Here is a 57,671-nt window from a genome sequence, read left to right on the forward strand (position 1 = left end):
TTTCGGGTGCGTCGCAAGTTCCTGCAGGTCTTGTATGTCGACAGGTTTTACGAAGTACTCATCACATCCGTGTTTTCGCGCCTGTTGACGGTGTTCATCGTCACTGTGTCCTGTTAAAGCTACGATAAGCGTTGAGTTATTTTGATCAAGGCTCCGGAGCTCTCGAGCGACCTCCAGGCCACTCATGTCTGGCAGCATCAGATCCAATATGACAATTTCAGGTGGCGTTTCCTGAAACATTCTGATCGCAGCCGTTCCACTGGCAGCCACGAGAGGCTCGTGCCCCAGTTTTTCAAACAGGAGTGATATCATACGGGCAATGCCGGCCGTATCTTCAATAATCAGCACTCGACGGGAGGGAATGTTCTGGGAAGACAACGACGCCGATTCGGATTCCACAAAAGTGTCGTTCTCCTCTGGTTCCAGTGCAGGCAGTCTGACGGAGAATACTGAACCCCGATCTGCGCCTTCACTTTTGGCGGAGACACTCCCCTGGTGGAGTTCGACCAATTGTTTCACCAGGCTGAGTCCTAAGCCGAGTCCCCCTTTGGAATGCAGCTTCGAACGTTGCTCCTGGGTGAATGTGGAAAATACGTCCTCCAGTAACTCGGGATCAATCCCGAAGCCGTTATCGCAGACTTCGATCACGGCAGCATCCCTTTCCTGTTTTGTGTTAAGCCAGATCGTGCCTTTTTTGTCTGTATATTTTGAGGCATTGGTTAACAGATTCGCGAAAACCTGTGTGAGCCGGATTTCATCACCTTCCAGGAAGATCGGCGTATCTGACAGATCCAGTTTTAAGTCTTGTTGCTTCTCCCGAATGAATGGATTGGCGGTTTCGATGGCTCGATTCAGAACCTGTGTCAGGTCGAGTTTTTCTTTTTTCAGTTCAATTTTGCCGTGCACAATTCGGGATGCATCCAGCAAATCATTGATCAGATGTTTCATTTGATGAAGTTGACGCTGCATCGTCTCGCGAGACTCTCGAATGAGAGAGGGATTGAGATCATCCATCTGCAGCAGTCCTACAGCCAGTTCCATTGGTGCCAGTGGGCCTCTTAATTCATGGGCCAGCATGGCAAGGAATTCATTCTTTCGACGGTCGGCCTGCTGTAAAGCGAGTGCCTTTTCTTCGTTTGCCTTGTTCAATGCTGCCAGTTCCACGTTTGCTTTGTTAAGCTTGCGCTGCAGAGTGATCAGGCTGTTATTCAACCGGCTGAGATCATCGTCCGTCTGGTTCAGTCCCGAGAGAGCCCGTGTTTCCACTTGTTGAGGACTTGCTGATGAAGCGGACTGGTTGTCCGTCTGGTTCCGCGAATGAATCAGCCTGTTGGCTACCTGGATCGCGGCTTTACCATCCAGAGCATCAGCGTCGGCTCCGATACGTTTCCAGAGATAAGGATCGAGATTAAAGGGGTAACCTCCCGCGAGGATCTTCACTTGTTCGCATCCCGAGTGGGAACGCACGACACGAATGACATCGGCCATGGCGAATAAATGTTGTGTCATGGTACAGGATATGGCGAGTATTTGTGCCCTGCTGGAGGCGAGAGTCTCCGCAATGCTTTCCGGTGGTACGTTTGCTCCCAGGTAAATGGTATTCCAGCCACTGACTTCGAAGAGATCAGCAACTATCCGCAGTCCCACTTCATGCAATTCATCTCCGACGCAGGTTGCCACTAAGGTCTGGTCTGCGGAAGTGGTTTTGAGAAACCAGGGTTGAAGCTGTGACATTACAAACTGCGTTGCGGCCGTACAATAGTGTTCCTGTGCCACACTGATTTGTCCCGTCTGCCACAAACGGCCCAGTTCGTGCTGTGCAGGCTGAATGACGTCCAGGTAAATCGTCTCAATTTCGACTCCTGACTGAACGGCCTTCATCACCATATTCAGGGCGTCATTGCGATGAGTGTTGAGTAGCGCATTCAGATAATTGCGCTGTAGTTGTGCCTGTGAAGGGCTGGCACGTGCGGGAGGCTCAGCCGGGCGCTCGACAAGAAGTGACTTTCGAGAAGTGTCTATATAATGTTGGATGACGCTTGCGGTTTCCTGTGGAAATTCTGCTTCGACAATGCTGATCAACGCATCCAGAAAGTGAGAGATTTCACAGAAATACGGGGAAACTGACTCGGGAAGTCGGGTAACCCAGTGCACGTAGTCATTCAGCAGAACCGGGCTTTCGAATTCTATGCAGGCAGCGAGAACAAGAATATGGGTCTCAGACTGTTCAAGTCTTTTTACAGTCGGGATTCCCTTTTTCAAAGCAGAAGAGGATTCCAAATGCGAGCAAATGGCTTCCGCTAAAGGTCGTCGCCCCTCTCTGAGCATGTGAGCAGAGATACGGGCTGTGTCTGTCACGCACATATCTCCGTAAAAAAATAAACAATCACAACTTAGACTTTGTACAGTTTATGCAATTCTTTCACAGAATTCAACAAGCCATTTAGAAAATAAGACAACGTAAGTGTTTGAGACAGGCTCTTTGAGGCTGATTTCATCACGCAGGAGGTTCCCGATAAATGTTATATGTGAAGTGGATAATGGCTCTCTTATAATATTCGTGAGATTACCTCGAGACCGACTGCGGCAATTTGTCAGGTGTTGAGTTTACTGTTTTTCCTGAACTACACCGCTAGATGGTGTTCCGCTTTACGGTAGCCTCTCCAGACCCATCGGGACCGAGTGGATCAGGTCGGGATACGCTATGGTTAGAGATGACGCGCTCGTCTGGAGATCGCGTTTTCGTATCCCTCACAAGGCTGACCAACTCGTACAGACTTGTGTATGAATGGAAGTCGTTTATAGTCATGAATGGTTCGCGCGGATGCGGTGGTTGGACACCGTAGAATTTCAGGAAGGTTCAAAGATCCAACTGAAAGCGGATGCCGGCGACGAAGGCGTCGGGGTAGATGCCGGAAGGGGTGGTGATGTACTGGAGGTCGGGCTGGATGATCAGATTGTCATTCACGATTGCCTTGTAGAAGACTTCAATCATCACCTCTTGATCGGTACCTCCCTGATCGAGGTCGACCCAGCCTGCCCCCGCGCCGGTCACGTCTGCATCCCGATTACGGATCAGGCCGGTGTAGGTGAGGCCCGCCAAAGCGTCATGCGGGATCAGTGGGAAGGGAGAGTTTCCGCTGCTGTAGGTGGGATAGTGCTGGGCGAAAACGGACAGGCCTTGCGGATTGTCTGCGTCACAGCCTGCTTCACGAATCAGCATCTGCTCGTACTGAACGTAGTAGCCGTACGCTCTGGGGATGGCACCGGAGGGGACCTCGCCTGGTGTTTCATAGGTAATGCCTGCGGTGAAGAGGCCGGGAAGCTGCCTGAATGGAGACTGAAAGCGATACTCGAATTCACCAATGAAGAGAACGGAACCATTATTCGAAAAAATACCGGCTTCATTGCTGCGGTAGGCATCCCAGATTCCTGCTTTGACGGTGACTTCATTAGAGAGGTCCTTCATGAGTACAACCGCCGGGCTGGGAGCCGGGAATGAAGGGAGCCCGGCTGAGGGGGAGAGCCCAAACGCCGAGTTAATGAAGTCGCTGGCGGTATCCATGGTGATGAATTCAGAACTCAGGTCCTGCCTGCCGATACGCATGGTGATTCCGGTTTCGTACAGTCCAACTTCCCACCAGAGTTCGCTCATTTGAGTAATGTTGTTTAATGAGTCGATACTGCTGATGATTTGAGTGGCACCGACGTTCTGCTCCAGCCCTCGTCCATGCGTATTTTGAAACAGTACGTTGATCTGGCCGGGAATGGGAGCATTCAGTTTTTCGAGATCGAGAGAGAGCGAAAGATCGAGCAGCCCTTCGTAGTGGGTTGAGTTGCTGGTTGATATTCCACCGTGTGCGTTGGTGAAGACTTCGCCGTAATAGGTGGGCTGGAATGTGACGCCGTTGTCCGGATTGAGCAAGGTTGTGAGGAAACGCAGATCCGGTTCGTCTGTGAAAGCATTGTCGGGGACGCAGCTGACGGTTTCGGCTTCATTTTCGACTGCGCATTCCTGCCCGGCTGCCTGGTACGCAGGGAGCGCCACCAGCAGGAATATAAATGGAAGGAAGACCTTAAGCCGCACAGTCACGCTCCCCCTTTGCGCAACGCTCTCGATACCGGTATGAAATTGCAGAGTTGTGTACTCTTATCTTCGGCAGAATGAGCGGATGACATCCAGTCTGGCGGCATAGTCAAACTGGGTTGAGAATGACGGTTTTTATGGGGTGAGGTGTTTGCGGAGAAAGGCTTCGACGAGCTGCATCCGCTCTTTATCGAAGAATTCCGGGCCGCCGTGTGCGCCGCCGTGGATGACTTTGAAGGTGACATCCCGGCCATGCTGCTTGTATTTGCCTTGCAGCTCGTGGGACTGGTTGATGGGGACCTGCGGATCCTGATCGCCGTGAATGATAAGCAGCGGCGGGTCTTTCTCGTCCACATGGAAGACGGGGCTGGCGAGTCGGGCGAGGTCTGGTCTGTTTTCCGGTTGATCGCCGAGCAGGAGCTGCAACGCGGGAACGCGGACGCTCAAACCGTGTGGCGTGGATTGCGGGAGGATCGTCATGAAGTTAGTCGGGCCGAAATAATCGACGATGGCCTGCACACTGGATGATTCGTCAGTGAAGTCACCCAGATCCCCTTCGAGTTGCTGATTGCCGTTGGTGACACCCGTTAATGCAACAAGATGCCCGCCTGCGGAAGAGCCGAGGATGCCGATCTTGTCGGCGTTGTAGCCATATTTTTCAGCAGAACCCCGCAGGAAGCGGATGGCAGCTTTGATGTCATACATCTGGGCGGGAAACTTTGCGACCGGAGAAAGTCGGTACTCGACACTGGCGACCGCGAAGCCGTTCTGAACCAGTTCGATGAGAGGCATGTTCGCTTTGGAGCCCGCCCGCCAGGCACCGCCATGAATCCAGACCAGGAGTGGCGGATTTTTGACGTCGTGAGGCAGATACAGATCGAGGAGCAGTCGCTGCTGGTCGGTGGTGGCGTATTCGATATCATTGATCCGCTGATAAGAATCCACAGCAAAACTCCTTTCCGGGACAGCCAGCAGTGACAACAGTAGAATCAGGCTCAGCCAGCAGCGATTTCTCATATTCGTCTCTTTCGGTTCGCAGACGAGAACTGGTTTCAGGGGTCTCTGTATTGTAATCCCCTGCCCTGGTGAATGACACCGGATGAGCGTCCTGACGTTATGAAACTTCAGTACTCGGGAAATACCTGGAAGAGGTAAATCAGGAGTAGAATACCGCGAGCTGTCCAGGCGAAGGTGCGAATCCAGTTGGAAATCACCAGTCCCCGCAGATGGCGGGGAGAGAAGCGGGAAGCGAGCACATGGTGTCGAGGAACCTGCAGGCAGGCAGTGGAGATCCAGACGACAAACAACAGTCCGACGCCAGTCCAGGTGAAAACGGGGCCCATGCCGGGGGGAGGCCAGTAGACAATGGCGACGGTGGTAGCGGCTTCCGTCAGCATCATGGGACCGACGACAAAAGAGGTGCGCAGCTGGTGAATCTGCTGGTAGTGGGTGAATCGGGCACGTCCGACCAGGGCGAACATGGGGTAATGTACGATCTGTACAAACCAGATCAAACCCACCATATAGAAGGTGGAAACCAGTTGCAGCAGGAACAGGGTTTTCAAAGTGGGATGGTACTCCGGATATAAGAACTTTAGAGCCTGTTGTCGCAGGCTTATTCAGCGTCCGATTTCTTATCTATGGGCTGTGACAGTCGAATCAGAACTTCATTTCGACGAAACACTCCCGGAGTCCACGGCGGATCGTAGCCGGCTGATTCGAGGCCACCTGACTGGCTCAGACCGTTCTGTTCCACCCAGTTTCGAAGTTTCTTTTCCGCTTCGGCAGTGGTAGCCTGATTCATTCGCCCGCTAAACCGGTAGACGGCGAACTGCCCCCCTTCGCGTTGCTGGATGCGAACATTTTCCCCTGTGGGGGCTGGGATACCCTGTGCAGCAGTTTGCTGGGGAATGACGAATGACATCTGTCTGTCAGATGGTTTATTTTCGGGATCCATAAATACGGGAGTCGTCATGGATATTTTCTGTTCCTGTTGGTTTGCACCATCAATATACCGGAATAAACGCATAAAGCGTCCGTCCTTGTCCACTGGCTGTGCTTTGCTGTCTGTTGATACCAGCATCAGGTCGGGGTACTCTCGAATTTCGAAGGGACCATCTGATTTAATCACTGTGTACCGGGCTGACTCGTAGGCGTTACGAGCTGTGAATTTCCAGCCAAAGTAGAAGAGTGTGCACATTGCAATGACGATGGCGATATAGACCATTTCCCTTCCCTTCTTCCGAGGACGGTTGTTTGTCTGATCTGTCATGAGGGAAAACCACTTCAGGGTGATAAAGGTCAAATAAACTCTCTTTATCGACTTTAGTCAGAAAACCGTGATTGGCAAATGTTATTTCTGATCGAAACTCTGATGATCAGCTGATTTCCCCAGGTAGATATTACTGGATTTCCCTGATTTTACTTGTGAATTCCGGTCGACTCGGCACGAGCTCATCCAGTTTGGAAAATGGGCCATAGGGTGTGAACTCGCCGCTGATACCAGCTGTCTAGTCCCCTGCAGGGGGGAATGGTCAATCTGTCCTGTGCGGTTCTTTGACGCAGCCCTTTGGCCTGGATCAGTGATTTCCTGTATTTTCCGGGCGAAATGGTCTCTGCGGAGACCGGGAAGATCTCATGATTCTGGCATATTGTTTGCACGAAAATTCCTGTAAAAATCACGGTCGCAATAGACTGGCTTCGCTGATATGATGCGCAGGAATGGCCATCTGCTGACTGATGTAGATGATTTGAAAGCGAGAATAATTAACCTGTGGCCACATTGAAAAAGCCCCCCTGTTTCAGCCCTCCGTTTCCCTCAGACCCGAGCGCTAAACTTCAGGAATCCAGTAAGAGTTCGACTGGCGTGTGGATGACCATAGGCGCAGCAGATGCTGCAAACCCTGTTTTCTAAGGATAGATATCGTGTGGTCTCTGAAAACGGCTCAGCGGGCATTAATTGCCGCCGGTTGTATGGCGATGATTTATACCCAGTTTACGATGTCGCCGGCGACGATTGAATTCGCACGTTCCCTGGGAGCGACGGGCTGGCACATCGGGATTCTGGGGGCACTGCCGACGATGATGCTGTTTTTCCAGTTTCTGGCGGCCGTGGTCGCGAATCATCTGGAATACCGCCGCTGGCTCTGGTTACCGATCTCAATTTTCCAGCGGCTGATTCTGGTTCCGATTGCTCTGATGGCGTGGCTGCTGCCGGACATGTCTCATACGGCAGAGCTCTGGTGGCTGATTGGGTTGACGGCTGTGAATCATGCTTTAATCCACTTCACGACTCCGCTCTGGCTGTCATGGCTGGGCGATTATCTGCCTCACAAAGGCCTCAATCACTACTGGGGCTATCGTCAGGTCTGGATGTACTGGACCGGCGCGATTTCTCTCTTGGGCGGTGCGATCTTTCTGGCGAAGAGCGGCCTGGAAATCGGGGATGGATTTGCCTGGCTGGTTGGTATCGGCGCCTTCTTTGGCGTCTTCGATATCCTGTTCTACATGAAAATTGAAGAACCACCGGTGACCAAGGTCAAAGAACCGAAACTGAAAAAAGTGCTGCTGACACCATTTCAGGATCCTAATTTTCGATCGTTTATCTCCTTCACCTGTTTCTGGCATTTTGCGGCGATGCTGGGGGCCCCGTTCATCAGCTATTACCTGCTGGATTACATCGGGATGGATGTGTTCCGTCTGCTTCTGCTGTGGACCTGTGCCTGGTTGGGAGGAGCGATCTTTTCTAAACATCTGGGCTCCCTGGCCGATCATTACGGCAACCGACCTGTGTTGATTTTGTGTACAGCGTTTAAGTCCACGAACATGATTGGCCTGCTGTTTCTGCCACAGGACCCGACGCTGGCTTTCTGGATTATGGTGCCCGTATTTATTGTCGATTCCCTGCTCAACGCTGGCATTGCCATTGCCAACAACGGGTTTATGCTGAAGAATTCGCCGGCTGAGAACCGGACCATGTACATCGCTGCGGGAACCGCGTTTGCGGGGCTGGTGGGAGGAGTGACTTCCATATTGGCTGGGGGATTTCTGGTGCTCGCTTCCGACTGGACCGTGACGATCTTTGGTTCAGAGTACAACAATTTTCACATGATTTTTACAATCAGTCTGCTGATGCGACTGGTGGCGGCCTTCTATGCCCGTACGATCCGCGAGCCCGATTCTCACTGGACTGCTCAGGTGGTGATGAAACTGGTAGGTGTCACACCGTTCCGCATGATGCGTTTCCCCGTTGGTCTGTATCGTTCATTCCGTGCGGATGAACTGCGTGGCAAGTCCCGAAAAGGGAAACGGGAACATAAACAACCTGAAGTTGTGGCCAAAACAGAACCGACCTGACCTGTATTCCATTCGGTCGTGTGAGGTTGCATTGTTGCGGGAAGAATTCCAGAATGGATAAGAGCCGGGTGGCATTGCAATCCGGGGATATCTGATCTTTCACTACCATCTGGAGACCTCTTCCATGCGCGGGATGATGACTGCTTATCTGTTAGCTGTGGTGTGGCTGTTCTGTTCATTCGAGACGGCCCAGGCTGTTGAACCTCATGAAGACCGGTGTGTGATTCTGGTCAGCGTGGACGGACTGGCCAATTTTTATCTGGATGATCCCCAGGCCGATATGCCCACGTTGCGAAAGCTGGCAAAGACTGGTGCCCGGGCTGACGGCATGGTCTGTTCGTTTCCCACAGTCACCTGGCCGAATCATACTACGCTGGTAACAGGTACAACGCCTGCGAAACATGGAGTGATCGGGAATAACTATCTGGATCGCAAGAGTGCATCATCCGTTGCCTTCATTCCTGATCCCCTGTTCGATAAGGATCAGATCGTTAAGGTTCCAACGATTTACGATGCTGCTCATAACGCGGGGCTGGTCACAGCGGGAATCGTCTGGCCGGCAACCCGGAATGCACGGACACTGGACTGGACCGTGCCTGACATGTTCGGCAAAGAAGCCTGGCCCAAATATGGAACACCGATCTGGCTGAAAGAACTGCGCGACGCCGGACTGCCCGTTGATCTGCATGGTGACTGGACGGGCGAGAGTGGCGGTGGTGTGAAGCGGGACTGGCTGTATACACGCATGGCCCGGCATCTGTTCGAAAATCATCCGCCGAACCTGTTGATGATTCACCTGGTTGAGGTCGATCATGTCGAACACAAATATGGCCCGCGGAGCCCGGAAGCGTACTGGGCAGTCAGTTATGCCGATGACCGTCTGCGGGATATTGTGGATGCGATTGAGCGTTCCCCGCATCGTGACAAAACGACGCTCGTCGTGGCCAGCGATCATGGGTTCTTCCCGATCTCAAAAGATATTCTACCCAACGTGCTCCTGAAACAGGCAGGACTGATTACCAAAGAGAAGAAGCAGGCTTACTGTCTGTCACAGGGAGGGGCCTGCATGGTCTATCTGCTGGATGACGCAAAGCGGGACGAAATGAAAGCAGAACTGAAGAAGAAATTTGCAGCCGTGGAAGGGATTCAGGCGGTTTTGGATAAAGACGAATATACAAAGCTGGGGCAGCCCACTCCTGCTGAGGATTCGCATGCTCCCGATTTCTGGCTGTCTGCGAAGTCCGGTTATTCATTTACAAACAGTGATAAAGGGGACGATGTCGTTACTCCGCGAAAGACTCCGGGGGGCACTCATGGTTATCTGCCTGATCAGCCCGATATGCTGGCGACACTGGTGATCAACGGATTTGGGATCAAGCCGGGAACCAAGCTGGGCAAAGTTCAGAGTATTGATGTGGCGCCAACAATGGCCCGGTTACTGGGGGTAGAATTGCCAACCGCCCAGGGGAAACCGTTAATGCCGGCATTGCAGGACGATTGAAGCCTGGTGACTGCATTACGCACGGGTAATGATCGTATGACTGGGAAAGAGGAGAATCTGGTCGTTCTCAATAAGGGGCTCTGGTTCTGATGTCAAGACCAGAGTGCCTGTGAACGGGACTGACACTGGATGCGCCTGTGTATCTGCCTGGGGAGTCAGACGGACCTGAATTCTGATCTCCTGGTACTGCAGTGTAAAGAGACTGGACTGACTGTCACAGGCGACCTGCAGGTTTTCCGGTGTGAGCCAGCCATCGTGGAGGCCCTGCTTGCGTAGCTGGAGCAGTTGCTGATACCAGTGAAACATGTCCGGGTCTCGCAGCGGCGCCTCGTTCCATTTGGCGTTGAAAAACGCTTCAGCCTGTGAGGGAAGCAGCGCATCCTGCCAGATGTGAGGCGGGTAGTCTCCCCGGCGGCCGACATCGACGGCGTCGCGCAGGTGGCGGTCCTCAAAGTCGACGAAGAACGGGAACGGCGCGGAAGTTGCGAATTCTTCTCCCATGAAGATCAGTGGTATGCCCGGATAGAGCAGGACAAGTGCAGCAGCAGCTTTCTGGAAGGATTTAGATGTCAACTGGTGAATGCGCTTGCCATGCGGATGATTGCCGACACTGTCATGAGTCTGGAGGGCGATTACCAGTGAAGACAAATACTGGCTGGTGTTTTCTCTGATTCGCTGTGAATCGGTCACACGCTTATTTTCATGTCCCGCATAGATGTAACCGTACTGCAGCGACTGGATCAGATCTGAGGCTCCCTCGTAGTTTCGATGTGTGAGGTGCACGTCAGGCAGCGCATGAGAATAGAGGGAATACATCAGGCAGTCACACCAGATGCCCGAGTAGGCCTCCCTGCTCTTGTCCGCGGTGATCAGATCGTGGTTATAGACGTTGGTTTCAGCAAAGAGATATACGGGCCAGTTGACTGTTTCGTCGTGTCGGGTGACGGCCTGTCTGATTGATTCGAGAATATGGAAATGGCTGTCGTCATACATGCAATGTACGGCGTCGAGACGCAAACCATCCAGATGATACTCTTCCAGCCAGAAGACGGCATTGTCGGTAACGAACTGACGGACCGTTTCGGAATCGGGACCATCGTAATTCAGAGCCTCACCCCAGGGGGTGTGGTGCCTGTCTGAAAAATAAGGTCCGAATTCAGATAGGTAATTTCCTTCTGGCCCCAGATGGTTATAGACCACATCGAGGAAGACGGCGAGACCAGAGCGATGGCATTCGTCAACGAAGGCTTTAAAATCGTCAGGGGTACCGTAGGTGTTGCGAACGGCGAACAGATTGACGCCGTCGTAGCCCCAGTTCCAGCGGCCCGGTGTCTGATTGACCGGCATGATTTCGACCGCGGTGATTCCCAGTTCAATCAGTTCGGGGATACGTTCGATGGCCGCCTGAAAGGTCCCTGCTTTTGTGAACGTACCTAAATGCAGTTCGTAGATGACCAGGGACGGTTTCTCAATTCCCTGCCAGCATTGATCGGACCAGGGGAAATCATGCGAATTGCAGATTTGCGAAGCGGCATGCACACCCTGGGGTTGATACCGGGAAACAGGATCGGGTCGGGAAACCTGATCGTCAAGGCGATACAGGTAGTGGTCTCCCGGGCGGATGTGGTTGAACGTACCTTCAAAGTAGCCCTGCTCTGTGCGTGTCAGGGGATGCTGTATCGAGTCTGCCTGATTTTCTTTCAGCAGTTCAACGGCGACCTGTTTCCGTAGCGGAGCCCAGACTCGAAAGCAGGTGGAATCAACGGTAAGCGGAGTCGCTCCTGTCCGGATGTTTTCCGGTGGAGTCTGTTCTGCGAGGCCAAACCAGCGACAGCCTTCGAGTACACCTGAAGTGGCTGTTCCTTTCGCGAGATAAAGCCGGTTTTTCCAGCCGGAAGACTGGTGAAGGTTAAAAACGCGTTGTGCCAGCTGGCGGTCTGCATTTCCTACCAGGATGGTGCGATAGCCGGCCGTCAAAGCTGCCAGATCATTTCCGGAGTCGCCGGAAAAGACGATGTTTTCAGAGTGATAACCATTGTTCCGGGTCCACCATTCCAGTGCGAGTGCTTTGGAAACGGTGGCCGGCAAAAGATCAATCAGGCCGTCGCCATTAAAGGGATCGACGCTGTGGATAATCGAGTAAGGGGCATCGGTTTCTGTGAGAAGATCCTGAACACGATCAACGAGCATTTCCAGTTGATCTGCGTCAGCATAAAAACTGAGTTTGAAACGGCCCTGTTTGACTGCTTCCTGGAGACGGAGTCCGTCGATGGTTGCTAACTGTTCGCGCAATGTATCAATTGGCATCGAGGCGATAATCTGATCCTGATAGTCCTGGTAGGCGGTGACCAGTGTGAATTCCCTCGATTCCTGTCGCTGAAAAATGGAAGTGCCGACATCGCAGATGATCCACTCAGGAACGGGGAGATGAAATTCATTGATGGCTTGCGAGACGGACTCGAAATGTCTGCCTGTCACAAAGATCAGGGAGTTGCCACGGGCCTGGAACTGTTCTGTCAGGAGTTGCAGGTCTGACTGATTTTGGGGATCCTGATGCAATGGGATCAGGGTTCCGTCCAGATCGGTGGCAAGCACCTGTTCTGTCAATGGCGCAGCAGCATTCTGAGTAGGCATCAATTGCTCCCTCAATTAAACGCGGTTCAGCCAGAGAATCTGGTACGGGGCCAGAACCAGTTGCTCTGATGTGGCGTAAGTTTTGTCGTCAATGACATTCAGGAAAAATCGTCCGAGCCCTGCAGTACGGAGTTTGTTGCCTTCGATCTCCTGCGTTTCGTCAGAGAAATTCGCGAGCACGATCAGGCGATTGCCTTCGTAGAGGCGAACGTATCCGAGAATGTGCTCATTGGCTGTGGCGATGAGTTCCATGTCCTGCCCTGCGAGCGCAGGCAGAGATTTTCGTAGCGCGATGAGTTTCTGTGTCGATCGAAAAATGGTAGAGCGAATCGAACCGTTGCCTGACTGGATGTGGTCGTCCAGTTCTTCAAGAAACTTCCATTGCATTTTGGGACGATGAATCCAGCGGGAGTCGCCAGCTTTCGCGGGGTCTTTCACGAAATCGTAATCGTTCAACATGCCCCACTCTTCTCCGAGATAGAGGAGCGGAATTCCGCCGATACTCAGGGAAACACCGTGCAGCAGCAGCATGCGGCGCAGCGCCAGTTCCTTTTTCTCTTCATTGTCTTCTTCGATCGCCTGTTCAAGCCCGGCGAGAGATGCCATGGTCCCGGAAATCCGCATGTCGCCGGTCTCATGGTTTTCCTGAAACGGGACGCCGCGCGCGAAGGAGCCGGGAAACTGACCTGTATAGAAATCGTTGAGGAACTTACGATGGTCGTAGGCGTTGATGCCGATCGCCTGGGCGTCCGCGTCATCAAAGGTCCAGCCGATATCGTCGTGACAGCGCAGGTAGTTTACCCAGGCCGTGTTTTTGGGGAGTTTGTAGCGATGTCTGAGTGTCTGAACGAGCAATGAGACATTTCTTGTCGCCAGCGATTCCCAGAGCAGCGCCATCAGTGTCGGGTTATAAGAAATCTGACACTCGTGTTCGCTGATATATTTCACGACATCGTCGGGGTGCACGATGGCTTCGGATTTGAACAACAGGCCGGGGGTTGCAATGCGTGCCAGGCGGTTGAAGGCCTGGATCAGTGTGTGAGCCTGGGGCAGGTTTTCGCAGTTCGTGCCCATCTGTTTCCAGATGAAGGCGACGGCGTCGAGCCGCAGAATATCGATGCCGGTATTGGCGATGAAAAACATTTCATCGAGCATGGCGCGAAAGACGGCGGGATTCGTGTAGTTCAGGTCCCACTGGAAACTGTTAAATGAGGTCCAGACCCACTGTTGCATTCCGTCGTGCCAGGTGAAGTTTCCGCGGCGGACCGTGGGAAAGATTTCACGCAGTGTGCGCTCGTATTGTTCGGGTTTTTCCCGATCGGGGAAAATATAATAGTATTCCTGGAACTCACGATTGCCGGATTGAGCCAGTTTGGCCCACTCGTGATCGTCGGAGGTGTGATTGAAGACAAAGTCAAGTACGAGTGAGATCCCTGCTTCGCGCAGGTCTGCTGCCAGCAGGCGGAGATCGTCGATGGTTCCCAGACGCGGGTCGACAGAACGATAGGTACTGATCGCGTAGCCGCCGTCATTGTTGCCGGGGCGGACTGCAAACAGAGGCATTAAGTGCAGATAGGTGAGCCCCAGGTTTTTGAAGTAGCCTACCTGCTCACGGAGTTTGCTGAGATTTTCCCCGAACAGGTCCACATACAGGGCGCCCCCGCTGATGCGTTCTGACTGAAACCAGTTGGGTTCATTGATGCGATGGCGGTCGAGGGCGCAGAGATCGTCCGGACGATCTGCCCAGCCACGGGCCGCGGTCAGCAGTACCTGTTCGATATGATAAAAGAAGTCGTACCGGGAACTGTAGAGCTCAAACAGCAGTCCAAACAGGGGCCGCCAGTGCTCAGTCAGTCTCAATTCAAATTCATGTTTTTTGACATCATCGATCTGGCTGGTTCGCCAGACTTCCTGCAACTGAGGCTGCAGGCGCTGCAGTGTCAGATCCGCTTTGAAGTCAATCTCATCCTGCGCGGTGCTCATTCGATCCGATCGTTGGGAATAGTAATCTTGTCTAAGAAGTTGTAATACCTGATGCCTTCGAGAATACCCGCCGCGTGGGAAGCCTCTGCGAAATAAACGCGTGGCCGATTGCGGAGTCGTTCGAGCTCTTCACTGTGGTTTCCGACAACTACACCCAGTGTGCGACCCAGCAGCATGCCGGCGTCATTGCCGGAATCACCGGAAACGAGGACATGTTCCGGGGCGAACCCCCATTTCCAGAGTACGTGTCTCATGGAAAGATCACTTCCCCCCCGCACCGGGATGATATCCAGATACATACCCAGTGACATAATAACCTTAGCACGTAATCCGGCCTCCCGAAGAATTTTTTTGATGGTTGTGATACTGGGGCTGACACTGGTGTCGATTTCATAACTGATTTTAAATTCAGACTGATGTTCTTCGATCTGCGGATAAAAACCGGGCTGCATATCGAGGACATCTCGAATCTGCTGCGGTTTCCAGGCATAATCGATGGATTTACGCCAGCTGAGGTCTGGAGTCAGGTTTTCGCCGTAGTGTAACTGTGTTCCTGCGTCGGTGTCGATGAGATCCGGTTGAGGGAGTCCCAGCTCTTTAATCAGTTCCATCGCAGAATCGAGTCGACGACCGGTGGCGATGCCGAAGCCGATGTGGTCATTCTCGCGAATCAGCTCAATAAATTCTTTAAGAGCTTCATCATCACCGGTCAGTGTATTGTCCAGATCGGTGATTATCAACCGGTCAAATTCAGGGAGTCGCCGTGTGGTGGATTTCTCTGCCAGATCAGCCAATACGGGAGCGGGTGAATGCTCCAGAATATCATCCAGATCGCGCAGATAACGTTCTGCATGATGATGCCAGGAATAATGCTCGCGGGTTCCTTTGATGCCGTTATCAGACCATTCCGTCCACTGCTCGGGTTCGGTTAATGTGCGGAGCAATGCGTGTTCGATAGCCGATTTATCCAGCGGGTCCACAAGCAGACCGTTTTTGCAGTTGGCAATAATATCGCGGGGTCCGCCGTCATTGGTCGCGACAATTGGTAAGCCGGTAGCGCCCGCTTCGAGCAGTGTCAGCCCGAACGGTTCAGTAAGCGCTGGATTGATGAAGACCCCTTTCAGTGAGGTCGCCAGGCGATACAGTTCGGGAACGTCATCTGGTTTATGGGTTTTGGGATACGCGACTTTTCCGTAAAGGTTATAACGGTCGATCAGGTACAGAACGTGATTGATAATTCTGCGCTGCGCCTTGGGAAGGTCGCGCATATCGTCGCGTGTGCCCATGACCAGCACGAGATTGGCGAGTTCCTGCAGTTGTTCGCTTTCTCCATAGACACGGACCAGCATTTCCAGGTTTTTTCGCTCATCAGGGCGGGCCATGGTGAGAATCATGGGCTTGTCTGGTTCCTGTAAAAAGCAGTTGAGATCAGCTGCAATTTTAGGCGTGGTCCAGTCTTTCTTCGCCGGTGAAAAATTGGTGAGGTCAACGCCAGGCGGAATGACTTCCATGCGGGCGGGCTGGTAATGGTCGTAAAGTTCGTACTGTTGCTGAACTTCCTGATTGGTGCTGGTCACAACCATGGACGCTGTTTCCAGAGCCAGTTCCTCTGCTTCGATCCGCGAAGTGAATTTGTATTTGCTCTCCAGTCTTTCGACCGCCTGGTTCTCTTCATTGCCCAGCGAGAGACGCTGTCGTTTAACGCGGCCCAGTGAGTGACCGGTAAAGACGTAGGGAATATGTAACAGGCGAGCCAGTTGGGCGCCGGCGACTCCTGCATCGGCGTAGTGGCCGTGGATGATGTCTGGCAGACCGGTGCGGCGGAAATGCTGCAGTGTCTGATCGATAAAGAGTTCGAGGTAAGGCCAGAGCGATTCTTTCCGCAGGTAGCGTTTGGGGCCAAAGGGGATGCGGACGATCTTGGCATTTTCAGAAAGTTGTTCCTCAACCTGGGCATAATCGTCGTCCACTTTAGGATCGATGATCTGCCGGGTGAGCAGTTCAACTTCACGTACATGAGAATGTGCGGCAAGCTCACGGGCAAGTTCGAGTACATATTTGACCTGACCTCCAGTGTCGGCGTCGCGACCCAGCTCGCAGTCATGTCCCCGAATCAGTCCGTGCAGACTGATCAGGGTGATTTTGAGATCGCCGCGTTTGTTTCGGGTCAGCCTGGCGGTGCTGGTCTCCGCTTGTGACGAGTTCTTTAACACATTTCGGGCCATTAGATTGAGTCCTGTTTGTTCAAAATCAGTGAGTGAATATTGGGATTGACGAATACATCCGGGATGACATTTGTATTCGTGGGGACGGGGCGAGACGTTATGTGAGTGCGTAGAATTAGTTTGCGGATCGTTTGAAAACCAGCTACCAGCGGTTCTCTCAGCGGCTTCACATTGCACGCTGAGTGATCACATTGGTGGCTCAACGACCGACAACTGGCTTTTCTGATTCCTGAACGGGAGTTACAACAAGTCCTGTTAATCGAATTTCTCCTGAATAGTTCATCCTCGAGCCAATGTTCTGCCTGTTAAGGGTAGCAAAGGTCATGCCAATTTCCGGTTCAGACAAAAAGTATAAATGAGACATGAATGGCTCAAAATATGTGACAGGCTTGTCTCATATGTGCCCAGGTTGATAGAATGGGAAGCTGGTGTCGCATTCGGAGATTCCCGATCTGAGCCGAATTTTCCGGTTTCAGATCTAATGCGCTCTATGAATCTCTACGGATGTCTTCCCGGGAGGTGAGATGCAAAAACCATTGATTGTCTGTTGTCTGCAGAGCCGCAGTTCCAAAGGAGCGCTGCAGTCGCTGGATTGTGATCTGATTCGATTGACAGTTGCAGATCAGTTACTGACGACCGAGTTCCCACGACCTCCCCGGCTGTTCGTCATTCAGACTGTTCCCCATGATCATGATGCGACGCGGGCGGTGATACTTTCGCTGCGGAGTCAATGGCCACTGACGGATGTACTGGTCTGGGCGCCTCAGGCGGAAGGGGCCACCGTGCGCACTTATTTTCAGGCAGGTGCTCAAGATGTTGTTTTGAATCGCCAGGAGTCGAAGCTGGCGGAAGTTATTGAATCGACACTGCAGAATCAGAAGTTTCTGCCGCGAATGCATGACTTGAGTCGTCAGCGGAGTAAAGGCGCGCGATTTGAATCCATGTTGAGCCGCAGTAGTGAGATGTGGGATCTGTTTGAACTCTGCACGCGTGTGGCACCAACTGATGCTACCGTGTTGATTGTCGGCGAGACCGGCACAGGGAAGGAACTGCTGGCGCGGGCCGTACATCGACGCTCCGGACGCGAAGGACGATTTGTGGCGGCGAACTGTGCGAGCATCCCCCCTGACCTGATCAATTCCGAATTATTCGGTCATGAGAAGGGCGCGTTTACGGGAGCGGATCGTGCCAAGAAGGGACTGGTGATGCATGCGAATAAAGGGACCCTGTTCCTGGACGAGATCGGCGACATGCCTCCTGAGGCGCAGCAGTGTCTGTTGCGGATGCTGCAGGAAAAGCGGATTCGACCGGTGGGCAGCCAGGTAGAGCTGGAGATTGACGTGCGGATCGTGGCGGCGACGAATGTTCTGCTGGATGAAGCCGTACGTGAGGGGAACTTTCGCGAAGATCTGTTTTACCGCCTGGATGTGATTCGCGTCAATGTGCCACCCTTGCGTCAGCGCCCGGAAGATGTGTTTCTGCTGTTCGGTCACTTCACGAAACGACTGGCGAAACATTATGGATTAGAACCGCCGACTTTTACTGACAGTTTTTTGGATGCGCTGCTGGAGTATGAATGGCCGGGAAACGTACGTCAGCTGGAAAACTTCAGCGAGCGACTGGTGCTGGAACGTACGCAGTCAGCCTTGACGTCACACGATTTCGACAAGCTGCGGAATACGAATCTGGTTGAGACATCTCAGACGCAGGAGCACAAGAAGCAGGCGGTGTGGAGAAAGAGTGTCGACCCGGCCCGATCGTTGCAGGAGAATCTGGATCCGGTGATTGAAGAACTGGAACGGGAGTATCTGCAGGCCAAGCTCAAACAGCATGCAGGCCGAGTGGCTGAGACCGCCGAGGAAGCAGGCATCAGCCGACGGACACTGCTCAGGAAGATGAAGCAGTATGGGATTGATAAGCAGAAATTCAAGTCGTGAGAGATACGATTTCACTCAGCGGTTATCTGATTTGAATCGCTTTCAGAATCGCGTCGGCAATGGCCTGCATCCCCTGATCACCAGGATGGGCGGCGACACCGGCGTGCTGGAAATCGCGTTCCGAACGGGCATAGTTCTTTTCGTCTTTACCAAGGCGACTGATATCGACAAAAGTCCCGCCAGTGTTCTGACAGGCCTGGCGTAATGCTTCGTCTTTCAGCTTGTTTGACCAGAAGCTGCTGCGCACGATGATCGTCGGATGATTGTCCTTTTGCAGTTGCTTGAGTAATTGTTCTACGCTGGCCTGAAACTTCCCCTGCTCCTCTGCTGTTTTGAGTTGGGGGACGTTTTCTCCTATCGCGAGTATCACCAGATCAGGCTGAAACGCGAAAGCATCCTGCAACTGTTCTTTCAGATTGTAAGTTGCATATTGCCGTTCAAAGGCGGCGATGTTTTTTACCATTGTTTGAGGCTTGTTCCCACTCGATTTGGTGAGCGAGTCGGTGACGATGTGGACGTAATCCCTGTCGAGACTGCTGGCTGCCATGCCCCAGTTGCCTTCCCAGCCAATTTTCTTTGAAGGTCCATGCAGGGTGATGCTGTTACCCAGAAACAGGATTTTCTTAAACGCAGGGGCGGGTTGAGGTTTGTCTGCACTAACCAGTCTGTCGGAAAAGCCGCAGGCTGATATTACGGCGAATACAATTACGATCCGCAGGAATGTTACGGGTGAAGCTGAATTTATCTTTGTCTGTTGCATTGGAATGGACTCTTTATATTTCTGAGGTTGGTACTTCACATTCCAACCGGGATTACTGGCAGGAGATTCACCGGAAACTGACCTTCGGCAGCTATTTCTCCCCGGGTCTTCAAACAGAGGTTGGCAACCAGTTTGACACCATCGCACACATGTTATTTCCTTCGCGTCCCTGGTGTCATTCATCAGCTCAATTGGAATTTTCTTTCAAGAAAACAGAAACACATGGTACTCTTCAAAAGAGCCTTATATCAAGGGAGCGGATGAGTTTAACTCGAGAGGGAGGGCTGTTTGGGAGACTGCAGCGAGTGCAAAAAAGAAAATAAAGCTCGTCCCGTGAGGTGCATAGAATAAAAGCGGGCCGGAGGTGATTACAGGAATGCGCAGTTGCCAGTCATCCATCATGTCAGCTACCCGCCAAAGTAAGCACATGAAGGTGACTGGCAAACTACGCTAAACCCTGTTTCTTAAAGTTCTGAGTGTCCTGTATTCCAACTCGTTGATCAGGCAATAAATTTTGCCGGTTCGCGAACACGAACGGTTTCCAGGTACGCGGTGACTGCGTGGGTTTCAAACCTTGGCTGACGACAGTAATCGACAATGGAATCTGCAATCTCTTCTGTTGTGATGATTTCGATGCGTGTCTGTGAGTGGCCGATGAATGGCTCGTCGTAGACCTGATGGTGCCCCTGCCCCCAGCAGTTCATGCAGGTGAAGCCTTTGATCCCCAGTTCGCGGAAATGGTTTAACATTTCCTGTTCAAAATGCGTTTCGGTTATGACAATCACTTTTGTCAGTTCTATCGTTGTTTTCATATGACCAATTCCTGTGTGTTCTTGACGGACCCGGGATAAATTGAATGCAACCGCAAGAAATTATTTCAATCCATTTAAGCACTATAGAAGACTGGATTACTCTGGCTGGCTCAGTACAGGGCAGCCAGCCAGAGCGAATCCGCTTATCCTACTGGGAACGAATTCATAACCAGTTGAGCAATCAACATGTATAAGGGGATGCCAATGGTCACGTTGTACGTAAATGTGAGTCCGAGCGAGGCTGCCAGTGGAAGCGTGGGACTGGCTTCCGGTATGGCCAGTCTCTGCACAGCGGGGACAGCAATATAAGAAGCTGCTGCACACAGGACAGCAAACAGGGCATAGGTTCCCAGGTCAAAATGCTCTCCGAGAACCATACTGTAGGCGTGGGCAACCAGGATTCCAAAGATGGCAAACAGGTTTGGTGCCGCGACACCAAAAATAATGAATCGCCAGCCGGCTGTTTTGAGGTCCTTTAAGCGGCGGCAGGCGGTGATTCCCATTTCCAGCAGGAAGAGGCATAACATCCCATGGAAAATATTGACGAACAGGTTGTCATCCACATTAGTGACCGCTTTTCCCTGCAGTCGTCCCAGGAATCCAATCACAATACCACCAAACAGCAGATACAGACCGGGGTTCAGAAAGACTTCGTGTAACAGTTCTTTACTGAAGATAGGTTTTTTCTCTTCATCGAGTTCTGCTGCCAGTTCGCGATGCGTCTCAGTTTGAACTTTATCTGCCACTGCAGTGGTTGCTGGCGCGTGTGTGGTGTGTGCCTGCGGCTGGCTGAGCGGCTGACCTTCCGTATTGAGGGCGACTTCCCCTCCGTCTGATCCTTCCATGGCCAATGCGCTGCGATGAACAGGCTGATATCCGGCTTCGCCAGGCATGTTTCCCTGAGGGTCCATCCCTTTCTGACGTAAACGCGATACCAGGTAAAGCGCGACCAGGCAGCCCGGAATTTCCATGACTGCCAGCAGAACTGGCATATAAGCAGCGTAGGCAATTTTGGCTGCAGTGACGACACCCAGGCAGGTCACGAAAGTACCTGCTGAATCAGATCCATAGAAGCCGGCGACCGTTGCGGCGTCTACCTCTCGTAGTTTCGTGGTCCGCTTTAAAGTATGGTAGGCCAGGATACCAATCAACAGATTCGTGAAAAAACCAATCACCATGAATCCGAGCGCCTGACCAAACTCTGCCAGTGATAACGATGCCAGCTCTTCCCCACCATGCCAGCCGATTGCAACCAGCAGATAGAGGGTTAATCCCTGGTAGACGGCTTTGGGGAATTCGAAAGGTACTTTGAGGATCGGAATCAGGAATCCCATATAGAAGAACAGCAGCAACGGCTTGAAAAGGTTGTGCGCAAAATTGTGTAGGAATTCTTCTAGCATAGGTTAGATTCCAAAGGCAGGTTTAAACGGCGTCTGTTGCCGAATGACAGGGGGGAATGCAAAACTCATTTCACATTTTTGTACGAATTCAGTACGCGCATGGAATGAACGAAGCCTACTATGGCAATTTGCATACCAGACAAAAATGAGTTGAAAAAAAACTGTGTCAAAACCCTGTTTTCCTGCGATTTCAGGCTGATATACAGATAGAAATATCTGGTTTTGAGTTCTCAAAAATTTGATGACAAATCTGCAAGACCATGCAAGGGCATGCAATATGTTGCGTTGAAAGTGCAAGATATTGCATGGTGAACGTTGCCGATTGCAGTCTGCAAAAATTTGCAATTCTGCATTTGGGAAGTCATTTTATGACTGATGAATCTATACAGAAACTTTTCAGGCAAGGATCGGAAGGCTGTCTGCAGAATTCCATTTGCAGCATCATTTTTTTTTTAAACTGTTGTCGAAACGGATGGTTCCTGATCGACTACATGATGTTACCTGCTGATAAATACTTAATGATCAGAATTACTCTCAGAAAAGGAATGAAGCCATGTCCAACAATACCGTCCGACTGCATCGCGTTCTGCGAACAACACCTGAAAAAATCTACCGCGCCTTTCTGGAAGAAGATGCTATGGCACGCTGGCTTCCCCCCGACGGATTTACTGCCAGAGTTCACGAGATGGATCCTCAGGTGGGAGGTGGTTATAAAATGTCTTTTACGAATTTTACCACGGGGAACGGCCACTCCTTTGGGGGCACTTATCTCGAACTCGTCCCCCACACCCGCATTTGTTATACGTCAAAATTTGACGACTCGAATCTGCCGGGAGAAATGAAAACAACCGTCGATTTGAAACAGGTTTCCTGTGGGACGGAGATTAATATCGTGCAGGAAGGTATTCCGGAAGTGATTCCCACAGAGGCCTGCTACCTGGGCTGGCAGGACTCGCTGATTCATCTGGCAAAGCTGGTCGAGCCGGAAATTCCCGATTAATTAATGTGGCTGGAAAACTGATTGGGGGTTGTTTCAATTTGAGATTTCGAAAATTCCTGCTGTTTTTCACGGACACATTGTATTTCCCCTCTGTCCCAATTAGAGTAATTACTTAGGAAGGTTACTGAATCTTCGACTGGTCTCAATAAATGCGCTGTTGAGCAACAGCGGGCATCAAGAGGAACAAACAATGAATCCAACGTCGTTTATTAAACAAAGTCTTTTTTCCCTGTTGGCTGTTGCCCTGCTGGGAAGTTCCGCTGGTCTTGCCGGGGATAAAAAGGAAGCGGAGAAGCTGAATCAGCCTCCGGAAGGTTTTATCGCGCTCTTCAACGGGAAAGATCTCTCTGGCTGGATTGGAATGAACTACCATCAGGTCAAAGGTAAAAGCCCGGTGGCTGTCAAGAACATGCCGGAAGCCGAGCGGGAAGCGTTGTTAAAGAAGAACTGGGAAGATGTGCTGGAGCACTGGTCAGTGGAAGATGGCGAGCTGGTCAATGACGGGCATGGTGTTTACCTGACCACAGCCGAAGATTATGGCGATTTCGAGCTGCTGCTTGATTACAAAACCGTCGCGAAAGCCGACAGTGGGATCTATCTGCGTGGCGTACCTCAGGTGCAGATCTGGGATACCACAAAAGAAGGTGGCAAATGGGATCGCAAAGCCAACCTGGGTTCAGGAGGATTGTTTAATAATAAAGGCGAAGGTAAATACCCCCTCGTGCATGCAGATAAACCTTTTGGTGAATGGAATCATTTCCGGATTATCATGAAGGGGGACAAGGTCACCGTTTACATGAATGATAAACTCGTGGTAGACAACAAAAAGATGGATAACTATTATGAGAAGGACGATCCGATTTATGAAACGGGTCCGATTCAGCTGCAGACACATGGCGGTGAGATCCGCTTCAAGAATGTCTTTCTGAAAAAACTATAAGCAGATCAGAAAACGGATTCTGGAATCACACTCACTCTGCCGCTGAAGCAGAGTGAGTGCCATCCGGCTGGGATGCCGGTTGTTCATTCCGAAATTCGCTTTTGATATTACTCAAGTCGGTCACGGAGGAGTTTAAGTATGGTTCGCATGTCACACAGATGGTTCCTGCTGGGAATACTGCTGGTAGCCGGCTGTACGAAAACGACTCCTGTTGAAGAAATCTCTGTGAAGACAAGTGGTGTCTCTTTAAAAGACACCAACCTGCCTGATCTGTCGCATGTCTGGCCGGGCTGGCGTGGTCCGGATCGAAATGGTCACGTCCCTGATCAGCCACTGCCGACCGAGTGGGGCGAGACCAAAGATATTAAATGGCGAACGGATATCCCCGGTCGCGGCCATAGTTCCCCCGTCGTGACGGAAGACATGGTGGTGTTGGCCACTGCCGACGACCAGGATCAGGAACAGATGGTGATCGCATACGATCGCGCTGATGGTCAGGTGCGCTGGGAAACCGTACTGCATGAGGGGGGCTTCCCCGGTCCAGGCGAGTTGCATAAAAAAGGGACCAATGCCAACGGCACCGTCCTGTTTGACGGAGATCGGATTTACGCAGTCTTCCTGAACTCGGGAAAAATCATTGCGACGGCTTTAGATCTGGATGGCAAGAAAGTCTGGAAGAAGGAACTGGGAGCATTTAATTCGAAGTTCGGCTATGCCCCTTCCCCCCTGCTCTACAAATCGTATGTGATTATTGCGGCTGACAATCGAGGCGGCGGTTACCTGGCGGCGCTCGACCGCAAAACGGGAGAGATTGCCTGGCGTGTTGCACGTCCTGCCGTCAGCACGTATTCGAGTCCCGTCGTGGCGCATGTGGGAGGCCGGGACCAACTGCTGATCAGTGGTTGCGATCGTGTCGCCAGCTATGATCCAGCGACCGGTAAAGAAATCTGGAATACCCCCTGTCTGGCCGAAGCGACGTGTGGCACGATTGTGACCACTGCCGATAAGATCTTTGCCAGCGGAGGCTACCCCAAACGGGAAACCGTCTGTCTGTCCGCGGATGGAAAACTGCTGTGGTCAAACGACACCAAAATTTATGAGCCCTCCATGCTGGTGCACGGCGGGCAATTGTATGGTGTGACCGATGACGGAATCGCGTACTGCTGGTCAATCGACTCGGGAGACGTGCTCTGGCGAAACCGTCTGCGGGGTTCTTTCAGTGGTTCCCCGATTCTGTGTAACGGTCTGATCTATGTTGCGAACCTGTCGGGTGAAACCTTCGTATTTGAAGCGAGCCCGGACGGGTATAAAGAGGTCGCGTTCAACAAGCTGGGAGACGACTGTTATGCCAGCCCGGCTGTGGTGGACAGCGAGATCTTTCTTCGGGTCGGCAAACAGGTTAATGGCAAACGGCAGGAACAACTGGTCTGTATCGCAGCTGAAACAACAGAGAACCCGACCGAAAAACCAACCAAGTAACCGGTCAGGGCTTTTTCGCTGTGAGTGGTTCATCCGCATTCAATTCTTTCAGCCACTCAGGTTCGAGAAACTCCTGAATCGAATCCTGACTGGTTATATTACGGCCGCGATTATTTTTGTCAGTCCAAAATTCAAAAAACAGGGTACGGAGCTCGGGGTCGGTGATTTGGAATTTTTCCAGTTTCTCCTGAGCTTCCAGCCATTTGAATCGTGCATCGAAGGCTTCTTCTCCGAACATCATTGAACGAATGCCACCTCCGCCTTGAGTGAGATAGAGGTGCTTTTCAAATTTCCAGCATTCCAGGAAGATGAGCAGCATCTCTTTGAGAGCGCCATTCTTTAATTCCCTTTGCAGTTGTTTCTGCCTTTGTTCCAGTCGTTTTCGCTCTGCTGCTTTGAGGTCAGAACGCTTCAGTTGATTTTCGATTTCTTCGAGTTCACTTTGAGTTAATTTATCGATTTCCTGACAATCTTTAATCATCGATTCGTCTCTGGAGTAGTAGGCAATTGCGGCGGCGATTTCTTTTTCTGTCGGTTTGAATTTCGCCTGGTGCTCCTGGTGATACTCTTCGAATACTGGATATCCGAAAAGAATTTGCAGTGTTGCGTTTAATTCAATATTTTGATTTGTATAAAGCTGATCACGATAGACCGGCTTTCCCAGACAAACGCCGATTTGTTCGCGCGGGGGTGTCTCTGTTTTCTGCTCTGCGAGAACAGTGATCTGCAGCAGAGACAGAGAAACCAGGAACAGCAGTGATCTAAACCAACGCGGGATCGCTGTCTTTTGCATGGAATCGGCTCCAGAGAAACTGAGTACTCCTGCTAAATCAGATGAACACTGCACTATTTTAGCTGAGGAAAGACAATTCGCCGAGAGCAGTTTGTCATTTATGGCGTTTCCCGCTGAGTTCCCGCTTCCATTCCAGCTTTTTCTCGATCGCGGCGATCATCATGCCGGCGATATCTTTCCCGGTTGCGGCTTCGATGCCTTCCAGGCCGGGTGAAGAATTGACTTCCAGTAACAGAGGTCCGTTTTTAGAGCGGATGATGTCGACGCCGGCGATCATCAGTCCCAGAACCTTGGCGGCTTTGACTGCCAGGCGGCGTTCACTGGGAGTGATCTTCACTACCGAGGCGGTGCCCCCCTGATGCAGGTTGGCGCGGAATTCACCGGGGGCGGCTTCGCGTTGGATGGATGCGACAACTTTACCATCGATGACGAAACAGCGCAGGTCCTTGCCGTCGGCTTCTTTGACGAACTCCTGCACCAGCAGGTTGGCGCGGAGGGCCTTGAACGCGTTGATCACCGACTCCGCCGCTTTGCGGGTTTCCGCGAGCACGACGCCCCGCCCTTGTGAACCTTCCAGCAGTTTGACGATCAGCGGTGCGCCGCCGACCATTTCGATCAGGTCGTTGGTATCGATGGGGGAATTGGCGAAGCCGGTCGTGGGAATGTTGATGCCGCTTTTGAGCATCAGTTGCAGGGAATAGAGTTTGTCGCGGGACTGGGTAATTGCAGTCGAGTTATTTACCGTGAGGACGCTCATGCTTTCAAATTGTCGGGCGAGTGCACAGCCGTAATAAGTGATACTGGGGCGGATGCGGGTGATGACGGCGTCGAGATCGTCCAGAATGGAACCACCGCGGTAATGGGCTTCGGGCTCGACGGCGTCAAGTTTCATGTAGCACTGCTTAATATCCAGGAATTCCATTTCATGGCCGCGCTCTTCCCCTGCTTCCAGGATACGCTGATTACTGTAAAGTTCCTGGTTGCTGGCGAGCAGCGCGATTTTCAAACCACTGCGGGCCTGTTCGCGTTTGCCGTAATACTGATTGAGGGTGTCGCCGTTGACTTGGCCCATGCAGAAACTGATGGCCGGATCCACGAGCATGCGGCCACTCATGGCTTCGCGTCCGAGCAGCATGCGATAGCCCATCGAGTCGCGGTTGGCTAATGTCAGTTCGATTTCCCAGGCCTGATCACCGATTTTGAGAGTGGCCAGGATAACGTAGCGGGTCTCTGAGATGCCGCTGGAACTTTTAACGACCCGTTTATCGACTATCGGACGTTCGCAGCGAACCACAATCCGGCGGTTGTTCTGCAGCGGATGGACTTCGAAGCTGACCCAGGTCTCCCCCTGCCTGCGGAATTTCTGTACGTTGAAGGCATGGATTGATGATGTCTTGGCACCCGAGTCAACGCGGGCCTTGATGGCCGGCAGACCGAGGTCGGGGAAGGCACACCATTCTTCACTGCCAATGATCTGCTTGGAAGGATTCTCTTTCATGGGACTCTGTATTCTTTCTGAGTGAACTCAGTTTAAGTGGGTAGGAAAATGCGGGACTGTATGGGGAGCTCAGACAATCTGACTCAGGGAGTAAAATGGTAGACCAGGAACTGTTCATCCTGCTTCCAGCCAGCAGAGAGATAGAGGGCTTGCGCGGTTTGATTCGTGATTTCCGTGGCCAGTGAGAGCCGGACAGCGTTGACGTTGCGAGCATAGTCAACTGCTGCTGTGAGGAGCTGGGATGCAATGCCCTGCCGTCGTTCTGCAGGGGCCACGAACAGATCATTCAGAATGAAGGTTCGGGCCAGTGAGACTGACGAAAATGAAGGATAGAGCTGTGTAAAGCCAACCGGGGTATCACCAGTAGATGCGAGAAACAGTACAGATTCTCCGTGGTTGAAACGGTTCAACAGGAACTCCCGGGCAGCGTTAATGTCGCTGGTGCGACCATAGAACTGACGATAGCTGTCAAATAGCGGCGCAATAGTATCGAGATCGGAGAGAACGGCCTGCCTGATAGTGATGGAATTCATATCCTGAATCCTGTTTCTAGAGCGCTTGACATCTTGCACAGAGAATCAGGCACAAATATGCCTGGTTCAAGTGCCCCCTGGAAGCGTTACAGTAAAGCTGGACAGGGCTTAAGGCGTCCAGGTGGAATCGAAGCTTGAGGACAGTGCGTAAAGTAGTCTCTGATTTACTCATTGTCCACGACCTGAGTCAAAGTATTTCGGGGTTTTCATTGGGGACACTGAAAACTGTTCGTCGGTTGTAGAAATACTACTGTGCTGGTGCAAAATACTGCCAGATTTTCATCTACGAACGAGAATGAAGCATCGGGTAGAATCCTGCTGGATCAGTTTCAATCCAGGACCGCAGGAAGGGGGCGTTCCCCGTAGTCTGATTTGATGTCAGAAACAGGTACCAGGAGGAGGTTAAGATGGTGATGTCATTTTCGGTAAAGTCAACAACAGGTCAAGAGCAGGCATGTGGCGACAGGAGGCGATATAGTGTTGATATAGTGGTGATCTGTGCTGATATGGGAACGATACCGGGGCAATGTCTGCCGATGTGTGTCGATCCGCAGTTGAATTCACTGACCGTTTGTCAGAGAGGAAAACAAAAACAAGGGATGCCCAGTGGAAAAGTCGAGAAATGGGTTCAGGCCCTCGTGATAAGCAGTTCTTACAAAAGTTGACACGCGCGCGACGCAGTTTGCGAAGTATCGCAAGGCGCTTGGTGCCGTCAACGGCAATAGTGAGCAGTTAAGATTAATCAGGTGTCAAAAAAATCCCCTCTGAATATTTCAGAGGGGATTGGAATTCTGGATGAATATTGTGAATGGATTATTTACCCTGGGCTTCAATACAGTAGAGTTCTGTGCCCGTTCGGATCAGCAGGGCCTGATCGACGGCGGCTACGCCGTAAACGGTTGGTCCCAGTTGAGAGTAGCCACCTCTGCCTCCCCTCCCTTCCGGGGAACTTTCTTTGGCTGCTGGTTTTTTCGGTTCGTCAGCAAAGAGTTCGTTGGAGGCCAGCTGTTTGAATTCGGGGCCGGGCTGGATGACGTCGGTAACCCCTTTTTTCGTGAAGAAATAGATCTTGTCGCCCGCGGCGAGCGGCGAACTCCAGCAGGGGCCGGAAAGTCGTTCTGCATAGAGCTGCTTGCCGGATTTCAGGTCCAGACAGTAGACGGCGCCGACTTTATTGACGAAGTAGGCACAGCCTTCATAGGCAAGAGGCGTGCAGTAGTAGGAGACGGCTTTTTCCGCTTTCCAGAGGATTTCATAGGAGGGTTTTCCGTCTTTGGTAACCAGTTTCAGACAGCAGTTGGATTCACTGGCATTGGCTCCATCCGGGTTCCGGCGATCAGTGGCAGCACCGATCAGAATATAGTCTTCGAATACAGAAGCAGAAGGAATGGTGTTGCCGCTGATGCCGGACAGGGTCCAGAGCAGTTCGCCGGTGAGTCCCTGGTAACCTGTGACCGTCCCTTTGGCGCTGACGATGATTTCCGGTGTGCCGGCACGGTCGGCAACGACGGGGGAAGTCCAGGCAACGCCTTCTTCGCGATCGGTTTTCCAGAGATTCTTACCAGTCTTTTTATCGAGTGAGAGCAGATAGGAGGGGCCATCGTGGGCCGTCAAAACAATCAGCTGGTCTTTCGTCTGTGCGAGAGAATTACCGATCCCATGATTACTGACAAAGGGACCGTAATCTTTCACCAGGGAACGCTGCCAGAGAGTTTCGCCTGCATGGGAACAGGCAATGACGTCGCCACTTTCAAAGAAGGCATAGATCCCCTGCTCGTCTACAGCGGGAGTGGGGGCAGCACGGGAGACCATGGACGATGTTTTTTTAGTCTGGCTGGCCGGGTATTCTTTGCTCCAGAGCAGTTTGCCGTCGGCAAGCCCGTAGGCATGGATGAAGCATTTTTCCTGCTGCGGGCCTTCAATGGAGGTCACAAAAATACTGTCTTTCCAGACGACGGGGGAAGACTGACCATAACCGGGCACCGTCTGCTTCCAGCGGATTCCCTGAGCAGGAGACCAGTTTAAAGGCAGGTTAGCAGCGGTGGAAATGTTTGAACCCGTGCCACGAAATCCGGTCCAGGTGTCTGCAGCCTGGGTAGAGGCCGTATTCAGCAGGACGACAAAAGAGAAACAGAGGAAGAGTTTGTTAGACACAGTCGGGTACCTCGGTCGATGGTTGATTTGTATTGTTGAAGATGTCTGCCAGCGATGTCTGTTCGAGACTGGTTTCTACCAGAGAAAATGTATGATTCAGATGTTGATCTAGCTGACGGATTTCACTGGAAGTATCATTACGATGTTGAGAGAGTTCACGTTGAAAACCCGCTTTGACTGACTTGATCACATCCAGTAACGAGATTTCGTTGGGAGAGGGAATCAGAGCGTAGCCGCCATTCTGTCCCCGTTGTGAGCGGATCAGGCCGGTCCGATTCAGCTCCAGCATGATTTTAGGGAGATAGGCATGGGGGACATCAGCGGCCTGAGACAGTTGATCTCGCGTCATGTAATCGGGGAAACGATATGCCAGACAGGTCATGGCTCGCAGGGCGTAAGCTTCGGTTTGAGAAATCATATTAATGACTCATAGCGGGTCGATATTGAAAACAGTTCTGAATTCGAACAGCCGTCAGCGGGCTGTGAGCAGGTCACCGTTTCAGAAATTTATAGGGACTGGGGATACTGTCCGGCAGCGGATTACGGTTGTTGGGGGTATCCGTTGATGGCAGTTGTTGCAGGAGGCTCAGGCAGTAGTCGCGTCGATTGTGGTCTTCCACTTCCGTGAAAATGTCAATCAGTTTATTCAGGCAACTGGAGCATTGAATCTGCTTGAGTTCGGCTCGACTGATTTCCCGGGCCGTCTTCCAGGCCTCCTGTATCTCACCTGATTGAACGAGAATATTACTCAGAGCCATGCGGTAGTGGCGATTCTCCGGGTCGAGTGAAACTGCTTTGCGAAGTACGCCTGCGGTCTGTTGATAGGGATACTTCAGTTTCTCCATGAAGTAAGCCATGCCCAGCAGGGAGTCTCCACATTCGGGATCCTGCGCGACTGCTTTCCTGCAGGCGGACAGTGCCAGATAAGTAAGATCAGAGTATCGATCGAGATAAGCAGCAATAGCCGATAGCAGTCGATCGGGGATATCATCGCGTTGCAGTAAAATTGCAAACACAGAACTTCCCAGAGCAGTTTTACCGGTTTCCAGATAATTTTTCGCCAGGACATACTGTCCGGAAGCAGACAGGGGAATCAGAGTGGTTGCCGTTTCCAGTGAGTGGATGGAAACATGGTGCCAGCTCAAAGAGTCTTCAATTAATCCTTTGAGTTCCCATGCTTTACCGGAATCAGGCTGTGTTTCTAACAAGCTTGAGAGCCATTCAAGAGCCTGGAATTGCAGACCCTGTCGAAACAGACCGATTGCTTTCTGCAGTGTGATTTGAGGATCCATCTCGCACTCTCCGGTAAAGAATCTGTTTATCAAAAAAGAGGAGAGACAAGAGCTCCCGGAAATGGGGCGTGTCCAGAGCAGAGCTCTTGTCTCTTCATACGGAAAGCAATTGCTAGTTCAGTTTGACCTGCTCGATGGTTTTGAGGTGTCCTTTACGGGAGGCACCGCCGATGGCGAGCAGACCACCATTACCGTCAGGCAGAAGTCGATGGAAAAAGCGTGGTGTGGCCAGGGTGCCTGCTTTTTTCCAGTTGTTATTTTCCTGGTCCAGCTGGAATACGCCACCATCCATACCGCTGAAGTACAGGTTGCCATCAATACTCCAGGCGGTGGTTCCGAAGCCATTCATGGTGCTGCCTGGCAGTTCGGGACCTTTGGTCCATTTTCCTGTTTCAGGAGAATAGACGTCGACTTCATGACTGATGTCACCATCCGGGTCGATACCACCCATGGCATAGATTTTACCCTGGTGTGCAGCAGCAGAGAGTGCCCTGCGCTGGAAAGGTTGTTTGATGGTTTTCCACTCAGGCTTTTCCTGTGATGCATCGAGAACCAGCATGTCTTCCTGCCAGATCGATTCATCCCCTTTTCGCATGGTCCAGCCACCGACCACATACAGGTTATCGCCAAGGAAAACGGAGTCATGCGAAGAGCGGCCGGTCGGCATGGCAGTTACAGCTTCCCAGGCCTTTTTATCAGGAGAAAACCGTTCGACAGTCGGCAGTGATTCCATCAGGGAATCTTCGTCTTTCTTATTGTGAACAGAGAGTCCACCGACACGGTAGACGCTTTCTCCGTGAGGAGCCATTGCTAATCCCTGCAGCGGAGTTTTGAGGGGCAGTGATTCCCATTTGGTTGGTTGCTTGAGGTTCAGACGCTGGAAATTCTGTGAAAGATTCTCTGCACTGTGGGCGTGAGCACGACCGGTGTGACCGCTGTAAACATAGAGATAATCACCACTGACGGCTGCACCAAAGCTGGAAATTGCATCGGGCAGTTGTGGATATTTGCTGTCGGCTTCAGCTTTGGAAGCATCTGCCGTTTTGTTGTTTTCGGTAACAGCAACAAAGGGAAGAGTCAATGTAGAGTAGTGGCGTACGCTATCGTACTTGTCCCCTTTATGCTCGCCTTTTTTCTCTTCGACAAATTTTGCCCGGATCGAGTAAACACCTTCAGACAGTTTCAGCTGATGCTGTCCTTGAGCGTTAGTGGCAGCAGTGACTGTGGAATCACTGGTTTTGGGGCCGATGATTTTGAGTTCGACATCTGCCTGCGGTTTGCCCTGCCAGTTGACCTGCAGAGTGACTTCGTCCCCTTTGAGTGTGGGGACAATATCGAGTGGCAGTTGTTCGGTGCAGGAGATTTTATTCCAGACACGCTGACTTTTCTGAGGATAGGTTTTGGCATAATACTGCAGCAGGAACTGACTCTCTCCACGGGTGATGACACCATAGGTGTGGCTCAGGCCGTAAGCAGCACGCCCTGCCCCTTTGGGTTCCGGTGTGATGAACAGTGAGTCATCGCCGGCTGTGAGGGAGTAAGTATCCAGTTTGCCTTTGGCATTTTTCTCCCAGACTTTAATGCCGCTCAGTGGTTTGAGCAGATCAGGATCATCTGGTTCTGCTGCTTCACCGAAATACAACTGAACCTTAGCGGCGTTGTTCTTTCCTTCTACTTGTGGAAGGAGCCAGAGAAAATGTGCAGATGCCTGGTTTGTGATTGACGCAGCCAGCAGACAGACGAGAGCTGCAGTCCATTGAAACGTTTTCATATTGATGCTCTTTTATGCTAGTGGGAAGAATCGAAAATTACTTTGAATCAGTCTGTGAGAGTGATTCGGGAGTTGTTAAACGATGGTTTGTTAAGTTGATTGAGCCGACATTCCGCTCAAAGTTTTCACCCGTTTCAACGGTCAGCATGCTGGAAGGCAGATCGAAATTTCCGATACGGGTGAATGCAAATGTGTTGCTGCGGTTTCCCGTGATGGCTCCTGATTTGGGATCGCGATAGATTACTGACGTATCCCGGGGTAGTACTTCATTTTCTTTCGTGCGCCAGACATCCAGTGTGGAAATGGTGAACCAGGATTTGTCAGAACGTCGATGGACTTCGGTCATGACATCACCCTGCAGGCGAAAGGAAACGTTCTTGCCATCTATGTTGACCAGTCGGCCCAATGGGTGATTCACTTCATCGTCGGCAAACGTCGCTGGAATCGGATTCTGCTTGCGGTATTTACGATGACCGATGACGGAATTCAGTTTAGGCAGACTCCACTCGGACAGCGAATTGTCTTCCAGAGTGAGCTTCAATTTGAATTCTTTGTCAGCCGTCAGATTGCCTGTCGTGCTTTTTCCATTGTACTGGATCAGGACATCGGCTGTGAACCCGGGGAAATCCCGCCAGGTCGCGCGGGCTTCCCGGACCTTCTGGTAAAGTTCTGTGGCAGCTTCTTTGCCGGGATTGGAAACCAGCTTTGGTTGATCGCGGGCTGGAGACCACTGAATCGTGGAGGAAAGCGTGAACAGGACAATTAAGCCTGCCAGCCCCCATTGTTTCAGTTCTTTCTGAATCGGTTCATGAAGTTTCATGAAGGTTCTCCGCGGATGTTAAATGTTTTAGCGGCGACTGTTTATTTTGATTCAAGTTTAAACTCAAAGGAGTTTTGACCATCTCTTGAGACCATTGCAGTCAACTGACTATTTTTGTTGTAAATGTTGGGGATGTTGAGATCGAGTGGATTAGAAAGCATCTTTCCAGATTTAATTTCTGCCTTGATTTGGGTTAATTCTTCTAGCTCCGGAGTTCTGGGGACAATTTCGACTCGCGCCTTCCCGACAGGAGGTCCCCCTGATGCCGGGATCTGATAAATCCCATGTCGTATGATGCCAGAAGATTTAATTAGTCCTTCCGGTGTTTCAGAGATAAACAGGATTTTGGCACTGGAGAGTGGATCTCCATTATAGAGAACGGTTCCTGATACTTTGACGCGCTCCACTGAAGAATTTGAACTATCACTACAACTGAAGCCAACGCATACTAATGCTGCAAATAATAAAGCTGATTTAATTGATCTTTGATAATCAAACATAATAAGCATCTCTCTGCTCGCTCTAACAGAATGATCCATTCTGGACACGCTGGAATTCGGAGGTCAGTCAGACCTCCGGGATTAAAACAAAATCACATGAGATGTGTTTAGTATTCTCCAATGACTTCTCCACCAGCACGAGTGGCTAAAGCGTCTAGCGTGCCTGCGTCAATATTTTCGCTGACAAAACGTACGGAACCATCCGCCAGGACAAAATGAGCCCCACCAACATGATCGCTTCGCCAGAGTGAAATACCTGCTCCTGTTTTGGCATTGAATTGACCACCTGTATTACCTAAAGAGGCACCTGGATAGGCAGATGACCAGCGTGAATACCCCCAGCGTACTGTGCCAACTTTACTGGAATCACCACTGCAACTGCTCCATGTATAATCTTTTAAATTGTAGTTAAACTCTCCACCCATAATGGTGTTCGACATACCATCAGTAATATCACGGAATCGATAAACACGTGTGATATAAGGCGGCATGTAGCCGGTTCCCATTCCACCGCGTCCCTCAAACAAACCATCATCGCCTTGTTCATCGGTACCAGTTGAAAGTCCGTAGCTGGTAGGCCCCCCTTCTTCATCACAGATTTGAGTAGGAACCGCACGGCGAATTACCATTGAAGGGCAGAGGTAAACAGGTAGCGTTTTATTGATCGCTTCAAGATTTGATGGATCACTGTAGCCTAAGTCAAAGTCATAGATATTCTGGACATTTGCCTGATCTAGAAAAGGAAGGATCGCCACAAGTGGACTAACCAGATTCGGAAAACGAACTCCCAGGGGTAATGCTGTATGAGCGTCGTGATAATTGTGAATTGCCAGGCCGATTTGTTTAAGATTGTTTTTGCATTGACTCCGGCGGGCTGCTTCGCGTGCCTGCTGGACAGCGGGGAGGAGCAAGGCAATCAGAATGGCGATGATTGCGATGACGACGAGAAGTTCAATCAGTGTGAAGGCGCGTCTCTTGCGATAGCGGGATAGCATGGTCTCTCCTGATGTAGATAGCGATAGGTTTTACCAGTGTGATGAATTTGAAAGATCCTGGATCTTTCAATGCCCGATTGGTCTGGCTGGCTGGCTACTGATGGAGAAATGCCATTTTTGCTTGCTGGCTGATTGAAATTGAAACTCAATCTCAATATGAGGATCCTATGATGAGCTCCCCTGTTCTGCAAGTTTTTCCATGATCATTTTGTGGAAAATCTAAAAAATCGGGGCTGGAAAGAGAGGTTCAGGAAGAATGATCGCGGGTTCACACACCAGATGATGGGCCGAGACTGATGGATGACCTGCTGAAGAATCGGATATGGGATGTGATGTCTAATGTGAATAATAGTAATGACTTACTAAGAATTCTTTTCTGGTTGCGAAGCGATACAGTCCAGAAATTGCTGACCAAAGTCATCGCATTTTTTCTGGCCAACTCCCCAGATTTCCAGGAACTGGGGCAGAGTCTGAGGTTTATGTCTTGCCAGTTCTCTGAGTGTGGCATCTCCAAAGACCATGTACGGTTGAATCCCTTTCTCGCCGGCGATCTGCTTACGCAGTGAGCGCAGGCTTTCGAAGAGATCCTGGTCGACACCTTTCCAGTTCAGTTGGGATAAATCGTTCTTTGCTGCCCGAGTCGAATTAGATTTACCGTCTTCCGTCGTTCGCATGAGCTGGGGAGTGATTTCACCTCTCAGCAATTTTCTCCCGGTTTCAGTAATTCGTAACTGCTGATATTCTTCTGTTTTGGTCAGGTACCCCTGAGATGTCAACTGGTTGATCCAGTTTCGGATCGTGGCGAGGCTTTCTGTTTTGAGCAAGCCATACGTGCTCAACCTGTCATGACCGTTTGCCAGGACTTTTTTATCTTTGGAGCCTTTCAAAACGGCGGCAGTGTACGATGCACCAAAATTCTGATCCTGCCGGAAAATAGAAGAGAGAATTTTCTGTCCGATGATCTGGGCATCTTCGACTTTCTGAAAGTCACCGCGACAGAGGTCACAGCCGGTTTCGCAATCCTGTTCCAGGTCCTGTCCGAAATGCTGCATCAGGTAGCGGTGACGACAGTCAAAAGCATGGCAATAGTTTTGCATCGCCTGCAGCGACTGCAGTGCACTTGCCTTTGATTCATCGGGCTGGTCTTCCAGAATCCGTTTCCAGATCATGGCGTCCTGCTCGGAGTAAAGCAGGACGCATTCTGCTTCCAGGCCATCCCGCCCTGCCCGACCGCTTTCCTGCTGATAATTTTCCAGTGATTTGGGCAAGCCCGCATGAATCACATAACGTACGTTGGGTTTATCGATTCCCATGCCGAATGCAATGGTGGCTACGATGACATCGACCCGGTCCTGAATGAAAGCTTCCTGATTTTCTGCCCGTTCTACATCCGATAAACCTGCATGGTACGGTCGCGTTTCGTAGCCGGCGTCATTCAGGGATTCACTTAACGATTCGACATCCGCACGGGAAATACAATAGATCACGCCGGGTTCACCAGGATGACGATCCAGTACCGTGCAGACCTGATTAAATCGGTCTGAGCGTCTTGCGACGGAATAATTGAGGTTAGGTCTGTCGAAAGAGCCGATCAGGATTTCCGGTTTGTTTAATCCGAGTTGCAACGCGATATCAGAGCGAACCTCTTCAGTAGCGGTCGCTGTGTAGGCATGAATGCCACACTGGGGGAAGATGTTTTTCAATTCTGACAGTTCACGATAGTGGGGACGGAAGTCGTGTCCCCACATACTGACACAATGTGCTTCGTCGATCACAATATAAGACAGGTTGATCTCCGCCAGCAGGCAGAGCATGTTTTCCAGCATGAGCCGTTCGGGAGCGACGTACAGGAGTTTGATCTTGCCGGCCCGCACATCGCGCAGTACCTGGCGAGACTCTTCCTGTTCCAGGGAACTGTTGAGGCAGGCTGCCGAGATTCCGCAGACACGCAGGGCGTCAACCTGGTCTTTCATAAGTGAAATCAGGGGGCTGACCACGACGGCTGTACCTTCCCTGCAGAGTGCAGGCGCCTGATAACAGAGCGATTTTCCTCCGCCCGTTGGGAGAACGACGAGTGAATCCCGGTCATCAAGGACGGCGGTCATCGCTTTCTGCTGCAGCGGACGGAACTCGGCGTAGCCCCAGTATTCGTGCAGTACATCCAGTAAAGCGTCATCCATTCCAGCGCGGGTCATTAGCAATTCCGTTTCATCTGTATCGTCTGATTCATGCAGTCAGCGTATCGATACATATCGTAGCGGGTTGCGCAGAAAAGCTAAAGGATGTAGTTTCCAGGTCCTGAAAAAGTGGTTTAAAATACCTCTGGCAGCGGATCGTAACCATCTACCAGATAATGGGGACGCCCTGAGAGGTCGTGAATGGGAGCTGTGGTGTAATCGATGCCTAAATGGCGATACAACGTGGCAAAGACTTCGCCGAAGTGAATCGGACGGTCTGCAACCTGGGCTCCCAGGCGGTCGGTGCTGCCGATGACTTGACCGGTTTTGAAGCCGCCACCTGCCAGCAGTCCGCCTCCCACAGCGGGCCAGTGGTCTCGGCCGCCATCCTTATTGATTTTGGGGGTCCGACCAAATTCACCCCAGGCAACTACGGCGACATCATCCGCCATGCCTCGTTCGTGCAGATCTTCAATCAGTGTCGCTAAACCCTGATCAAACTGCGGGAGATGTGTGCCTTTCAAACCACCAAAATTGTTGCTGTGGAAATCCCAGCGCCCGAAATTCAACGTCACAATCCGAGCACCTGCTTCCACGAGTCGGCGTGCCATCAGGAAATGCTCCAGGTTTCGGGGGGCCCCATCTCCAAAGTTTTTCGGATCCCCTTTTCCATAACGTTCGCGGACAGCAGGATCTTCCTGTGAGAGGTCGAGTGCATTCACGAGGCGATTTGAAGTCAGGATATTGAATACCTGCTGATTCATATCGTCCATACCCTGCATGGAACCACTGGCGTCGGCTTCGCGTTTAAACTGATCAAAGGAGGCCAGGAGTTGTTTGCGGTCATTCAGGCGTGATTCATCGATGCCGTTCAGAACCATGTTCTTACGCGAGGGACCTGAAGGGCGAAACGCAGAGTGACTGACACCCAGGAAACCAGGCAACCCGGGAGACCCATAGGGAGGATGTCCCGTGTCAGGGGCCAGTCCGACAAACGGGGGGACAGCCGGATTCGCTGGTCCCTGCAGTTTTGAAACGACTGAACCAATGGCAGGCCAGCCACCGGCAGGTTGATTTCTGGTAGTTCGTCCTGTGTAACAGATAAAGGAGTCGTGGGCACCATTGGGGGAGCCATAAACAGAACGAAGTGGAATGATTTTATCAGCGATGTTTCCCAGGCGTGGCAGATGTTCGCAGATCTGGAATCCGGGAACACGGGTATCGATCGGTCTGAACTCACCTCGAATTTCTGCAGGAGCATCCATTTTCAGGTCATACATGTCCTGGTGCGAGGGGGCACCACACATGTAAATCATGATGACTGCTTTTTGTCGTTTGCTACTACCTGATTGTGACTCTGCCTGAAGCAGTTGAGGCAGACTCATTCCGCCTAGACCCAGTGCGCCGATTTTCAGAATTTCCCGTCGCGAAACACGATCACAGAGCTTCGTCTCTGGTCCCCAGATTGACAGCATCGGTATTCCTTTCTCAAGGACAGGCAGGAGTTTAGTGGAGTTGTTGTGGTGAGCTATTTTGGTGTGGTTCAATGATCAAGAATCATTGATGTATTGGATTGTAGCACTTCCCGTCAGGGATTTCCAAGTCCAAATGCTGAAAGTGGGCCCCCCAGGGGAGAAAATCATTCGTAGTAGAATCTTAACATTTATCGACCAGCGACATCAAATCAGTGGTGAAGAACTGGGATTCGCCGAAAATCGCGGATTGCAGAAACAGTCTAACAATTCGTTAAAGTCAGGCTTTGTCCCCTGGCTTCACATCGGGTAACCAGGTTGGATTCGTAGAAAAAACAGGTACTAAATGACCGGATTCCGGTTGAGAATACCAAAAATAATTTGAAATTCTGAAGAGTCCTGCGAAAATAACTGTCAGGGTAAAGATAATTTCGAAATCGAGTACAGGGAATAGAAAGCGTTTATTTACAGAGAGATTCTGATCGTTACAGTTCGGGAGATCGAAAGTGAATCCAACAAATTCTGAAGCGACACCCAGACATGCTCCCTCTGAAAAGCAGTCCGGAGACCAGCCTGCGGGCAAGGACAGTCAGTCCATGCTGCATGAGGTTTCTGTCAGTTCTGCATCCCCAGTTCCTTCCCCCCAGTCGAAATCAACCGCATTTGACCGCTGGTTGATGCGAACGATGCTGAAGCAGGCTGGAAATCCGGAAATTGAAGTGATGTTGTGGGATCGATCTGTGATCACCACATCCCCTGCTCCCCCCCGGGCCCGTGCTGTGATTCATAATCGCAGTACGCTCTATAAAATGCTGATTGATCCGAGCCTGTATTTTGGAGATGGATACTCCCAGGGGTTGATTGAGGTAGAAGGTGGCCTGGTTGCCTTTCATGAAGCAATTGATCATGGCACGCATGAAGTAGACACCAAACACTTTTATCGAGATGGGGTACGCAGCAGTCTGGCCTGGTTAAAACGAAATACGATCGATGCCGCCCGCAGCAATATCCATCATCATTACGATATTGGGAACGAGTTTTATCAACTCTGGCTGGATGAACAACTGGCATATACCTGTGCCTATTTTGCTGATCCCGAGATGTCTCTGGAAGAGGCTCAAATTGCCAAGATGGACCACGTCTGTCGCAAGGTGGGGCTCAAGGCCGGTGATACCGTCGTAGAAGCAGGTTGTGGCTGGGGAGCTCTGGCGCTGCATATGGCCAGGTATTATGGAGTGAAAGTCAGGGCGTTTAACATTTCACGAGAACAGCTTGCTTATGCGCGCGATCGCGCCCAGCGGGAAGGTCTGACACAGCAGGTGGAATTTGTGGAAGATGACTGGCGGAATATTACCGGGAGTTATGATGCATTCGTTTCTGTCGGGATGCTGGAACATGTGGGGCTGAAGAATTATCGGCGACTCGGAGAGGTGATTGCCGGGTGCCTCAGTTCACAGGGACGTGGTTTGATCCATTCCATTGGATGTAATTCGCCGCGCACGTTGGACAGTTGGACGACACGTCGCATTTTTCCTGGCGCCCATGTACCCAGCTTAAGTGAAATGATGCTGATTTTTGAGCCTCAGAAGTTTTCCGTGCTGGATGTGGAAAATATCCGACTCCATTACGCAAAGACACTGGAACACTGGCTACAGCGTTATGAGCAGAATCTCGATCAGGTGAGAGAGATGTTTGATGAAAAATTTATTCGCACCTGGCGTCTCTATCTGTCTGCTTCCGTTGCCGCATTTCGTTCGGGGTCACTGCAGTTGTTTCAGGTTGTCTTCACAAAAGGGGACAATAATGAAATTCCCTGGACACGTGCCGCGCTGTATCCGGAAGAACGGAGACAGCCCAGACAGGGTGAGCAAACGTAATGCAATCTGAAAGCTGCGATGTACTGATTGTGGGAGGGGGGCCGGGAGGTTCTTCCTGCGCATGGGGCTTACGGGATTCGGGTCTGGACGTATTGATTCTCGATCAGGCGACCTTTCCCCGCGATAAAGTCTGTGCGGGCTGGATTACACCGGCAGTCGCTGATCTGCTGGATCTGGTTTTATCTGACTATCAGAAGTCGCATGTTCTGCAGCCGATCACCCGCTTTCGAACAGGGCTGATCGGCGGTGCTGCAGTTCAGACGGAGTTTACACAGACTGTCAGTTATGGGATTCGACGCTGCGAATTCGATGATTATCTTTTAAACCGTTGTGGAGCGAGGACGCGTCTGGGGGAGAAATTTCATTCACTGGAACGGACGGAAAACGGCTGGCTCGTTAATGGAAGCCTGCAGGCAAAAGTCATTGTAGGCGCGGGGGGACATTTTTGCCCGGTGGCCCGCTGGTTGAATCCGGAGAAACGATCTGAACATTCTGTTGTGCTCGCACAAGAAACGGAATTTCAACTGACCTCGGAGCAGTTAAAAGTCTGTCGTGTGCAACCGGAACGGCCCGAATTATATTTCAGCCCTGATTTGCGCGGGTATGCCTGGTGCTTTTTAAAAGGCGGATACCTCAATGTGGGAATTGGTCGAGAAGGAGAAAAGCAGCTGTCTGCGGCACGTGATGAATTCATTCAGTATCTGGATCATGAAGGACGTGTTCCTCAAGAGATTCTGGGGAAGTTCAAAGGCCACGCATATCGACTGTATGGCCTTGAGAAACGTACCATTGTGGACGATGGGATGTTACTGATCGGGGATGCCGCTGGTCTGGCTTCACCCCAAAGCGGAGAGGGAATTCGACCCGCAATCGAGTCAGGGCTAATGGCCGCGGATGTTTTGTTGGAATGTCAGTCCTGCTATGACTTAAAACAGTTGCAGAACTATCAGTCGAAAATCCTGGATCGGTTTGGTCCCTGGCCGGACAAACCTGCAGAAAGCATCGTGCCTGCATCCATGCGTCAGTTTCTGGGCAGACATCTGATGTCCACACACTGGTTTACCCGTAATGTGCTGCTGGGACGCTGGTTTTTACAACAGCATTTGCCGCCACTGGTACGGAGTTAAATCCGAGAACATCTTGTTTCCGTGTTGGATGCTCCCCTTAAGTTGTCAGCTCAAGCGAGACCATTCCAGTTCAATCCCCTGCTTCGAAAGCGACGTTTGAAACTCCTGAAGTTTCTCTGATGTGTTTCGGATCTGACGGGGCGTAATCTGGCCGGCGATTGCGTGAGCACAGAGCGCACCGGCAGCTTCGCCGATGGACCACTCGACCGGATGCAGTCGATAACAGCCGTTGGAGATATGGGTGGTACCAATGTTTTTGCAACCCGGGATCAGGTTCTCCACCCGTTCTGGAATCATGGCCCCCAATGGGATCTGGAAAGGGACACTCCCCATGTCGATGTAGTTGTCACCGCCGGAACTGGGGTGCAGGTCCAGATGGTAATAACCGATTCCCACGGTGTCAGAAAACGGTTTTGCCAGGAGTGGCTTGTGGTCTTTTCCCAGAGCTTTGACTCGTTCAGAGTGAGTCAGATCCTGTTCTTTAATCGTGGTTTCTGCCCGGATACGCCGTGACTCCCGGATGTAAGGATATTTGGCCAGACCGTCTGCTGTGCCTGTAATGTCACGTCGCAGTCGCAGTCCTGGCCAGCCCTGTCCTCCATCAGGCCGCGGTGCTTCCGTTTGCAGCCAATACAACAGAGACAGGCTGAGTTGTTTGGCAGCGGTGATCTGTTTCTCCCGTTCGGCGGGAGAGACATCAGTGATGTTCCCCAGCATATAATCGTTTTGAGGCCAGTTCACGACAGTGATATCACTGGTGAATGCTCCTGGGGTAAAGTTATTGCGGTCAATCATCCGACGATAGAGCCAGAGATTCAGGGAGCGGGTTTTCGGAGCGGGAGTTTCTTTTCCAGAAGGAACAAAGGAGAGTGCTTTCGGTTCCAAGGTTCGCGGCGAGGAATACGAGAGTGAGAGGATCTTACCCGACCAGGCTGGTCTCAGCGGTGGAGTATGATCTTTCCAGAAATCGTACATCGCAGGTCTGTCAATGGTATGGTCTTCCCCAGCCAGATGGTCGATAGCGAAACAGTGTGTGAACGACTGGATGTTCTGAGGATTCGCTTTTTCAGGTGCATGTGGCTCTCCCGTTTCGGTTCGGGATTCTGCACCGAGAGCATATTCTGTTTTGGTTAACGGAAGCAGGTTCCCTTCTTCGCTGGCATCAATGAAGTATTCAGCATGCAGTGTGACGGGCTGTCCTGCTCCCAGTGTCTGGCAGGTGACGGAATGGATTTTATCTGCCGATACCTCAGCAGAGAGAGGCTCTGTATTGAGTAAAAGCGTCAATTGGCCGCTACTGACGGCGGGAGCTAACATTGATTGCAGAGCCGCGATCCCGACTTTCGGTTCATGGCAGATGCGGGAAACCGAACCATTGCCCGGATTCAGGTTCGCAGTCTGCCGGGCTTTGCTGGTTAACGGATAGTGTTGTTTATAATACTCTCGAATCAGTGTTCGCAGTTTTGCATAAGATTCGGTACGTCCAAATGACTCGATCCACTGGTGCTCGTCGGGGGGAACAGCCTGTTGAGAAATCTGGCCGCCAATCCAGTCTGTCGGTTCGGTCAGAATCACACGCGCACCATTGCGGCAGGCAGCCAGGGCAGCAGCACAACCGCCCAGTCCTGCTCCGATGATGACAATATCCGCAGACAGCTCACGCGGTTCTGCAGCAGAGCAGGATCGCGATTCTAATGCCTGCAGAAAATCGAGACTGAAGATTCCTGTTCCATAGATGCCACACTGCTCTAAAAAACGTCGTCGTTGCATTTTCATGATGTTCAAGGCCGTCAAGAATAAGATTGGGGATCGGGTAGGAATAATAGAGGGAAAGTCAGATTGATTGTTTTTGTAATTATCTTAAGTATATCGTAGCTAATCTGCCAGTTGGAAGTGATAAATGAAGAGATGCGATTGTTCAGAGCGCGTATGCATTGACGCTTAATAATCAGGAATTCTTATGAAAGCTCATCAAAGTCTGCTGTTCCTGTTGCTGCTGGGAGTGCCTCGACTGATACTGGCCGCAGAATATTTTCAGTTACAGGTGATTGATTCCGAATCGAAGCGAGGCATTCCCCTGGTCGAACTGAAAACGGTCAATCAGATTCTGTATGTCACGGACAGTAACGGCATCGCCGCGATCAATGAACCCGGGTTAATGAATCGGGAAGTCTTCTTTTATGTTCGCAGTCACGGATATGAATTTCCTGCTGACGGGTTTGGATATCACGGGAAAAAAATCAAAGTCATTCCCGGAGGAAAAACCGTTCTGGAAATGAAGCGGGGCAATCTCGCCGAACGGTTATATCGCACCACGGGAGAAGGCATTTATCGAGACAGCTTGTTGACAGGGGCAGAGATTCCGATAGCACAGCCTGTGTTGAATGGGAAAGTGCTTGGTTCAGACAGCGTTGTAAATGCAAAGTTCAAAGATCGGGTGTACTGGTTCTGGGGAGATACCAATCAGCCCGGATACCCGCTGGGGAATTTTTCTGTCCCCGGTGCGGTTTCTGATTTGCCCGATCAGGGGGGACTATCGATTCAACAAGGTATCAATCTGAATTACTTTCTGGACCAGAAAGGCTTCGCCAAAAAAACATGTGATATGCCCGGACCGGGACCTACCTGGATTGATGGACTGGTCGTATTACGTGACAAAGAGGGAAACGAACGACTGTTTGCGAAATACGTCAAGATTAAGGACCTACTGACCGTCTATGAACGGGGTCTGGTCGAATTTAATGATGAGCATAAGAAATTTGAGAAGCGACAGGTGTTTGATTTCAATGCCCCCCTCTACCCGGTCGGGCATCCGGTGAAATATGAAATGGGAGGGCATGGCTATATTTTATTCGGACTGGCGGCTCCGCTGATTCGAGTTCCTGCGAGTCCTGAAGATCTGGCTGATTTGAAACAGTATGAGACCTATTCCTATCTGCAATCGGGAACAGAAACCAAAAACTGGAAAGTGGATCGGGATGATGCGGGAGAGTTACGCTATGAGTGGCGGAAGAATGTGCCTCCCTTAACGAGTGACCTGGAGAAAAAACTGATCGAACAGGGACAGATACAAGAACAGGAGAGATATTTTCAGCTGCGTGATCTTGAAACGAAGGAGCGGATCGAGATTCAGAACAGTTCGGTTGCCTGGAACGAGTACCGGGGAAAATGGACGATGATCGGATTACAGAAATTCGGGGCTTCCGTGCTGGGAGAAATCTGGTATTCCGAAGCGGCGAGTCCGCTGGGGCCGTGGAAGTGGGGACGGAAAGTTGTCACGCATGACAAATACAGTTTTTACAATCCGAAACAGCATCCTCTGTTTGCACGGGAGAAAGGACGTCTGATTTACTTTGAAGGCACGTATACTGCCCTGTTTTCCGGAAACGAAGTCAAGACGCCGCGCTATGATTACAACCAGATCATGTATCAGCTGGATCTGGCAGATCCACGGCTGGCAGCTGAACTGTTTGAGAGGTGAGACTGTTGTTGGGAAATAAAAAAACACAGAGACGAAATCGATAGACTCGTCTCTGTGTTCTGGTTGTATTCAGGGGCAGGCTCAGGAATCTTTATTCAAAAGCTTGTCCATCAGAAATTCGTCTGAAGTCGCATATTTCTTCGAGCTCGAAACTCCAGGGATTAACAGATGACACTCGGTTCCGACTTTGTCCGCCTTCTCTTTCATTTTGACGCCATACACGGGGTGGTGAATTCCGTGGCTCGCGTTTTCTGAAGGCAGCTTCATGTTATTGCCGTAAGTCATCAAAAGTGGCGGATCATCGGCGGTCAGGTGGTTGTAGGGTGAGAACTCCTTGTACAGCGCTTCGTGCTGTTTGTAATTCTTCATCACTTCGTCCATGCTTTTTCCGCCGACCGATTTATAGATCATCGCATGCTTGAGGACGTTGGGGCCGAGCCAGGGTTCGATTACTTTCGGATCAATCGAAGTCTGCCCGGCTCCTACGGCAGCGGCTGTGACACGGGTGGACTCCCGCAGGACAGGATCTTTGGCCTGGGGATCTGCCATGTCGTCATGATATAAAAGCCACATGGAAGTGCAGGCACCGGCACTGCCGCCGGTTAAAGCGATACGTTCTTTATCAATGTTCCATTCACCGGCTTTGGAACGAATGAACTGAATGGCGCGAGCGGCATCATGGACGGGAGCGGGAAGCGACGCTTCACCCGTTAAGCGGTAATTGATCGAAGCAAAGGAAATCCCTTTGTCAAGAAAAGGCTGGATGTTTCGCACCCGGTCTTTATCGCCGCCAATCCAGCCGCCACCATGAATGTAAACCAAAAGCGGGCGTGGTCCGTCTCCTTCTGCCTGCCAGAAATCGAGCTTGTTCATCTTGGAAGGACCGTAAGAGACATCTGCCTGTGTTGGCGGAGGGTTCTTTGGTTTGTCGGCTGCGAAGATCGCAGAAGAGGAAAGAGAGACTGTCAGCAGTAAGGAAAACAGGAGTCGCAGCATGTTGTTGTATCCTTTGCATATAGTGAAATGTGATAAAATGATTCAAAATGTTTCTCATGAAACCAATCGAACTCTATTATATCGGAATCAAAGTGAATGTGTATGCCGACCGGATTAATTTGCGAATGGCATGTCTAAGATTAGACCGGGGCCTGTTTCATCCGTTTTAAAAAAATTAGCTGATATGAGTTCACTCAACGATCGCCAGTTATTGAAAACGTTTTTTGCAGAGAAGATCCCTCAACAGACAGAGTCGGGCATCAATTTCGTAAAAGCAGAACGCCTTTTTCGTAAGTTGCAGATTGAGTCTATCAAACATGTACTCGAGCGATTTGATCAGCTCGATTTCAAAAGTCAGCAGGTCGCGGCGATTATTTTTAGAGAATTTGAAGTTGTAAAGTCCCTGCCGATACTGTTTCAGGGATTGTATTCCCGGGATTCTTCATTACCAGGACTCTGTGGAAGTGCAATCGGCTCGATTGGTGGAGATCAGGTTCTCAAAAAGTTACTGAAGTTACTGTCGAAGCATTCTGAGATCAGAATTCATTACCATGTTTTATATGCACTCAAATGGATTGATAAACTGAGTGTAGATGCTGCCCGGATTATGACTGAGCGATTCTGTGAGATTGCATTGAATGGTCCCTCGGCTGAAGTTGTCACTGACTGGGACCACCGGGAAGCAGACGGTTGCCGGGGGATGGCGGCGGAGGGCCTGAGTCATTCGCTGGATTACCTGGATCGGCGGACAAAAGATTATCGACACGGAGTCAAGGTGTTGATCAGTTTGCTGACTGACGATTCCGCAGAAGTGCGAGGTGATGCTGCTTATTCTTTAGGGTATCTCAACGAAAAACGGGCGTTGGAGCAGCTGGCCTTGCTGGTTGAAAGTGATTTTGAGGTCTGTCCCGGAATTGGTACCGTATCCTCGATTGCAGCCGAATCAATCGAATGGATTCGGCTGCATCACAAACTTCAAGGTGGAGATAACGACACTTTTCAAAAGTAATTCAGTTCGTGACGGGAGTGGTTTCTTTTGCTGTTTTGTCAGGTTAAGATACGTGTGTGAGTTTTTGATTAATCAATTTAGCGCCCAATAGACATGCTTCAGTGGAGTATCGAGAGATGAAATCTGTGAGTTACTGTGGAATCGTGTGCATGCTTTTGTTGGTTTGTGTTCCCTGCTCTGACGCGGGTGAGAAATCAAAGAGCTCCGATTCGGACAAAGCACAGCAACTCTGGAAGCAGATTGCACCCTACTTCACACCCGCGGAAGAATTCAAAGGTGATCTGGGCAATTTTCAAAGCCCATTGAAATTCTATGATGGTCGTCCTGTGAAGACACCAGAAGACTGGCAGGCACGCCGACAGGAAATTCTGAAGACCTGGCACCAGAAAATGGGCGCCTGGCCTCCGGTCAATGAACATCCCAAGGTGGAGTATCTGAAACAGGTAGAACGGGAAGGTCTCACTCAATACACGGTCCGTTTTGATATTGCGCCGGGACATCCTAATACCGGTTATCTGTTAATTCCCCCCGGAGCAAAGCCGGATCACAGCAGGCCTGCTGTTCTGGTTGTCTATTATGAACCGGAGACAGGAGTCGGCCTGAAGGGGGAGAATCGTGACTTTGCGCTGCAACTGGCAAAACGGGGATTCGTGACATTTTCTGTCGGCCATGATTACTCACTCTATTACCCCAATCGGGAAGCGGCTGTAATTCAGCCACTCTCTGCATTGGCGTATGGCGCAGCGAATGCCTTTCATGTTCTGGCAAACCGAAAAGAAGTCGATCCTGACCGGATTGGAATTGTTGGCCATTCCTATGGTGGTAAATGGGCGATGTTCGCTTCCTGTCTGTACGACAAATTTGCGTGTGCCGCCTGGTCGGATGGAGGGATCGTGTTTGACGAAAGCCGTCCCAGTGTCAATTACTGGGAACCCTGGTATCTGGGTTATGAAGGCCCTGATTTTCGCAAACGCGGTTTGCCGACCAAAGAGAATCCCCGCACCGGTTTGTATAAAGAGCTCATCAAAGAGGGACACGATCTCCACGAACTGCATGCTTTGATGGCACCTCGCCCCTTCCTGGTTTCGGGGGGGGCTGAAGATCAACCAAAACAGTGGCGGGCTTTGAACCACACAATCGCCGTGAACAGCTTTCTAGGTTACGAAAACCGCGTGGCGATGACCAACCGCGAAAAGCATGCCCCTAATCCTCAGTCTAATGAGCAGATGTATCAATTCTTTGAATACTGGCTCATGCCGCATCAGCAGCAATCAAATTAAGAAACGGCAAACATATGCCTAATCTTAAATGTGTTCTGCAACTGCATTAAGGTCCCCCTCAATGCGTTCTGAGCGATTTCACTCTTGCTCGATTTGAAGTAAATATCTGCTGTTACTGTAGATAAGTTTTGACTGATCAAAAATAAGTAAAATTTAATTAGTAGTGATAATTAATTTTACATTATGAATACATGAGTTTAGAATTCAGGATATTTTGGTAGGAATATCTTCGCCGCCAGCTGCTCGAGCGGGCTTGAGTTCCTCTACCCGTACTTTTGTATCAGGAGCAGAATGATGAATTTTACTGGATCGGTTAAAAGAAAAAGAGGTTTTACTCTGATTGAGCTATTGGTTGTGATCGCGATTATTGCGATTCTGATCGCCTTGCTCTTGCCTGCGGTACAACAGGCGCGCGAAGCAGCCCGGCGCAGTTCCTGTAAAAATAATCTGAAGCAAATCGGATTGGCTTTGCATAACTACCACGACACTCACCGCGTCTTTCCTCCCGGTCGAGTTGAATCAAGTCTGCTGGGTTTCGGGACTATGATTTTACCCTTCCTTGATCAGGCAAATTTATATAATCAGATCAGTGCCTCCGGTGCTTTTGATACTACGGCAACTTCCACAAACGTCCGCTGGTATGGCGTGCCCGCCATGGCGACCACAGGTAATCCACCTTTAGCGAAAACGACGATTACCGTATATAATTGCCCTTCCGATCCTATGGGCGGGATCAATACCGAGATCAGTGGTTATGGTAAATCGAACTATGTGGGTACACGTAGTGCAGCAAATGCAGCAGACACTGCAGATATCCCTGCTTCTTTCTACGAAAACTCAAAACGTAGAATTCGCGATTATACCGATGGACTCTCTAATACGATTCATATCGGCGAAAAGACAACCAATGGAACTCCGAATGGAGCACTCTGGGTTGGTTCAGCGAGTACAGAAATTGCTCATATTGTTGCCAGAGTAGATCGCTACACTAACGATACCGAATATATCATCAACGGTAATTATGCCTGGACCATCAGCAGCATGCATACTGGTGGTGCTCATGTTTTATTAGGCGATGGTACGGTACGGTTTCTGAGTGAGAACATGAGTGTTCGTACCTGGGCTGCCTTGGGAACCATTTCAGAAGGTGAAATTATTGGTGAATTTTAGATCGTAACATAGTTCACTGTAGCGACTCTCAATTGATGAGATTCGATCCAATAAAGTTAAACTGCAAGCTAATTGCTTATTGAATTCTTTCTGCCCGTTAACCTCTGTCAGGTTGACGGGCTTTTTTTATTAATGAAGCTTTCTGTCTTGAGTTGCTTGAAACCATGCCGGAGTGAATCACATAATTATTTTTGATTGTTTAGAAAAGGCTTGCCTCTAATCAGATCTTCTCAACCAGGAATTTAAAGAAAAAAACGAAATTCTTAAGATCCTGACGCATATTTACCAACTGAGTGGGTCTATAAAGCACAGGATGTAATTTCTTTGGGAATTAACTTTGTTTCGAAACAGATCTCCCGAATCCTGGTTTAATAACTTGAGCAGACTTAGATTTGCTTTCAGTCTGAACACCTTTTAGTATATATAGATGATAATAACCTTCCCATCCGCCTCCTGAATCATTTTATCCCCTTGCTCCCGCCAGAGTTTTAATCTCGTAGAGTTGTTATCAGAGTTGTGATGCGCACGGTATGCATGCAGCCTGAATTTATATTTTTTTTGTTATCACCTTTGGAGATTTTCGGAATGATAGACAGCACTCGGTCTAAGAGGCGTGGTTTCACGCTGATTGAATTATTAGTCGTGATTGCAATCATCGCAATTTTAATTGCACTTCTGTTGCCTGCAGTTCAGCAGGCTCGCGAAGCCGCCCGTCGTTCAACGTGTAAAAACAATCTGAAACAGATCGGACTGGCATTACACAACTATCATGAAACGCATTCCTGCTTTCCTCCCGGTGGAATCGGCTGGACTTTTACGGCGACCTCTTCAGATAACCCACAGCTCAACAGCATGGGGCCAATGGTGATGATTCTGCCTTTCATGGATATGGCGAATCTCTATAACCAGTTTGATTTCAAACTGAGTTATGCCAACCCTGCAAATGTCGGACTGGCGGCGAATATTATTCCGACCTATCTGTGTCCCTCCTACTCAGGAGAAACAGTTATTTCCGAACACGGATACCGAGGCTGGAATACCAGTACCAAAAAAGCGATCACAAACTATCTGGGTGTTGGCGGTTATGCTTCGACTGGTTCCCAGGTGGGAATCAGAAACAGTACCAGTCTGCCGGCAAATCAGCGAGGTATCTTCTGGCCAAACAGCAATACCCGGATGCGGGATATAACCGATGGGTCTTCCAATACGTTTATCTTTGGTGAATTTCGACCTTCGATCATGTCTGAGGTGGGTTGGGGATCAAATGGAGCATGCTATGACAATCGCTGCAGCCCCTGGGTACGCGGAATCACCCTGGAAGGCAGTGGTGCCGTCAAAGTCATGCGGTACGGACCAAACCAGGTCTTTCCCAAGAATGCATATGCAAGTGACTGGACGATCCTGCCTTTCAGTTCGCAACACGTGGGTGGGGTTCATATGCTGAGTGCCGACGGCGGTGTTGGGTTTATCAGCGAAAACATTGACATCAACAACTGGCGCTATCGTGGCAGTATGGCTGATGGTCAAGTGCTGGGAGAGTAATGATGGAGCGTTCAACTTTACAGAAACTGATTCCGATTGTGTTAGTTTGCTTTTCCCTTCCCGGCTGTAGCGGAGGCCCGAATGACACCCCTCCATTAGCTCCGGTAACTGGAGTCGTGACCATGGATGGCAAGCCTCTGACGAAAGGCAACGTTCAGTTCACTCCCGATAAAGACAAGGGGACAACCGGACGAATGGCTTTGGGAAAGATTAACGAGGATGGGACCTTCGAATTAATGACCATTACAAGCGGTGATGGTGCTCAGGTAGGCCATCATCTGGTCTCAATTGAGAGTTATGAAACATCGGCGTTTGACCCTAATCAACCGGTCAACCAGACTCCCAAGTCACTGATTCCTCTTAAATATGCCGACCCGAAAAAAAGTGAGATGACAGCTCAGGTTAAAGCGGGTGAGGAAAATAACTTTACTTTCGAACTGAAAAGCAAACCTTAGTCTTTTTGTGACTTACATTAGAAACGCCGCTTCTCCCTTACCCGGGAAAGCGGCGTTTTTTATTTTTTGATGGTTTGATTCAGGAAAAATGGTAAAGTTGAAGTGAAGAAACCAATTCTGACACTGCCGACCATTACTGTTTAAACATGAGTACAACAGGGCCGTCTTTTGAGTATGATCGGTTTAAAAACTACTTTATGTTTTTTCTTCAGGAGAGGCAACACACCTTCCGAGTAAGTATGTTGCAGCATCAGCTGACTTTTAAATACATCTCAATCTGCTTTGTTTAAGTTATCAGCAGAACAGAATTTTCTGAAACGTACAGGGAGTTCTGCAATATGAATATTCGATTTAATCCTCACTCAATCACTTTACCTGAAGCGAGATTCCAATGGATCAACCTGCCCTGCCTGCGATCAAAGACTTTAAACTGACTGGAATCATTCTCTGTGTGATCGGTGTGATTTCTCTGCTCGTACCGCTGATCACCGGTATCGCCGTCGTTTATATCATTGGTGCCTTTTTACTGCTGGGGGGGATTTTTTATGTTCTGCAGGCGATGCAGATGGGGGATATTGCAGGGAAAACTTTCCATGTGATTCTGGGAGCATTGATTATGTTCGGCGGACTCGCGCTCCTGTTCCATCCCTTTTATGGACTGAGTTTGCTGACCTTGATGATGGCAATGTTCTTTGTCTTTGAGGGAGTCTGGAAAATACTCATGTCCCTTAGTATCCGTCCTGCAAACGGTTGGGGACGGATTCTTTTCAGTGGATTGATCTCATTACTTCTGGGCGGTCTGATCTGGGGCGAATGGCCTGTTTCCGGGATGTGGGCTGTAGGTACCCTGGTGGGTGTCGATTTTCTGCTGACCGGATTTTTTCTGATCAGTCTTGCCAATCAGGCGACGGGGGGCGACTCCGAACCTTCCGACACCATCGATGTCTAGTCCAGAGCCGCTCGACGTGAATTCAATTCCCGACTCTCAACAGTTCCCACTACGGCTTGGGAGGGAGTGCGGGAACTGCGGGAGGCGCAGCCGGTTTCAGGACTTTCACGTCTGTCTTGGATTGATCCTGTCTGGGAAAGCTTTTGCTTCCCAGTTGAGCTGTGTGGTCGGGAGACATCCGATTACGGTAGATTACCAGGCCATCAATGGCGTGATACAGGGCTGAGTAATCGACGGGTTCGTCTTTGTTATTGATGATATCATTTGCCAGCAGGGAAATAGCTTTCCGCACCCAGTCTTCATTTAGACGATCATCGGGAAGTGCCATCATCAGGAATTCCAGAGTGTGACCTGTTGTCTCCAGACGTTCCTGGAAATTTTTACTCGCGCTTTTCTGGAAGAAGTAATCATAAGAAAATGAGCCATCAAAGTTCTGCATTGCTTTGGCTTCTTCGATGTAGCGTTTGATTTTCTGATCTGCTTCCAGCCAGTAACTACTCAGGCGTTGACCTGAATTCTGAAATGTGTTTCTGGCATAAGCCAGGGCAAATAATGCGTGTGTTCCACCACAGGCTGATTCATTCGACAGAGTGGCATTCTGCATGTAAACAATATCATCCATACGCCATTCTTCCCCGTTTTTGTCCTCCCAGACAGCATCAGGGCCGAGATAATGGACCAGTCCCCAGAGTGACCAGGTGACTTCTTCGTTCTCCTGCATCTCTTTTTTTGCGTTCTCGACGATATCAGCAACTGTGATGGGGCCGTCGGGAGTCTGGAACTGATGGTCTAATGGAACATCAGCCATGGCGAGAATTGCCAATGACTGGTTTTTATGCCCCTCAAAAGCATTGGATTTGGTATAGGGGTGAGCACGTCCGCCGAACTCGGTTTTCTGGAACCAGGGTTCATTGTCGAAGGTGGGACCAGAAGAAATCCACTCCAGCGCGTTGACGACTTTTCCATCCTTTTTGATCTGATAGTCTTTCCGGAATGCCAGCATCCCATGATAAATTTCCCAGGGGGAATGCTCTTCTGATGCCAGATAATGCTGACGGGCTATCTCAATGGCCTGTTCTACTTTGGGCAGAAGTTCTTCTGGGGTTTCCAGGTTTTCCATGCCGGTAATTTGGGGAGCAGGACTGGTAGTTCGTTCCGTTTCACTGCATCCGAAGGTTAAGAGACTGCTGCAGCACAGAAGTACCAGAAGGCAAAGACGCACGGTAAAGTTCATGATTGTATCTATTCCAGGGATAATACAAGTATAGAGGATAATTGGGGATACGTGCCGTTTATAAGGGATTCTGTAAAACGGGCTGTCTGAAGTGAATGTACCATGTAAAATTACGGAAGTAAATCAAATATGTTGTGTAAAGTCTCCAAGTTGTTGGTTCTGAGCTGCTATTTCGACCTTTAGAGGGTTTGAAACCCGGGTTGAAATGAAACCAGGCTCCTGTCCCGGGAAATAGCTCACCAAAGCTTATGCGGTAGCCGCTCTGACACACCAGGTCTCGCCGGCTGGCTGGAGACAAACTGAAATTTGAATGAAACGTCTTTCCGGATCGAAATCAGGTTCTGTGTATCGGACTGTTTACACTGCTTTTGACCTGTTAAGCATCCGTGACAGTCTGATCTGAGGATTGAATTCAAGAACGGGTTGATCGTCATAAATACAGTGTGAAATCAATTGAATAGAGGAAAGGTATAGTAATTGCTTCTTCTCTCTATTTGGTTTTCAAACTGCTGATGCTGAATGAATCTAAGTCATTCAAAGTTTCAGTGTCGCATTAAGTGAGATCTCTTATTGAATCATAAAGCAGGAAATTCCGGGTGGACAAAGTATCTGCAGAAACATCTTCGCTCGAAACTGAAGAACCAAAGAATGACACCCAGAGTCCCGATTCCAGTCAGGAGACTTCGGTCTCGGTAGTCGTCTGGTTGGCCGTTTGCATCATTATCATTGCCGGGATCATGCTTCGGTCAAACTTACTGGGCTTATTGTTTCTTGATTATGATGAAGCAATGCATTTTCAGGCCGCACGTGCGACGAATCTTGCTGATGTGATACAGGCGAGTCGCATCTACACTCATCCCCCCTTGATTTTTCTTTTTTATCATTATTGGCTGATACTGGGCGATTCTGAATGGTTGTTGAGATTGCCCTCCCTGCTGTTTTGTATTCCAGCACTGGTATTTGGTTTCTTGTGGCTGAAGGAACTGCTGGGACCACGCGCTGCGCTGGTGGGACTGGTGTTTCTGACTTTTTCGGTTCCCATGATTACCTTGAGCGTCGTCATGCGTGGTTATACATTGATGCTCATGTTTTTTTTCGCTGCGTTGTATTTTCAGGAGCGTTTTTTTCGGAAGCAGACTCTGTCTACATTGATTGCGAGCGGGATCTGTCTGGGACTGGCGATGTTAACCCATTATGCCACTGCCTGGTTTTTGCTGGTGATCGGGCTGTTAGCCACGATGCGGGTTCTCTCCGGATCACTTTCAAGACGCTCGATACTCAGTTGGGTGGTATTACAGTGCTCCTTAATCGGATTGTGTGTTGGGTTGTATCTGTTACATGTTAAAGGTTTTGTCAACAGTCAACTTCAGGAGGAATTATGGGATGTCTGGTTGAATTACAGTTCGGTTGATCAGGCAAAATTTGGTCCAGTTGCGCAGGCACTCTTACATGCAGCAGAATATCTTAAATACGTCGCAAGCATGAATCCGGTCCTGATGGGCTGTTTATTGCTGGTAGGGGCTTTTGTGCTGTTATTAAAGGGGTATCGGGATACTGGATCAAAATGGATTGCCGTTGAGCGATTTATGATTGTAATACTGCCTGTGGTGATAGCTGCATTGTTGTTTCACTATCGCATCTATCCTCTGGGTTATACCAGGCACTCAATCTGGCTGATCCCATTCACAGCGGCAGGATTTTCTGCTGCTGCTTATCCATTACTGCGTCGCCCAGGAATAATCCGCTCAGCATGCTGTATATTTCTGGTAGCCTCCTGGGTTTATCTCTACCCTTATGAGATGGTCCGGAAACAGGAAACAACTCAGACGCCTGCCATGGCACGAGAGGTGGTTTCCTTATTGAAAAGTACTATTCCTGCCGGTTCGCTGATCATTACTGATGATAGTACGAGAAATGTGCTGGAGTATTACCTGATTGGGAGAGGTCATTCTCAGATGAAACCTCTCAAGGGAGGGTTTACAGAGTTTCAGATGGGTGACTATCGTGTAATCACAGTACCGAAGTTCCACTTTAACTTATATGACTTTAAAAATGATTGGGATAACTTCCAGCAGGTGCTCGGCGAAGACGCGACAAAACCACTTTGGTTGGCTTATATCGGCTTCAAGAATCCGCTGAATACACCGCAGAGGTTATTTAGTAATTTCCCGCCTCGTAAAGTGCTCGAAAAGGCAAACTATCGAGACAACTATATGTTCAAGTTAGAGTTCATCGCACCGGGAGCGGATTCCCCAAAAGCCGACGCTGTATCACTTTCTGATTAATCAATCGGCCGAGATTCTGCCACAGAAAATGGCTACGGTGACATTCATCGTTGAAACTTCGTTGCTGCGGAGATTCTATGATTCAGATGGAGTGGACAGATACTGGAAACGAAACAATGCCTGAACCTTATTGATAAAGTTCAGGCATTGTTAATAATGCAGTGTCTTCCTATGACACAAGTAGCGGTGGAGGGATTCGAACCCCCGACACGCGGATTATGATTCCGCTGCTCTAACCGACTGAGCTACACCGCCAGATTAAGACACCCACTGGCATTGCCAGAGAGGGCTATCCTACAAAATATTCGACTTCAGTAAAAGTCATTTCTCAGTGCTAACTTGCTTAGGTATCTCACTTTATAGGTGAAATACGCTTTGAGAAGTCGAAAGCTTAACAAATTCCTGTTTGATCGCAAGTCAACCGCCACTCTCATCCTGAAATGCCTGCGAATTTCGTTGATTGTGATGCATTTCCCGGGGCGATATACTCATTTTCTGGTTTTTAACTGAAATCAGACAAACCCGGATCTGGAGTGGCTCAACAATATGAAATATCTGGCTCAACTTCTACTCTTACCAATCATTTTGCTGGTTACACTCCCCTGTTCTGCTGAACAAAACCAGCAGGAATCGCCCCCCGCTCTGAATCCAGTGACTCGGACAACGGTGTTTGAACGAGGTGAAGCCGGCTATTATGGGTTCCGTATTCCTGCTTTACTGACTACTCCTGAGGGGACACTGCTCGCTTTTGCAGAGGCTCGTAAGAACAACTTAAATGACAGTGGCGACATCGATCTGGTTCTCAAAAGGAGCCAGGATAAAGGCAAGACCTGGTCTGATTTATCGGTGATCTGGAATGATGGTGAAAATACCTGCGGTAATCCCTGCCCTGTCGTGGATCAGTCGACGGGCCGCATCTGGTTGCCTTTAACCTGGAATCATGGCAAAGACCATGCAAATCAGATCAGAGACCAGTCAGGCCAGGACACACGTCGCGTTTATATGAGTTATTCCGATGACGACGGAGTCACCTGGAAGCAACCTTATGAAGTCACTGAGTCGACCAAGAAACCGGAATGGACGTGGTATGCGACGGGCCCCGGGAATGGAATTCAGCTGACCCAGGGAAAATTCAAGGGACGTCTGG

At 50.3% G+C, this 57,671-nt stretch carries 43 protein-coding genes and 1 tRNA gene (2 of these 44 only partly in view); 17 read left to right on the forward strand and 27 right to left on the reverse strand.

Annotated features, from left to right (window positions below; all coding sequences use genetic code 11):
- From ACN0YN_RS04875 to ACN0YN_RS04895, 5 genes are all read right to left on the reverse strand, one after another.
- A protein-coding gene (locus ACN0YN_RS04875; protein WP_417383865.1) for an ATP-binding protein crosses the window boundary here: on the reverse strand, positions 1-2,358 show its 5' portion. It extends 21 nt beyond the left edge of the window; the window shows 2,358 of its 2,379 coding nt (coding positions 1-2,358); the start codon lies at positions 2,356-2,358; the stop codon falls past the left edge of the window.
- A gap of 502 nt (positions 2,359-2,860) precedes the next feature.
- Complete coding sequence (locus ACN0YN_RS04880; protein WP_417383866.1) at positions 2,861-4,093, reverse strand: carbohydrate porin; 1,233 nt, start codon at positions 4,091-4,093, stop codon at positions 2,861-2,863.
- A 129-nt stretch (positions 4,094-4,222) separates the two neighbouring features.
- Positions 4,223-5,104 (reverse strand): alpha/beta hydrolase fold domain-containing protein, encoded by an 882-nt coding sequence (locus tag ACN0YN_RS04885; protein ID WP_417383867.1) that lies wholly within the window; start codon positions 5,102-5,104, stop codon positions 4,223-4,225.
- A 107-nt stretch (positions 5,105-5,211) separates the two neighbouring features.
- Entirely contained in the window at positions 5,212-5,652 is a 441-nt protein-coding gene (locus tag ACN0YN_RS04890; protein WP_417383868.1) for a hypothetical protein, read from the reverse strand.
- A gap of 50 nt (positions 5,653-5,702) precedes the next feature.
- Entirely contained in the window at positions 5,703-6,359 is a 657-nt protein-coding gene (locus ACN0YN_RS04895) for an SOUL family heme-binding protein (protein ID WP_417383869.1), read from the reverse strand.
- Positions 6,360-7,012: 653 nt separating this feature from the next.
- Between ACN0YN_RS04895 and ACN0YN_RS04900 the strand changes: the two genes are divergently transcribed.
- Together ACN0YN_RS04900 and ACN0YN_RS04905 are read left to right on the forward strand one after the other, a co-directional pair.
- Positions 7,013-8,443 carry an MFS transporter gene (locus ACN0YN_RS04900; RefSeq protein WP_417383870.1) on the forward strand — a complete coding sequence of 477 codons (1,431 nt, stop codon included), beginning with the start codon at positions 7,013-7,015 and terminating at the stop codon, positions 8,441-8,443.
- 124 nt (positions 8,444-8,567) lie between these two features.
- Complete coding sequence (locus ACN0YN_RS04905; protein ID WP_417383871.1) at positions 8,568-9,944, forward strand: alkaline phosphatase family protein; 1,377 nt, start codon at positions 8,568-8,570, stop codon at positions 9,942-9,944.
- 15 nt (positions 9,945-9,959) lie between these two features.
- On the opposite strand, the gene treZ is transcribed toward ACN0YN_RS04905, so the two are convergent.
- Genes treZ through ACN0YN_RS04920 form a run of 3 tightly spaced genes read right to left on the reverse strand, consistent with a single transcriptional unit; the run spans position 9,960 to position 16,786 of the window.
- On the reverse strand, positions 9,960-12,578 hold the full coding sequence (treZ, locus tag ACN0YN_RS04910) for a malto-oligosyltrehalose trehalohydrolase (RefSeq protein ID WP_417383872.1): 2,619 nt from the start codon (positions 12,576-12,578) through the stop codon (positions 9,960-9,962).
- 15 nt (positions 12,579-12,593) lie between these two features.
- Positions 12,594-14,561, reverse strand: a complete 1,968-nt coding sequence (locus tag ACN0YN_RS04915; RefSeq protein ID WP_417383873.1) for an alpha-amylase family glycosyl hydrolase — start codon at positions 14,559-14,561, stop codon at positions 12,594-12,596.
- Positions 14,558-16,786, reverse strand: a complete 2,229-nt coding sequence (locus ACN0YN_RS04920; RefSeq protein WP_417383874.1) for an HAD-IIB family hydrolase — start codon at positions 16,784-16,786, stop codon at positions 14,558-14,560. Before ACN0YN_RS04920 ends, ACN0YN_RS04915 begins: the two co-directional genes overlap by 4 nt.
- A 524-nt stretch (positions 16,787-17,310) precedes the next feature.
- Here ACN0YN_RS04920 and ACN0YN_RS04925 point away from each other — a divergent pair.
- Positions 17,311-18,723: a sigma-54 interaction domain-containing protein gene (locus ACN0YN_RS04925; protein WP_417383875.1), complete on the forward strand. Its 1,413-nt coding sequence runs from the start codon at positions 17,311-17,313 to the stop codon at positions 18,721-18,723.
- 22 nt (positions 18,724-18,745) lie between these two features.
- Here ACN0YN_RS04925 and ACN0YN_RS04930 read toward each other — a convergent pair whose 3' ends face one another.
- From ACN0YN_RS04930 to ACN0YN_RS04940, 3 genes are all read right to left on the reverse strand, one after another.
- Positions 18,746-19,483 carry an SGNH/GDSL hydrolase family protein gene (locus ACN0YN_RS04930; protein ID WP_417383876.1) on the reverse strand — a complete coding sequence of 246 codons (738 nt, stop codon included), beginning with the start codon at positions 19,481-19,483 and terminating at the stop codon, positions 18,746-18,748.
- A gap of 500 nt (positions 19,484-19,983) precedes the next feature.
- The gene (locus ACN0YN_RS04935; RefSeq protein ID WP_417383877.1) at positions 19,984-20,295 is read right to left on the reverse strand and encodes a P-II family nitrogen regulator; all 312 of its coding nucleotides are present in this window, start codon (positions 20,293-20,295) and stop codon (positions 19,984-19,986) included.
- A 143-nt stretch (positions 20,296-20,438) separates the two neighbouring features.
- Positions 20,439-21,695, reverse strand: a complete 1,257-nt coding sequence (locus ACN0YN_RS04940) for a sodium-dependent bicarbonate transport family permease (RefSeq protein ID WP_417383878.1) — start codon at positions 21,693-21,695, stop codon at positions 20,439-20,441.
- Positions 21,696-22,248: 553 nt separating this feature from the next.
- Between ACN0YN_RS04940 and ACN0YN_RS04945 the strand changes: the two genes are divergently transcribed.
- The 3 genes from ACN0YN_RS04945 (at position 22,249) to ACN0YN_RS04955 (ending at position 25,114) form a co-directional block, all read left to right on the forward strand.
- Positions 22,249-22,695, forward strand: a complete 447-nt coding sequence (locus tag ACN0YN_RS04945) for an SRPBCC family protein (protein WP_417383879.1) — start codon at positions 22,249-22,251, stop codon at positions 22,693-22,695.
- 190 nt (positions 22,696-22,885) lie between these two features.
- A complete protein-coding gene (locus ACN0YN_RS04950) occupies positions 22,886-23,635 on the forward strand; it encodes a 3-keto-disaccharide hydrolase (RefSeq protein WP_417383880.1) in 750 nt (249 codons plus the stop codon).
- A gap of 138 nt (positions 23,636-23,773) precedes the next feature.
- Positions 23,774-25,114, forward strand: coding sequence for a PQQ-binding-like beta-propeller repeat protein (locus tag ACN0YN_RS04955; protein ID WP_417383881.1), 1,341 nt, complete (start codon positions 23,774-23,776; stop codon positions 25,112-25,114).
- 4 nt (positions 25,115-25,118) lie between these two features.
- On the opposite strand, the gene ACN0YN_RS04960 is transcribed toward ACN0YN_RS04955, so the two are convergent.
- The 12 genes from ACN0YN_RS04960 to ACN0YN_RS05015 form a co-directional block, all read right to left on the reverse strand.
- Positions 25,119-25,907, reverse strand: a complete 789-nt coding sequence (locus ACN0YN_RS04960; protein WP_417383882.1) for a hypothetical protein — start codon at positions 25,905-25,907, stop codon at positions 25,119-25,121.
- Positions 25,908-26,001: 94 nt separating this feature from the next.
- On the reverse strand, positions 26,002-27,405 hold the full coding sequence (gene rimK / locus ACN0YN_RS04965) for a 30S ribosomal protein S6--L-glutamate ligase (protein WP_417383883.1): 1,404 nt from the start codon (positions 27,403-27,405) through the stop codon (positions 26,002-26,004).
- An 83-nt stretch (positions 27,406-27,488) separates the two neighbouring features.
- Positions 27,489-27,938 (reverse strand): GNAT family N-acetyltransferase, encoded by a 450-nt coding sequence (locus ACN0YN_RS04970; protein WP_417383884.1) that lies wholly within the window; start codon positions 27,936-27,938, stop codon positions 27,489-27,491.
- A gap of 813 nt (positions 27,939-28,751) precedes the next feature.
- Complete coding sequence (locus ACN0YN_RS04975; RefSeq protein ID WP_417383885.1) at positions 28,752-30,092, reverse strand: PQQ-binding-like beta-propeller repeat protein; 1,341 nt, start codon at positions 30,090-30,092, stop codon at positions 28,752-28,754.
- Positions 30,085-30,510 (reverse strand): RrF2 family transcriptional regulator, encoded by a 426-nt coding sequence (locus ACN0YN_RS04980; protein WP_417383886.1) that lies wholly within the window; start codon positions 30,508-30,510, stop codon positions 30,085-30,087. The genes ACN0YN_RS04975 and ACN0YN_RS04980 overlap by 8 nt, the downstream gene beginning before the upstream one ends.
- A gap of 73 nt (positions 30,511-30,583) precedes the next feature.
- Positions 30,584-31,384: a tetratricopeptide repeat protein gene (locus tag ACN0YN_RS04985; RefSeq protein WP_417383887.1), complete on the reverse strand. Its 801-nt coding sequence runs from the start codon at positions 31,382-31,384 to the stop codon at positions 30,584-30,586.
- 112 nt (positions 31,385-31,496) lie between these two features.
- Entirely contained in the window at positions 31,497-33,155 is a 1,659-nt protein-coding gene (locus ACN0YN_RS04990) for a DUF4198 domain-containing protein (RefSeq protein ID WP_417383888.1), read from the reverse strand.
- A 37-nt stretch (positions 33,156-33,192) separates the two neighbouring features.
- Positions 33,193-33,975, reverse strand: coding sequence for a DUF3386 family protein (locus tag ACN0YN_RS04995; RefSeq protein WP_417383889.1), 783 nt, complete (start codon positions 33,973-33,975; stop codon positions 33,193-33,195).
- A 41-nt stretch (positions 33,976-34,016) separates the two neighbouring features.
- Positions 34,017-34,475: a hypothetical protein gene (locus ACN0YN_RS05000; protein ID WP_417383890.1), complete on the reverse strand. Its 459-nt coding sequence runs from the start codon at positions 34,473-34,475 to the stop codon at positions 34,017-34,019.
- A gap of 107 nt (positions 34,476-34,582) precedes the next feature.
- A complete protein-coding gene (locus ACN0YN_RS05005; protein ID WP_417383891.1) occupies positions 34,583-35,470 on the reverse strand; it encodes a DUF1559 domain-containing protein in 888 nt (295 codons plus the stop codon).
- Positions 35,471-35,832: 362 nt separating this feature from the next.
- Entirely contained in the window at positions 35,833-37,665 is a 1,833-nt protein-coding gene (gene recQ, locus ACN0YN_RS05010) for a DNA helicase RecQ (protein ID WP_417383892.1), read from the reverse strand.
- 116 nt (positions 37,666-37,781) lie between these two features.
- Positions 37,782-39,122 carry a DUF1501 domain-containing protein gene (locus ACN0YN_RS05015; protein ID WP_417383893.1) on the reverse strand — a complete coding sequence of 447 codons (1,341 nt, stop codon included), beginning with the start codon at positions 39,120-39,122 and terminating at the stop codon, positions 37,782-37,784.
- 503 nt (positions 39,123-39,625) lie between these two features.
- Here ACN0YN_RS05015 and ACN0YN_RS05020 point away from each other — a divergent pair.
- Positions 39,626-40,996, forward strand: a complete 1,371-nt coding sequence (locus ACN0YN_RS05020) for a class I SAM-dependent methyltransferase (RefSeq protein ID WP_417383894.1) — start codon at positions 39,626-39,628, stop codon at positions 40,994-40,996.
- Positions 40,996-42,123, forward strand: coding sequence for an NAD(P)/FAD-dependent oxidoreductase (locus tag ACN0YN_RS05025; protein WP_417383895.1), 1,128 nt, complete (start codon positions 40,996-40,998; stop codon positions 42,121-42,123). Before ACN0YN_RS05020 ends, ACN0YN_RS05025 begins: the two co-directional genes overlap by 1 nt.
- Positions 42,124-42,168: 45 nt before the next feature.
- On the opposite strand, the gene ACN0YN_RS05030 is transcribed toward ACN0YN_RS05025, so the two are convergent.
- Positions 42,169-43,893: an FAD-dependent oxidoreductase gene (locus ACN0YN_RS05030; protein WP_417383896.1), complete on the reverse strand. Its 1,725-nt coding sequence runs from the start codon at positions 43,891-43,893 to the stop codon at positions 42,169-42,171.
- Between the two features lie 190 nt (positions 43,894-44,083).
- Between ACN0YN_RS05030 and ACN0YN_RS05035 the strand changes: the two genes are divergently transcribed.
- Positions 44,084-45,604: a hypothetical protein gene (locus tag ACN0YN_RS05035; RefSeq protein ID WP_417383897.1), complete on the forward strand. Its 1,521-nt coding sequence runs from the start codon at positions 44,084-44,086 to the stop codon at positions 45,602-45,604.
- Positions 45,605-45,685: 81 nt separating this feature from the next.
- On the opposite strand, the gene ACN0YN_RS05040 is transcribed toward ACN0YN_RS05035, so the two are convergent.
- Positions 45,686-46,600, reverse strand: a complete 915-nt coding sequence (locus ACN0YN_RS05040) for an alpha/beta hydrolase fold domain-containing protein (RefSeq protein ID WP_417383898.1) — start codon at positions 46,598-46,600, stop codon at positions 45,686-45,688.
- A gap of 184 nt (positions 46,601-46,784) precedes the next feature.
- Here ACN0YN_RS05040 and ACN0YN_RS05045 point away from each other — a divergent pair, with 184 nt between their 5' ends.
- The 6 genes from ACN0YN_RS05045 (at position 46,785) to ACN0YN_RS05070 (ending at position 53,005) form a co-directional block, all read left to right on the forward strand.
- Complete coding sequence (locus tag ACN0YN_RS05045) at positions 46,785-47,609, forward strand: HEAT repeat domain-containing protein (protein WP_417383899.1); 825 nt, start codon at positions 46,785-46,787, stop codon at positions 47,607-47,609.
- Positions 47,610-47,758: 149 nt separating this feature from the next.
- Positions 47,759-48,889 (forward strand): prolyl oligopeptidase family serine peptidase, encoded by a 1,131-nt coding sequence (locus tag ACN0YN_RS05050; protein ID WP_417383900.1) that lies wholly within the window; start codon positions 47,759-47,761, stop codon positions 48,887-48,889.
- Positions 48,890-49,180: 291 nt separating this feature from the next.
- Entirely contained in the window at positions 49,181-50,059 is an 879-nt protein-coding gene (locus tag ACN0YN_RS05055) for a DUF1559 domain-containing protein (protein ID WP_417383901.1), read from the forward strand.
- A 585-nt stretch (positions 50,060-50,644) separates the two neighbouring features.
- Positions 50,645-51,601, forward strand: a complete 957-nt coding sequence (locus ACN0YN_RS05060; protein ID WP_417383902.1) for a DUF1559 domain-containing protein — start codon at positions 50,645-50,647, stop codon at positions 51,599-51,601.
- A gap of 122 nt (positions 51,602-51,723) precedes the next feature.
- A complete protein-coding gene (locus tag ACN0YN_RS05065; protein WP_417383903.1) occupies positions 51,724-52,056 on the forward strand; it encodes a hypothetical protein in 333 nt (110 codons plus the stop codon).
- 391 nt (positions 52,057-52,447) lie between these two features.
- Complete coding sequence (locus tag ACN0YN_RS05070; RefSeq protein WP_417383904.1) at positions 52,448-53,005, forward strand: HdeD family acid-resistance protein; 558 nt, start codon at positions 52,448-52,450, stop codon at positions 53,003-53,005.
- Between the two features lie 49 nt (positions 53,006-53,054).
- On the opposite strand, the gene ACN0YN_RS05075 is transcribed toward ACN0YN_RS05070, so the two are convergent.
- The gene (locus ACN0YN_RS05075) at positions 53,055-54,239 is read right to left on the reverse strand and encodes a hypothetical protein (protein WP_417383905.1); all 1,185 of its coding nucleotides are present in this window, start codon (positions 54,237-54,239) and stop codon (positions 53,055-53,057) included.
- 596 nt (positions 54,240-54,835) lie between these two features.
- On the opposite strand from ACN0YN_RS05075, the gene ACN0YN_RS05080 reads away from it, so the two are divergent.
- Entirely contained in the window at positions 54,836-56,524 is a 1,689-nt protein-coding gene (locus tag ACN0YN_RS05080) for an ArnT family glycosyltransferase (RefSeq protein WP_417383906.1), read from the forward strand.
- A 181-nt stretch (positions 56,525-56,705) separates the two neighbouring features.
- Here ACN0YN_RS05080 and ACN0YN_RS05085 read toward each other — a convergent pair.
- A tRNA-Met gene (locus tag ACN0YN_RS05085) sits at positions 56,706-56,779 on the reverse strand.
- A gap of 291 nt (positions 56,780-57,070) precedes the next feature.
- Between ACN0YN_RS05085 and ACN0YN_RS05090 the strand changes: the two genes are divergently transcribed.
- On the forward strand, positions 57,071-57,671 hold the 5' portion of the coding sequence (locus ACN0YN_RS05090) for a sialidase family protein (protein WP_417383907.1). The gene runs 545 nt beyond the window's last position; only the first 601 of its 1,146 coding nucleotides appear in the window; it begins with the start codon at positions 57,071-57,073; the stop codon falls past the right edge of the window.

It is taken from the genome of Gimesia sp. (assembly GCF_048260065.1).
Lineage (GTDB): Bacteria > Planctomycetota > Planctomycetia > Planctomycetales > Planctomycetaceae > Gimesia.

Excerpts from the sequence above, each read along its gene's own strand:
- ACN0YN_RS04895 (WP_417383869.1), bottom strand. The coding sequence starts at position 6,359 with ATGACAGATCAGACAAACAACCGTCCTCGGAAGAAGGGAAGGGAAATG.
- ACN0YN_RS04930 (WP_417383876.1), bottom strand. The coding sequence starts at position 19,483 with ATGCAACAGACAAAGATAAATTCAGCTTCACCCGTAACATTCCTGCGG.
- ACN0YN_RS05045 (WP_417383899.1), top strand. The coding sequence starts at position 46,785 with ATGAGTTCACTCAACGATCGCCAGTTATTGAAAACGTTTTTTGCAGAG.
- ACN0YN_RS04915 (WP_417383873.1), bottom strand. The coding sequence starts at position 14,561 with ATGAGCACCGCGCAGGATGAGATTGACTTCAAAGCGGATCTGACACTG.
- ACN0YN_RS04985 (WP_417383887.1), bottom strand. The coding sequence starts at position 31,384 with ATGGATCCTCAAATCACACTGCAGAAAGCAATCGGTCTGTTTCGACAG.
- ACN0YN_RS04955 (WP_417383881.1), top strand. The coding sequence starts at position 23,774 with ATGGTTCGCATGTCACACAGATGGTTCCTGCTGGGAATACTGCTGGTA.
- ACN0YN_RS05015 (WP_417383893.1), bottom strand. The coding sequence starts at position 39,122 with ATGCTGTCAATCTGGGGACCAGAGACGAAGCTCTGTGATCGTGTTTCG.
- ACN0YN_RS05035 (WP_417383897.1), top strand. The coding sequence starts at position 44,084 with ATGAAAGCTCATCAAAGTCTGCTGTTCCTGTTGCTGCTGGGAGTGCCT.
- ACN0YN_RS05025 (WP_417383895.1), top strand. The coding sequence starts at position 40,996 with ATGCAATCTGAAAGCTGCGATGTACTGATTGTGGGAGGGGGGCCGGGA.
- ACN0YN_RS05040 (WP_417383898.1), bottom strand. The coding sequence starts at position 46,600 with ATGCTGCGACTCCTGTTTTCCTTACTGCTGACAGTCTCTCTTTCCTCT.
- ACN0YN_RS05070 (WP_417383904.1), top strand. The coding sequence starts at position 52,448 with ATGGATCAACCTGCCCTGCCTGCGATCAAAGACTTTAAACTGACTGGA.
- ACN0YN_RS04940 (WP_417383878.1), bottom strand. The coding sequence starts at position 21,695 with ATGCTAGAAGAATTCCTACACAATTTTGCGCACAACCTTTTCAAGCCG.
- ACN0YN_RS04945 (WP_417383879.1), top strand. The coding sequence starts at position 22,249 with ATGTCCAACAATACCGTCCGACTGCATCGCGTTCTGCGAACAACACCT.
- ACN0YN_RS04935 (WP_417383877.1), bottom strand. The coding sequence starts at position 20,295 with ATGAAAACAACGATAGAACTGACAAAAGTGATTGTCATAACCGAAACG.
- ACN0YN_RS04995 (WP_417383889.1), bottom strand. The coding sequence starts at position 33,975 with ATGAAACTTCATGAACCGATTCAGAAAGAACTGAAACAATGGGGGCTG.
- rimK (WP_417383883.1), bottom strand. The coding sequence starts at position 27,405 with ATGAAAGAGAATCCTTCCAAGCAGATCATTGGCAGTGAAGAATGGTGT.
- ACN0YN_RS04885 (WP_417383867.1), bottom strand. The coding sequence starts at position 5,104 with ATGAGAAATCGCTGCTGGCTGAGCCTGATTCTACTGTTGTCACTGCTG.
- ACN0YN_RS05030 (WP_417383896.1), bottom strand. The coding sequence starts at position 43,893 with ATGCAACGACGACGTTTTTTAGAGCAGTGTGGCATCTATGGAACAGGA.
- ACN0YN_RS05055 (WP_417383901.1), top strand. The coding sequence starts at position 49,181 with ATGATGAATTTTACTGGATCGGTTAAAAGAAAAAGAGGTTTTACTCTG.
- recQ (WP_417383892.1), bottom strand. The coding sequence starts at position 37,665 with ATGACCCGCGCTGGAATGGATGACGCTTTACTGGATGTACTGCACGAA.
- ACN0YN_RS05050 (WP_417383900.1), top strand. The coding sequence starts at position 47,759 with ATGCTTTTGTTGGTTTGTGTTCCCTGCTCTGACGCGGGTGAGAAATCA.
- ACN0YN_RS05000 (WP_417383890.1), bottom strand. The coding sequence starts at position 34,475 with ATGTTTGATTATCAAAGATCAATTAAATCAGCTTTATTATTTGCAGCA.
- ACN0YN_RS05075 (WP_417383905.1), bottom strand. The coding sequence starts at position 54,239 with ATGAACTTTACCGTGCGTCTTTGCCTTCTGGTACTTCTGTGCTGCAGC.
- ACN0YN_RS04970 (WP_417383884.1), bottom strand. The coding sequence starts at position 27,938 with ATGAATTCCATCACTATCAGGCAGGCCGTTCTCTCCGATCTCGATACT.
- ACN0YN_RS04990 (WP_417383888.1), bottom strand. The coding sequence starts at position 33,155 with ATGAAAACGTTTCAATGGACTGCAGCTCTCGTCTGTCTGCTGGCTGCG.
- ACN0YN_RS04905 (WP_417383871.1), top strand. The coding sequence starts at position 8,568 with ATGCGCGGGATGATGACTGCTTATCTGTTAGCTGTGGTGTGGCTGTTC.
- ACN0YN_RS04960 (WP_417383882.1), bottom strand. The coding sequence starts at position 25,907 with ATGCAAAAGACAGCGATCCCGCGTTGGTTTAGATCACTGCTGTTCCTG.
- ACN0YN_RS05065 (WP_417383903.1), top strand. The coding sequence starts at position 51,724 with ATGGATGGCAAGCCTCTGACGAAAGGCAACGTTCAGTTCACTCCCGAT.
- ACN0YN_RS04920 (WP_417383874.1), bottom strand. The coding sequence starts at position 16,786 with ATGGCCCGAAATGTGTTAAAGAACTCGTCACAAGCGGAGACCAGCACC.
- ACN0YN_RS04950 (WP_417383880.1), top strand. The coding sequence starts at position 22,886 with ATGAATCCAACGTCGTTTATTAAACAAAGTCTTTTTTCCCTGTTGGCT.
- ACN0YN_RS04925 (WP_417383875.1), top strand. The coding sequence starts at position 17,311 with ATGCAAAAACCATTGATTGTCTGTTGTCTGCAGAGCCGCAGTTCCAAA.
- ACN0YN_RS05060 (WP_417383902.1), top strand. The coding sequence starts at position 50,645 with ATGATAGACAGCACTCGGTCTAAGAGGCGTGGTTTCACGCTGATTGAA.
- treZ (WP_417383872.1), bottom strand. The coding sequence starts at position 12,578 with ATGCCTACTCAGAATGCTGCTGCGCCATTGACAGAACAGGTGCTTGCC.
- ACN0YN_RS04980 (WP_417383886.1), bottom strand. The coding sequence starts at position 30,510 with ATGATTTCTCAAACCGAAGCTTACGCCCTGCGAGCCATGACCTGTCTG.
- ACN0YN_RS05005 (WP_417383891.1), bottom strand. The coding sequence starts at position 35,470 with ATGCTATCCCGCTATCGCAAGAGACGCGCCTTCACACTGATTGAACTT.